The sequence below is a fragment of the Streptomyces sp. NPDC001100 genome (genome assembly GCF_053598575.1).
The window spans coordinates 1-41656 of sequence record NZ_JBSFKO010000060.1; the positions used below are offsets into that span (position 1 = coordinate 1).

38 protein-coding genes and 3 pseudogenes are annotated in these 41656 nt (G+C 68.9%); 19 read left to right on the forward strand and 22 right to left on the reverse strand.

What is annotated here, in order from left to right; all coding sequences use genetic code 11:
• A pseudogene (locus ACWDEW_RS46070) lies at positions 1-308 on the reverse strand (ABC transporter permease); the annotation flags it as partial.
• Positions 308-1327, reverse strand: a complete 1020-nt coding sequence (locus ACWDEW_RS46075; RefSeq protein WP_450521928.1) for a sugar ABC transporter substrate-binding protein — start codon at positions 1325-1327, stop codon at positions 308-310. The pseudogene ACWDEW_RS46070 and the gene ACWDEW_RS46075, both read right to left, overlap by 1 nt.
• 319 nt (positions 1328-1646) lie before the next feature.
• Between ACWDEW_RS46075 and ACWDEW_RS46080 the strand changes: the two genes are divergently transcribed.
• Complete coding sequence (locus ACWDEW_RS46080) at positions 1647-2675, forward strand: LacI family DNA-binding transcriptional regulator (RefSeq protein WP_450521929.1); 1029 nt, start codon at positions 1647-1649, stop codon at positions 2673-2675.
• A gap of 166 nt (positions 2676-2841) precedes the next feature.
• On the opposite strand, the gene ACWDEW_RS46085 is transcribed toward ACWDEW_RS46080, so the two are convergent.
• Positions 2842-3201, reverse strand: a complete 360-nt coding sequence (locus tag ACWDEW_RS46085; RefSeq protein ID WP_450521931.1) for an amidohydrolase family protein — start codon at positions 3199-3201, stop codon at positions 2842-2844.
• A 267-nt stretch (positions 3202-3468) separates the two neighbouring features.
• On the opposite strand from ACWDEW_RS46085, the gene ACWDEW_RS46090 reads away from it, so the two are divergent.
• The 5 genes from ACWDEW_RS46090 to ACWDEW_RS46110 all read left to right on the forward strand — a co-directional run bounded on the left by ACWDEW_RS46090 (position 3469) and on the right by ACWDEW_RS46110 (position 6404).
• Positions 3469-3963, forward strand: a complete 495-nt coding sequence (locus ACWDEW_RS46090) for a MarR family winged helix-turn-helix transcriptional regulator (RefSeq protein WP_450521998.1) — start codon at positions 3469-3471, stop codon at positions 3961-3963.
• A 154-nt stretch (positions 3964-4117) separates the two neighbouring features.
• Complete coding sequence (locus ACWDEW_RS46095; RefSeq protein WP_450521933.1) at positions 4118-4726, forward strand: DsbA family protein; 609 nt, start codon at positions 4118-4120, stop codon at positions 4724-4726.
• 47 nt (positions 4727-4773) lie between these two features.
• Positions 4774-5580 (forward strand): MBL fold metallo-hydrolase, encoded by an 807-nt coding sequence (locus ACWDEW_RS46100; RefSeq protein ID WP_450521935.1) that lies wholly within the window; start codon positions 4774-4776, stop codon positions 5578-5580.
• Between the two features lie 2 nt (positions 5581-5582).
• Positions 5583-5993 carry a nuclear transport factor 2 family protein gene (locus ACWDEW_RS46105; protein WP_450521937.1) on the forward strand — a complete coding sequence of 137 codons (411 nt, stop codon included), beginning with the start codon at positions 5583-5585 and terminating at the stop codon, positions 5991-5993.
• Positions 5994-6026: 33 nt separating this feature from the next.
• Entirely contained in the window at positions 6027-6404 is a 378-nt protein-coding gene (locus ACWDEW_RS46110) for a nuclear transport factor 2 family protein (protein WP_450521939.1), read from the forward strand.
• A 273-nt stretch (positions 6405-6677) separates the two neighbouring features.
• Here ACWDEW_RS46110 and ACWDEW_RS46115 read toward each other — a convergent pair whose 3' ends face one another.
• Positions 6678-7970, reverse strand: coding sequence for a cellulase-like family protein (locus ACWDEW_RS46115; RefSeq protein ID WP_450521941.1), 1293 nt, complete (start codon positions 7968-7970; stop codon positions 6678-6680).
• A gap of 159 nt (positions 7971-8129) precedes the next feature.
• Between ACWDEW_RS46115 and ACWDEW_RS46120 the strand changes: the two genes are divergently transcribed.
• A complete protein-coding gene (locus tag ACWDEW_RS46120) occupies positions 8130-10178 on the forward strand; it encodes a glycoside hydrolase family 2 protein (protein ID WP_450521943.1) in 2049 nt (682 codons plus the stop codon).
• A gap of 77 nt (positions 10179-10255) precedes the next feature.
• Here the strand turns inward: ACWDEW_RS46120 and ACWDEW_RS46125 are convergent, their stop codons facing one another.
• The 4 genes from ACWDEW_RS46125 to ACWDEW_RS46140 form a co-directional block, all read right to left on the reverse strand.
• Positions 10256-12298 carry a beta-galactosidase gene (locus ACWDEW_RS46125; RefSeq protein ID WP_450521945.1) on the reverse strand — a complete coding sequence of 681 codons (2043 nt, stop codon included), beginning with the start codon at positions 12296-12298 and terminating at the stop codon, positions 10256-10258.
• A 667-nt stretch (positions 12299-12965) separates the two neighbouring features.
• Positions 12966-13895: a carbohydrate ABC transporter permease gene (locus ACWDEW_RS46130; protein WP_450521947.1), complete on the reverse strand. Its 930-nt coding sequence runs from the start codon at positions 13893-13895 to the stop codon at positions 12966-12968.
• Positions 13892-14797: a carbohydrate ABC transporter permease gene (locus tag ACWDEW_RS46135; protein WP_450521949.1), complete on the reverse strand. Its 906-nt coding sequence runs from the start codon at positions 14795-14797 to the stop codon at positions 13892-13894. Before ACWDEW_RS46135 ends, ACWDEW_RS46130 begins: the two co-directional genes overlap by 4 nt.
• A gap of 64 nt (positions 14798-14861) precedes the next feature.
• The gene (locus ACWDEW_RS46140; RefSeq protein ID WP_450521951.1) at positions 14862-16208 is read right to left on the reverse strand and encodes an ABC transporter substrate-binding protein; all 1347 of its coding nucleotides are present in this window, start codon (positions 16206-16208) and stop codon (positions 14862-14864) included.
• 153 nt (positions 16209-16361) lie between these two features.
• Between ACWDEW_RS46140 and ACWDEW_RS46145 the strand changes: the two genes are divergently transcribed.
• The 6 genes from ACWDEW_RS46145 to ACWDEW_RS46170 all read left to right on the forward strand — a co-directional run bounded on the left by ACWDEW_RS46145 (position 16362) and on the right by ACWDEW_RS46170 (position 21632).
• Positions 16362-17123, forward strand: a complete 762-nt coding sequence (locus ACWDEW_RS46145; RefSeq protein ID WP_450521953.1) for an SDR family NAD(P)-dependent oxidoreductase — start codon at positions 16362-16364, stop codon at positions 17121-17123.
• Between the two features lie 67 nt (positions 17124-17190).
• Entirely contained in the window at positions 17191-17949 is a 759-nt protein-coding gene (locus tag ACWDEW_RS46150; RefSeq protein WP_450522000.1) for a FadR/GntR family transcriptional regulator, read from the forward strand.
• The gene (gene dgoD / locus ACWDEW_RS46155) at positions 17946-19091 is read left to right on the forward strand and encodes a galactonate dehydratase (RefSeq protein WP_450521955.1); all 1146 of its coding nucleotides are present in this window, start codon (positions 17946-17948) and stop codon (positions 19089-19091) included. The genes ACWDEW_RS46150 and dgoD overlap by 4 nt, the downstream gene beginning before the upstream one ends.
• A 46-nt stretch (positions 19092-19137) precedes the next feature.
• The gene (locus tag ACWDEW_RS46160) at positions 19138-19758 is read left to right on the forward strand and encodes a bifunctional 4-hydroxy-2-oxoglutarate aldolase/2-dehydro-3-deoxy-phosphogluconate aldolase (protein WP_450521957.1); all 621 of its coding nucleotides are present in this window, start codon (positions 19138-19140) and stop codon (positions 19756-19758) included.
• On the forward strand, positions 19755-20729 hold the full coding sequence (locus ACWDEW_RS46165; RefSeq protein WP_450521959.1) for a sugar kinase: 975 nt from the start codon (positions 19755-19757) through the stop codon (positions 20727-20729). The genes ACWDEW_RS46160 and ACWDEW_RS46165 overlap by 4 nt, the downstream gene beginning before the upstream one ends.
• Positions 20730-20744: 15 nt before the next feature.
• On the forward strand, positions 20745-21632 hold the full coding sequence (locus ACWDEW_RS46170) for an SMP-30/gluconolactonase/LRE family protein (RefSeq protein WP_450521961.1): 888 nt from the start codon (positions 20745-20747) through the stop codon (positions 21630-21632).
• Between the two features lie 5 nt (positions 21633-21637).
• On the opposite strand, the gene ACWDEW_RS46175 is transcribed toward ACWDEW_RS46170, so the two are convergent.
• Entirely contained in the window at positions 21638-21967 is a 330-nt protein-coding gene (locus tag ACWDEW_RS46175; protein WP_450521963.1) for a hypothetical protein, read from the reverse strand.
• Between the two features lie 236 nt (positions 21968-22203).
• Here ACWDEW_RS46175 and ACWDEW_RS46180 point away from each other — a divergent pair.
• The 3 genes and pseudogenes from ACWDEW_RS46180 to ACWDEW_RS46190 form a co-directional block, all read left to right on the forward strand.
• Positions 22204-22440: pseudogene (locus ACWDEW_RS46180) on the forward strand (iron-containing redox enzyme family protein); the annotation flags it as partial.
• A 189-nt stretch (positions 22441-22629) separates the two neighbouring features.
• Positions 22630-22806, forward strand: a complete 177-nt coding sequence (locus ACWDEW_RS46185; protein WP_450521965.1) for a hypothetical protein — start codon at positions 22630-22632, stop codon at positions 22804-22806.
• 153 nt (positions 22807-22959) lie between these two features.
• Positions 22960-25029 (forward strand): galactose-binding domain-containing protein, encoded by a 2070-nt coding sequence (locus ACWDEW_RS46190; protein ID WP_450521967.1) that lies wholly within the window; start codon positions 22960-22962, stop codon positions 25027-25029.
• 566 nt (positions 25030-25595) lie between these two features.
• On the opposite strand, the gene ACWDEW_RS46195 is transcribed toward ACWDEW_RS46190, so the two are convergent.
• Both ACWDEW_RS46195 and ACWDEW_RS46200 read right to left on the reverse strand, forming a co-directional pair.
• Positions 25596-26081 carry an IS3 family transposase gene (locus ACWDEW_RS46195; protein WP_450521969.1) on the reverse strand — a complete coding sequence of 162 codons (486 nt, stop codon included), beginning with the start codon at positions 26079-26081 and terminating at the stop codon, positions 25596-25598.
• Positions 26082-26123: 42 nt separating this feature from the next.
• Positions 26124-26702, reverse strand: coding sequence for a TetR/AcrR family transcriptional regulator (locus ACWDEW_RS46200; RefSeq protein WP_450521971.1), 579 nt, complete (start codon positions 26700-26702; stop codon positions 26124-26126).
• Between the two features lie 87 nt (positions 26703-26789).
• Between ACWDEW_RS46200 and ACWDEW_RS46205 the strand changes: the two genes are divergently transcribed.
• Positions 26790-27671, forward strand: coding sequence for an SDR family oxidoreductase (locus ACWDEW_RS46205; RefSeq protein ID WP_450521973.1), 882 nt, complete (start codon positions 26790-26792; stop codon positions 27669-27671).
• Between the two features lie 24 nt (positions 27672-27695).
• Here the strand turns inward: ACWDEW_RS46205 and ACWDEW_RS46210 are convergent.
• Positions 27696-27911 (reverse strand): annotated as a pseudogene (locus ACWDEW_RS46210) (nuclear transport factor 2 family protein); the annotation flags it as partial.
• The gene (locus ACWDEW_RS46215) at positions 27908-28906 is read right to left on the reverse strand and encodes an NADP-dependent oxidoreductase (protein WP_450521975.1); all 999 of its coding nucleotides are present in this window, start codon (positions 28904-28906) and stop codon (positions 27908-27910) included. The pseudogene ACWDEW_RS46210 and the gene ACWDEW_RS46215, both read right to left, overlap by 4 nt.
• Positions 28907-29027: 121 nt before the next feature.
• Here ACWDEW_RS46215 and ACWDEW_RS46220 point away from each other — a divergent pair, with 121 nt between their 5' ends.
• Positions 29028-29903, forward strand: a complete 876-nt coding sequence (locus tag ACWDEW_RS46220; RefSeq protein ID WP_450521977.1) for a LysR family transcriptional regulator — start codon at positions 29028-29030, stop codon at positions 29901-29903.
• Positions 29904-29972: 69 nt separating this feature from the next.
• Here the strand turns inward: ACWDEW_RS46220 and ACWDEW_RS46225 are convergent, their stop codons facing one another.
• Positions 29973-30212, reverse strand: coding sequence for a PAS domain-containing protein (locus ACWDEW_RS46225; RefSeq protein WP_450521979.1), 240 nt, complete (start codon positions 30210-30212; stop codon positions 29973-29975).
• 331 nt (positions 30213-30543) lie between these two features.
• On the opposite strand from ACWDEW_RS46225, the gene ACWDEW_RS46230 reads away from it, so the two are divergent.
• A complete protein-coding gene (locus ACWDEW_RS46230) occupies positions 30544-33237 on the forward strand; it encodes an RICIN domain-containing protein (protein ID WP_450521981.1) in 2694 nt (897 codons plus the stop codon).
• Between the two features lie 134 nt (positions 33238-33371).
• Here ACWDEW_RS46230 and ACWDEW_RS46235 read toward each other — a convergent pair whose 3' ends face one another.
• From ACWDEW_RS46235 to ACWDEW_RS46270, 8 genes are all read right to left on the reverse strand, one after another.
• A complete protein-coding gene (locus ACWDEW_RS46235) occupies positions 33372-33656 on the reverse strand; it encodes a hypothetical protein (RefSeq protein WP_450521983.1) in 285 nt (94 codons plus the stop codon).
• A 462-nt stretch (positions 33657-34118) separates the two neighbouring features.
• A complete protein-coding gene (locus ACWDEW_RS46240; RefSeq protein ID WP_450521985.1) occupies positions 34119-34451 on the reverse strand; it encodes a hypothetical protein in 333 nt (110 codons plus the stop codon).
• Between the two features lie 18 nt (positions 34452-34469).
• A complete protein-coding gene (locus ACWDEW_RS46245; protein ID WP_450521987.1) occupies positions 34470-37610 on the reverse strand; it encodes an RICIN domain-containing protein in 3141 nt (1046 codons plus the stop codon).
• Between the two features lie 52 nt (positions 37611-37662).
• Positions 37663-38673 carry an aldo/keto reductase gene (locus tag ACWDEW_RS46250; protein ID WP_450521988.1) on the reverse strand — a complete coding sequence of 337 codons (1011 nt, stop codon included), beginning with the start codon at positions 38671-38673 and terminating at the stop codon, positions 37663-37665.
• A 22-nt stretch (positions 38674-38695) separates the two neighbouring features.
• Complete coding sequence (locus ACWDEW_RS46255; RefSeq protein ID WP_450521990.1) at positions 38696-39733, reverse strand: PfkB family carbohydrate kinase; 1038 nt, start codon at positions 39731-39733, stop codon at positions 38696-38698.
• Positions 39721-40359: a bifunctional 4-hydroxy-2-oxoglutarate aldolase/2-dehydro-3-deoxy-phosphogluconate aldolase gene (locus tag ACWDEW_RS46260; RefSeq protein ID WP_450521992.1), complete on the reverse strand. Its 639-nt coding sequence runs from the start codon at positions 40357-40359 to the stop codon at positions 39721-39723. The genes ACWDEW_RS46255 and ACWDEW_RS46260 overlap by 13 nt, the downstream gene beginning before the upstream one ends.
• On the reverse strand, positions 40356-41117 hold the full coding sequence (locus ACWDEW_RS46265) for an SDR family oxidoreductase (protein WP_450521994.1): 762 nt from the start codon (positions 41115-41117) through the stop codon (positions 40356-40358). The genes ACWDEW_RS46260 and ACWDEW_RS46265 overlap by 4 nt, the downstream gene beginning before the upstream one ends.
• On the reverse strand, positions 41114-41656 hold a 543-nt coding region (locus ACWDEW_RS46270; RefSeq protein ID WP_450521996.1), incomplete at its 5' end, for a zinc-binding dehydrogenase. The genes ACWDEW_RS46265 and ACWDEW_RS46270, both read right to left, overlap by 4 nt.

The following is a 41656-nucleotide window of genomic DNA, read 5'->3' on the forward strand; positions in this document are numbered from 1 at the left end:
GTGATGACCGCGACACCGGCGGAGAGGTCGAACTCCCCGCCGATCATCAACAGCGCCACGGGCAGGGCCATGATCCCGATGGTCGACGAACCGTAGAGGATGTTCGCCATCGACGCGCCCTCGCGCACCGGCGGAGCCGCGATCAGGAAGAACACGTACACCGCTGCCGCACCGAGGAAGACACCCACCTCGGGACGGGCCAACATCCGGATGGCCAGGGCCCGTTCAGAGGTTCGGCCGTCTGATTCCTTCGGGCCGGGGGCCGGCGGTGTGGTCACCGCCGGCTCGGCCTGCTGGACCGTACGCATCACCGCGTGCCCTTCGCGGCGAACTTCGCCACCGCGTCGACGTCGGTCTTGTCGACGAAGGCCGGGCCGGTCAGTACGGGCTGCTCACCGCCGCCGCTGTAGTTGCCGTTCGTCTTGTAGAGCCACAGCGAGTCGACCGCCAAGTAGCCCTGGAGGTACGGCTGCTGGTCGACGGCGAACTGGATACTGCCCTTCTCGATCGCGGAGATGAGGTCCTTGTTGAGGTCGAAGGTGGCGACCTTCGCCTTGCTGCCCGCATCGGACAGCGACTGCACCGCAGTCAGCGCGAACGGGGCGCCCAGCGTGACCACGTAGTCGATGGACTTGTCCTGCGTGAGCTTGGCGGTGATCGTCGACTTCACCGACGGCATGTCCGTACCGTTGACGTAGAGGATGTCGGTCTTGCCGGTGAAGGTCTTCTTCACGCCGGCGCAGCGCTGTTCGAGGTTGACGTCGCCCTGGGCCTGGATCACGCACAACGCGTGCTTGGCGCCCGTGGAGTTGAGCTTGGTGCCGAGCGCCTGCCCGGAGACGGACTCGTCCTGGCCGAAGAAGGACAGCAGTCCCTGCTTCTTCCAGTCGCTCAGCCCGGCGTTGAATCCCACGACGGGGATGCCTGCCTGCTCGGCCTTGGCGACGACGTCCTTCAGGGCGTCGGGCTTGGCGAGGGTGACCGCGATGCCGTCGACCTTCTGGTCGATCGCGTTCTGCACGAGGTTGGCCTGGTCGGCGGCGGTCTCGTCGTTGGAGTAGATGAGCTTGACGTTGTCCTTGGCGGCGGCGGCCTCGGCGCCCTTGCGGATGGTGTCCCAGAAGGTGTCGCCGGAGGGCGCGTGGGTGACCATCGCGATCGTCATCCGGGGAGTGGTCGCCTTGCCCACGGAGGCGCCGGAGGTGTCCTCCGTGGACTTCTTGCCGCCCGAGCTGCTGGAGCAGCCCGCGAGGGTGAGGGCCGCCGCGGCGGCGACGGCCACGACGGGGGCGATTCTGCGGGAGCGGGGAAGGGCTGTACGGCTCATGGTTCGTGCACCTCGCTGTGCGACTGAAAGAGGTAGCAGGGCGGTGGGTCCGCAGCTGCTTGATGGGCCGGGGTCGGAATGGAGGATCAGAGTCGGCTCACATGGAGCTGTGGCGGCCGGATGTACCGTCCGCGACCGCTTCCCGCCTTGTGGGCGGCATCGACCGTGAGCGCGTGTCCCCGCCGGTCGCGGGCGACGTTCCAACGGCCTTCGCTGGAACGTCAGGACAATTTAAAGCGCTTTAATTCCTGGTACTATCGACTCGTTTCGAGAGCGTGTCAAGGGCGTTGCGCGAGAAGAATGCGGCCGGGAGGCACAAGTGGAGGACGCTGGGGCGGAACGTCGCCAGGCCGAGAAGAAGCGCCCACGGCTGGAGGACGTGGCGGCACGGGTGGGTGTCTCCACCGCGTCCGTCTCCCTCGTGCTGCGCGGTGTGGCGGGCCCCAGCGAACGCACCCGGCAGCGCGTCCTGAAGGCCGCCGCCGACCTCGGCTACCAGGTGGACCGCACCGCCAGCCTGCTGGCCAGCAGGCGCACCCGGATGCTCGGCGTCATGGTCGACGTCCACAGCCCCTTCCACGCCGAGCTGGTCGAGCATCTGCACTCGGCCGCCGAGGAGGTCGGCTACGACCTCGTCCTGAGCACCCAGACCCGCACCCGCGACGAGCGCACCGCCATCGAGACGCTGCTGGCCTTCCGCAGCGAGGCGCTGATCCTGCTCGGCCCGACCGCCCCCGTCGACACCCTCGCCGCACTCGACGGCAAGGCCCCCGTCATCGTCGTGGGCCGTCGCATCGAGGAAGGGGAGCTGGACGTGGTCCGCACCGCGGACGACGACGGCGTGGGCCAGATCGTCGACCGCCTCGTGGTGCTCGGACACCGCGAGATCACGTACGTCGACGGCGGCAAGGGCGTGATCGCCACCGACCGGCGCCGCGGCTACCGCACCGCCATGCGGCGCCACGGACTGGGCGCGCACATCAAGGTGTTGCGCGGTGACAACACCGAGGCGGCCGGCGAGCGCGCCGCCCGCCAGCTCCTCGACGCGGACCAACTGCCCACCGCCGTGGTCGCGTTCAACGACCAGAGCGCGATCGGTGTCCTGGCCGCTCTCGCCCGTGCCGGTGTGTCCGTACCCGGAGAGGTGTCAGTTGTGGGGTACGACGACGACAGACTCTCCCGCCTGAGCTGCTTCGACCTGACCACGGTCAGCCAGGGGGCCGAGGCGCAGGCGCGCTACGCGGTGGCCGCGGCGGTGGAACGCCTCGATCAGGGTCGTACCGAACCCCGAGAGGTGGTCCTGGCTCCGCATCTTGTGGTGCGCCGCACGATAGCCAAGCCGCGCTGACGGGTTCCGCGCCGTGATCGCAGCCGGCACCGTGCGGAAAACCGCGGAAGGGGTTGGCGCGGTGCGCCCAAGATGGCGGTGCGCGGTGGATCTTGGCGCGCGGGACCGTGGATCGAGAGCGCGACATCGCAGGTCCCGGCCACCTGGCCGCCCTTGAACTGCGTGATCAGCACACCGGGGAACGGCTCCGTGGGCCCGATCGCAGGTGGCGGCCCCGGGGTTCGGCGTCCGTCAGTCGGTCGGCGTCGACGACGGGACGGCCGCCCGCCACGACGGTCTCCGGCCAGCCGGTGACGGTCATGCCCTCGTACGGTGTGTAGTCCGTGGCCATGGGCAGGCCGGTGCTGCGGACGGTGCGGGTGGCCGTGGGGTCCCAGATCGCCAGGTCCGCGTCCGCGCCGGGGGCGATGACTCCCTTGCGGGGGTAGAGGCCGTTGAGCCTGGCCGGGTTGGCGCACATCAACTCGACGAAGCGGCCCATCGGTAGGCCGCCCCTGACCACCAACTCGCTGAAGATCACGGGCATACGGGTCTCCGCGCACTCGCACCGAACCGGCCGCTTCCACAGCACGCCCCAGCGTCGGCCACGGGCCAACCGTGACGACCGCGAGCGTCGTGTTCACCTCGGCACACATCGGTGTTGACGGCCGCCCTGACGCCGCCGCGACCTGGCGCCGCTGCGGGAACGACTGGAACTGCTTGTCGTTCGACTGGTCCAGGTGTCTCCGCCGCCCCATCCGGTTCCTGCATGATCGGTACGGTGGTACCGGGACGACGATGGGGCGGTGTGGCCGTGGGTGAGGAAGCGGAGATCAGGACGGCGAAGGAGGCCGCCGGTCACGAGCTCATCCTGGCGTTCGGGCGGCTGCAGGGGGCGGCGAACCGGCTGGAGTACATCCTCGGCCGGGCGCTGGAGGCGGAGTGCGGCATCAGTCACCTGGTCTTCGAGGTGCTGCTGATCCTCGGGCGCGCGGGCGAGCCGGGACTTTCCATGCGTGCCATTGCCCAGGAACAGGTGCTGACCACTGGTGGTGCCACCCGCCTGGTGGATCGCATGCAGGCGGCGGGTTTCGTGACGCGTGCGGACTCCCCCGACGACCGGCGGGGAAAGCTGGTGCGGCTGACGCCGCTGGGCGAGGAGACGGTCGTGCGCGCGTCCCGGGTGCACCTGGAGAACATCAAGCGATACCTCGTGGATCCCTTGCCCGAGGCGGATCGTAAGCGGTTCGCGGAGGATCTCCGCATCCTCAGCCACACCGCTCGGGACCTGCTGCCCCGCCTGCCCTGACCTGCGGACCAGCGGCGACGCTGGTGTAATGCTGTTGTCAGCCACACCCCTGTGCCTCACCTCACACGGACCTTGAAATATCTGACACGTCAGTTACTGTTTCGTCAGACGAATGCCCGCACCAGGTGGGCAGGACACGCCTTCGAGGTCATCCATGAAGCTCGTCTACGTCTTCGACGCCTACTGCGGCTGGTCGCACGGGTTCTCCGGAACACTGCGCGAGGTCGCCGCCCGGCACCCCGAAATGCCGGTCGAGGTCGTCTCCGGCGGCCTGTTCACCGGATCGCGGCGGGTACCCGTCCGAGAGTTCGGCTACGTCCAGGGCGCGAACGCCAAGATCGCCGAGCTGACCGGCGCCGAGTTCGGCGAGGCCTACGAGCGGCTGATCGCCGACGGCTCGTTCGTGATGGACTCCGAGGCCGCCGCCCGCGGTGTCGCAGCCCTGCGCCAGGTCGCCCCCGACCGCGCGGCGGAGCTGGCCGCGGCCCTCCAGGCCGCCTTCTACGTCGACGGACGCAGCCTGTCCGAGGCGGTGACCTACCGGACGGTCGCCCAGGCCGCCGGGCTCGACGCGGATGCCGTCGTTGCCGCCTTCGAAGCACCCGAGGCACAGACCGCGGCCCACGCCGACTTCCGCCGCGCGGTCCAACTCGGCGTCACCGGGTTCCCCACTCTGCTGGCCGTCGACGGCGACTCCGTCACCCCGCTGGCCTACGGCCAAGCCACCGCCGACGAGGTCGACGCACGCTTCGCCGCTCACTGAGCTTCACCCCGTCACGTCCCCATCCCTTGCGAAAAGGAGCGCCTAGCATGAGCACCCTCGACTTCAAGGTCCTCGACCTGGACTTCCCGGCCGGCAGCAAGAACAAGACCGCCACCCTCGTCACCGGCGAGAATGAGGCCCTGCTGGTCGACGCCGCGTTCACCCGCGCCGACGGTCACCGCCTGGCCGCCGAGATCCTCGACTCCGGCAAGAAGCTGACCACCGTGTTCGTCAGCCACGCCGACCCGGACTTCTACTTCGGTGCCGAGGTCCTCGCCGACGCCTTCCCCGAGGCGACGTTCGTCGCCACCCCGATCGTCATCGAGCACATCCGGCACTCCTACGAGGGCAAGCTCAAGGCCTGGGCCGCGCTCGGCCCCAACCTTCCCACCCGGCTGGTCGCCCTGGCTCCGCTGACCGGTGACCTCAGCCTGGAGGGCCACCGCTTCGAGCTCAAGGGCGGCCCGGACGCGCTGCCCGACCGGCACTACCTGTGGCAGGTCGAGAGCCGCGCTCTCCTCGGCGGTGTCCTGCTCTTCCAGCAGGAGCACGTCTGGGTCGCCGACACCCCGACCCCCGGCGACCGCGCCGCCTGGATCGACCTGCTCGACGAAATGGCCGCTCTGCAGCCGGAGTTGGTCGTCCCCGGCCATCGCCTGCCCGGCACCGCCGCCGACGCGAGCGCCATCTCCGCCACCCGCGAGTACCTCCTCGCCTTCGAGGAGGAGCTCGACAAGGCCGCCGACGGCGCCACGCTGACAGAGGCGCTCGTCGCGCGCTACCCGGACAACGGCATGCTGATCGCCGCCCAGATCGGTGCGAAGGTCGCCAAGGGCGAGATGAAGTGGGGCTGACCATGACCGAGTTCGCCACATCGACCGCCCCCGCGGACGTCGTACGGCGCCAGTACCTGGCCTCAGCGGCCGGCGACCTGGATGCCCTGCGGGCCACGCTCGCCCCGGACGTGGAGTGGACGGAGATGGCCGGCTTCCCGCTTGCCGGCACCTACCGCACCCCCGAGGGCGTGACCTCCAGCGTGATGGAGAAGCTCGGCCAGGACTGGGACGGCTGGACCGCCCATGACGACACCTACGTCGTCGACGGCGAGAACGTCGTCGTCCTGGCCCGCTACAGCGCCGCAAACAAGGCCACCGGCAAACCGATCGACGTCCGCGTCGCGCACCACTTCGTCGTACGCGGCGGGCTCATCGTGCGCTTCGAGCAGTTCGTCGACACCGCACTCGTCCGCGACGCCATGACCGCCTAGACACACTCCAGCCCCCGAAGACAGGAGAGACGCATGTCCGCTGCAGACAACAAGGCGCTCGTCATCGCGTTCTACGAGCAGGCGTTCAACGACTATCAGCCGGAAGAGGCCGCCGCCCATCTCGGCGAGACCTACATCCAGCACAATCCGGAGGCGCAGGACAGTCCGCAGGCGTTCGTCGGGTACGTCCACTGGCTGCGCGGTCAGTTCCCCGACCTGCGCCTGGACATCAAGCGGGCCGTCGCCGAAGGGGACCTCGTGGTCACCCACAGCAACCTGCATCTCAAGCCCGGTGACCGGGGCATGGCCGTCGCGGACTTCTGGCGTCTCGCCGACGGAAAGATCGTCGAGCACTGGGACGTGATCCAGGAGGTGCCCGAGAAGAGCGCCAACGACAACACCATGTTCTGATCTCCGCGAACGCGGCGAGTGCTCGCACCCGCCAGCATTGCGAGCTGCGTGACCCGCCGTCACCTGCTTGTGCACCATCCAGCCGTGTGTCGCGGCACATGCCGCGGCACACGGCCTGCACCTGAGTTGAGGGTGGTGCAGGCGAACGAACACCGTGGTCCTGGTGCCTGGTTGCTCGCGCTGGCCTTCCGCTGGCCGCCGGCTCGTGTGCTTGCCCGGTCCTTGTGCCGGCATGGCTTGCCGTCCGCACTTCGGGCTGCTGCGGGATCGCGTTCAGCCCGCGGTGACGCGTGCGTTGACCCGCCGCATCCAGTCCCGGTCGGTGTGCCACATGGGGTGGTGCGGAGCGGCGTTGGAGGTGAGGACGACGCCCTGGAAGCCTGCGGCGAGGCAGCGGTCGACGACGAACTCGGCGATGTCCTTGCCGACGGCGTCCTCCTCGAAGCGGGTCAGGAGCGGGGTGTATCCGACGACGCTTTCACCGAGGACGGCGGGGATGCCGCGCTGGCGGGCGAACTCGGCGACGGAGTCGACCCACCCGGCCAAGGTCTCCCGCATGGCCTGCCGGTGTGCCGGATAGTTCTCGTAGAGCCACAGGTCCCAGCGGTCGGGGTCCACCCAGTCGTGCACGTAGAACAGTTCGCGGGGGATCCCGGTGGCGGCCAGTCGCCAGGGTTCGTCCGGCTGGTAGTCGGCGAAGGTGGGTGCGTCGGCGCGCAGCATGGCGGCCAGTTCGGGGGTGGGCCAGGTGGTGGTCTCGGGTGCCGCTTCGGTGCCGTGGCCGAGCCCGACCGCTTCGTACAGCGCGCCGAGGACGCCGTAGACGTAGAAGTGGAAGTGCGCGATCTGCGCCTGCTCGGGCAGGTCGTCGAGCTCGTCGGGCCAGGGCTCGCCCAGCGAGTAGGTCACGGGTACGGCGGGGTGGCGTGCCCGCAGCAGCTTGACGGCGCGTTCGAGGGGGCCGCGCAGCCGGGCGTAGTGGCGGGCGGTGCCGTCGGCCGGTACGAGGGAGCAGTTGTCGACCTCGTTGTGCACTTCGACGTAGGCGACGTGGTGGGCCAGTCCGCGCTCGGTGAGAAAGTCCAGCAGGTCGGCGAGGGCTTCGGCCACCGCCTCGGCGCGGTCCGGGCCAGGAACTTCGGCCAGGGCGCGATGCCAGGCGTCGGTGTCGGCGAAGCTGGGGGACTGCTGGTACTCCCACGAGGACACGATGACCTTGCAGTCGTGCCGGGCGGCTGCCTCGAACAGCTCGACGAGCCGTCGGCGGCCGTCCAGCGGGTAGCCGCCGCGGACGTTGTACCAGCGGGTGCGCTGTCCGAACTGCTCGCCCAGGCCGCGGACTTGGAGGCTCTCCGGGGCGGGGACGTGTCCGGAGAACAGCAGGAAGGGCATGGCGCAGACGCGCACGGTGTTGAAGCCGCGCTCCACCGTCTCGGCGAAGGCGCGGTCGAGGTCGGCGAAGGGTTCGCCGGGTCCGGCCTGCGTGTACCAGCTGAAGTCCCACAGGGTGATGGCCAGGCGGCGCGTGCCGTCGGGCGCGGTGGCTTGCTGCGATGCGGTGGTCATGGGGTCACCCGTCGTTCGTGTGCGGAAGGGCGCCGTCGGCGGTTCGGCGGCACCACGCTAGCTCAATTCATTATTTATGAATAATCCTTGACGGCGCTGGCGGGCTTGTCCAGGCTGTGGGGCGGACGAACACGCACGTGCCTCAAGGAGCCGCCCGACATGACCGAATCCATCCACCCGTCCCGGCGCACCGTCGTCACGGCACTCGGCGCGGCTGCATTCGTCGCCCTGCCGGCCTGGCCGGCGACGGCGCGATCGGCAGACGCCAAGACCGTGGCCGCCGCGAACGGCCCGGTGCTCGACACCCACCCGGCCACCGAGCCCTCCGGCACCCATGTGCGGGACGTAGGCGGGACCAACGTCGTCTTCCAGTACGGCACGGTGCTGCCAGCCTTTGACGGCTGGCGCACCCACGAGCCCACCCGCGACTACCTGTCCCTGGACAAGCGGTGGCGCTTCCGCTTCGACCCCGAGGACCAGGGGCTCGGCGAAGGCTGGCAGTCACCGCGCCACGACGACAGGGCGTGGGACCGCATCGACGTCCCGGCTGCCTGGGACCTGCTGGACACCCCCGGATTCGGTTCGGAGAGCACCCCGTTCGGACAGGGCACCGCCTTTACCGACGGCTATGCCTGGTACCGCACCACCGTCGACGTACCCGCGTCCTGGCGCGCCCGGCATGTGCGCATCGCCTTCCTGGCCGCCGGCTACAGCGCGGAGGTCTGGGTCGACGGCACGCACCTCGGCAAGCACGAAGGCGCCAACTCGCCCTTCGCGCTGCCGGTTTCGGGGGCACTGCGGCCCGGAACGAGGCAGACGATCGCCGTGCGGGTCTTCCGCCGGGCGAGCTACACGGACTACACGGCCTCGACTCCGCAGCCGGTCACCGACGAATACGAGGTGCCGTACAAGCCCGTCGACTACTGGCCCTACGCGGGGCTGACCCGCTCGGCCTGGATCGAGGCGGTCCCGCAGGTCACCATCGCCAAGCTGCTCGTGGCCGCAGCGAACGGGCGCCTGGAGGCACACGCGGTCGTCGAGAACCACGGGACCTCCGACTTCGACGGCAGGCTCACGCTGGATCCCGGCCGGGACAGCGGCGGCCGGCCCACCGTCGTCGCGGCCCGGATCGCCGCCCGGTCGGCGGGCGTCGTACGGGTCGTGCTCCGTGTACCCGGCGCCCCGCGATGGAGCCCGGCCTCGCCGCACACGCTCACCGCCCGCGCCACCCTGACCGCCGGGCACCACGCCGGCCTGCGGGTGGACACACTGTCCACCGTGTACGGCATGCGCGAACTGGCCGTCGGCGACGCGCAGTTGAAGCTGAACGGCAAGCCCGTCTTCCTCAAGGGGCTCAACTGGCACGAGGAGACGGCCGCGCACGGCAGGGCGATGACACCGGCCGAGTACGACCGCGAACTGGGCCACATCACGACACTGGGCGCCAACTTCATCCGCAACTGCGTCTACAACCGCCACCCCTACGTCTACGACTGGGCGGACGAGCACGGCGTGCTGGTGATGGACGACATCGACACCATGTGGCTCAACACCGCGCAGGAGAAGCTCCAGACCGAGCGCTACGGCCTCGCCCGCGCCCTGGCCCTGACGATGGCGTGGAACCAGCACAACCACCCCTCGGTGATCCTCTGGGGACTCCAGAACGAGTCGGAGATCGACGCGCAGGGTGCCCCGGTCTACCGGGCCTGGCTCGCCGACCTCAAGGCGGCCGTGAAGGCGGTCGACCTCACCGCCCGACCCGTGACCTGGGCGTCCAACACCAGCAACGATCCCGCCTTCGACCTCGCGGACGTGATCGGGTTCAACGAGTACTTCGGCTACTTCTACGGCAAGGACGCCGACCTCGGCCCCACGCTGGACGCCGTGCACGCGAAGTACCCCGACAAGCCGATCCTGATCACGGAGAACGGCACGTGGTCCGTGGCAGGCACCCACGGCCCCGGCACCACGCAGGGCACCGAGGAATGGCAGGCGGCGAGCTTCACCGCGCACTGGGCGCAGGTGGCCGCGCGCAGCGAGTTCGTCGCAGGTTTCACCTACTGGGTCCTCAAGGACTACAAGGAGCGGGCCGGCTACAACCAGGCCTACAACGGCATTTCCGTGATGGGTCTGCTCACGTTCGCCGAGGAGCGGCCCAAGCTCGTCTACGACGCGTTCCGCACGGCCGCGCGTCCGAAGGGCCGGTGACCCTGCGGAACGGGGGCCGGTGAGAAGGGGAGGGGTGAACTGCCCCTCCCCTTTGCGTTGGCGGCTTGTTCGGCCTTTTACGGCTCGGTGGTCAGTACGGCTACTCCGGCTACGGGCAGCGTGATGCGGTCGATGGGCGTTCTCCCTGGGGTCAGGGCGTCGGTCATCGGCTCGGGGAGCCCGATCTCTACCTCCTCCTGGCCGTGGTTCAGCAGGAAGACGAAGCGTCCGCCGTCGCTTTCGCGCACGGTCGCCTGGACGTGCTCGGGAAGCCCGTGGAGTACGGGGGCGACGGACGCCGTACGGCACACGTCGTCGGTCAGTGACCGCATGGCCTCCGGTCCGAGACGCGTGGCGACATACCAGGCGTGCCCCTCGCCGAAGGAGTGCCGGGTGACGGCCGGCTGCCCCGCAAGATCACCGGAGTCGAACTCGGCCACCGTCCGGGCGCCTTCGGGTATGAGGGACTCCGACCACAGGTCGGCGCGGCTGACCGTGCCGTCCGCGTGCCGGACGTCGACCGTCTCCTTCTCCGCCAGCGGCCAGAACTCCTCGACGCGAAGGCCGAGCACCTCGCGCAGTGGGGCTGGGTATCCGCCCAGGTGCACCCGGTCGCAGTCGTCGACGATGCCGGAGAAGAACGACATCAGCAGGTGGCCGCCGCCGCGGACGAACTCGGTGAGGCGTTCGGCGTCCCGTTCCTTGAGCAGGTACAGGTTGGGCGCGACGACGAGGCGGTAGCCGGACAGGTCCCGGTCCGGGGGTACGACGTCACAGGCGATTCCGGCCTCGAACAGGGGCCGGTAGTGGGCGAGCGCGATGTCCATCTGGCTGAGCGCGGTGGACGGGTGCGAGTCCAGTTCCAGGGCCCACCAGCTGTTCCAGTCCAGCACCAGGGCGACCTCGGCGGTCGAGCGGGTGCCGGCGATCTGTGGCACGGAGGCCAACTCCCGCCCCAGCTCGCGCACTTCGCGGAAGGTACGGGTGTCGGTGCCGCCGTGCGGAACCATTGCCGAGTGGTACTTCTCGGCACCGCCCCGGGACTGGCGCCACTGGAAGTACAGCACCGCGTCCGCACCTTGGGCCACAGCCTGCCAGCTCCACAACCGCATCCGGCCCGGCGGCTTGGGCCCGTTGCGCTCACGCCAGTTGACCGCGCTGGGCGCCTGTTCCATCAGCATCCACGGCTGTCCGGCGCGGGCGGAGCGGGTGACGTCGAAGATGAACCCCGCCGAAAGGTGCGTGTCCTCGTCGTGCGGGTCCTGGTAGACGTCGACCGAGACGACGTCCTCCTCGGCGGCCCACCGGAAGGCGTCGACGGGCTTGTGTACGCCGATGAAGTTGGTGGTGACGGGCACGTCCGGGGTGATCCGCCGCAGGACCTCCTTCTCGGTCAGATAGCACTGGAGCAGCGCGTCGTCGGAGAAGCGGGCGAAGTCCAACTGCTGGGCGGGGTTCGGGAAGGTCGGCGCGAGCCGTGGCGGCAGCACCTCGTCGAAACTGTCGTAGTGCTGAGCCCAGAAGGCCGTCGACCAGGCGTCGTTGAGGGCCTCGATGTCGCCGTACCGCTGGGACAACCAGCGCCGGAAGTCGGTGGCCGACTCGTCGCACCAGCACTGCGGGGTGTGACAGCCGTACTCGTTGCCGATGTGCCACATCTCCAGCGCGGGATGGTCGGCGTACCGGGTGGCCAGTCGCTCGACCAGACGCGCGGCGTGCTCGCGGTACACGGAACTGGAGGGGCAGTAGTGCTGGCGTCCGCCGGGCCACATCCGGCGGCCGTCGGCGGTCTCGGGGAGGATCTCGGGGTGCAGCCGGGACAGCCAAGGCGGCGGGGACGCCGTCATGGTGGCCAGGCATACGGCCACGCCGGCCCCGGCGAGGTTGTCCATGACCCGGTCGAACCAGGTGAAGTCGTACTCGCCGGGCCTCGGTTCCACCTTGGCCCAGGAGAAGATCCCGGCCGTGACCATGGAGACGCCGGCCTCCTTCATCAGCGCGACGTCCTCGGCCCACACCTCCTCCGGCCACTGCTCAGGGTTGTAGTCGCCGCCGAAGGCGATCCCGGCCGGACGCAGGTGCCGCCGGTTGTCGATCGGTACTGAGGGTGCTTGGTACATGCCGGTCAGTCTTGAAGCGCCACCGCCAGGCAGTCAAGATGTATTCATAATTAATTGAAACATCAGGGTTGGTGTGAGTGTGGCAGGGGAGAGGCGCGTGATGACGGAATGCCGCAGGACGACGGGGTGCGTGGCGGTGGTCGTGGTCACGGACACGGGCGACGCAGCGGGGCGGCGGTCCCAGCCGCCATGCAGGGAACGGAGGACGCGTGGAGTCCGTGCGCCGCGCGATGTGACCTCGACCGCAGGGTCCACGACCCTCCCCTGAGAACACGGCGTTCCAGGCGCCGCCACGTGGCCGACACTGTCTGCTGCTGGGCGTGATGGCCACCGCGGACGTACACCGGCGCGGCCAGGGTCCTGCTGCGGCCTGGCGCCGGCGCGTGGCATGGGCCGACCCTGGTCTGTAGCGGCGGCGGTTGCACCGGCAGCCTCGTCGAGTACGGCCGTTCGAAGTCGCGCATCGGGTGGGTGAAGAGGCGTTCGACGATCCACCGCCCGGGCAACGCCACGAACCGACGCAGGTCGCTGCGTGTGGCATGGCCAACGCCGGTGCGAGCACCGGGACGCGGCCATTCAACGGTGGCGACCATCGACATTGGCGCGAGCCTGGAGTGGGAGGGCGACTTGGTCCGTCGCAGGGGGAGGACCGCTCGGTCCGGCGGCGTCAGCCCTTTACGCTGCCCTCGGTCAGACCGCTGCGCCAGAAACGCTGCAGGGCGACCATGGCGATCATCAGGGGGACGACGGAGACGAAGGCACCTCCGACGGTCAGTTGGTAGAGCTGTGGTTGGCGGTCGGCGAAGGACTGCCACGAGGTCAGACCGAGGGTGATGGGATACAGCTTCGAGTCGGAGAGCATGACCAGTGGCAGGAAGTAGTTGTTCCAGATGCCGACGAACTGGAATAGGAAGATCGTCACCAGGGCGGGGGTCATGATGCGCAGAGCGACGACCGTGAAGATGCGGATCTCTCCCGCGCCGTCGATGCGGGCTGCCTCCAACAGCTCGTCCGGTATGGATGCCGCGGCGTAGATCCGGCACAGGTACACGCCGAAGGGACTGACGAAGCTCGGCAGAAGTACGGCCCAGTAGGTGTTGGCCAGGCCCGCCTTGCTGAACAGCAGGTACATGGGGAGCGCCAGGGCCGTGGCAGGTATCAGGACGCCACCCAGCACGATGTTGAAGATCGTGTCGCGGCCGGTGAAGGAGAACTTGGCCAGCGCGTAGCCGGACATCGCGGCCAGAAGTGTCGCCACGCCGGCGCCGACGCCCGCGTACAGCAGGCTGTTGGCGGCCCAGCGCAGGTAGATCGCGTGGTCGTAGGTGACCACCTGGTGCAGGTTGCTCAGGAACTGGGGATGGGAGAACCACAGTCCGAAGCTGCCGAACAGGTTGCCGGTGGACTTGGTCGAGGCCACGGCCAGCCAGTACACCGGGAGCAGGAAGTACCCGGCGGCCGCTACGAGAAGGCCGATGACCAGGATGCGGCTGCGCGTGGTGACCCCGGTGATGCCGCCGCGCGGCGTCGTGCTGTCGTCGGAAGCCGGCGACTCGGCCCTCAGCGGGACTTCGCGGGCCGGTGTCTGGAGACTCACGCGTCCCCACCTCTCTTGTTGATCAGCCGCAGGAAACCGAAGGAGAGCGCGAAGGCGGCGAGGGCGAGCAGCACTGCCTCGGCGGCGGCGAGGTGGTAGTTGTCGTTGGTGAACGCCTCGTTGTAGGCGCTGAGGTTGGGGGTGTAGGCGCTGTCGATACTCGATGAGACGGGCTTGAGCACCAGCGGTTCCGCGAACAGTTGCAGCGTGCCGATGATGGTGAAGACCGTGGTGAGGATCAACGCCGGGCGCAGCAGCGGCAGTTTGACGTGCCGGACCGTCGCCCATGCACTGGCGCCGTCGATGCGGGCGGCCTCGTACAGCTCCGCGGGGATGGTGCGCAACTGGGCGACGAGAACCAGGACGTTGTAGCCGGCGAACTCCCAGGTGACGATGTTCGCGATGGACCACAGGACCGTGTTTCCGCCCAGCAGGTCGACCGATATGCCCAGGTGGCGCATGCCGTCCACGAGAGGGCTGACTCCCGGAACGTACAGGAAGCCCCACAGGATGGACGCGATGACGCCCGGGACGCCGTAGGGCAGGAAGAAGGCGGCGCGGAAGAACCGCACGCCTCTGGCCGAGGCGCTGTCCAGCAACAGCGCGAGCCCGGCGGACAACGCGACCATCACCGGCACCTGGACGGCCGCGAACAGCAGTACCCGGCCGATGCTGCGCACAAAGGCGTTGTCGGACAACGCGTCGGAGTAGTTGCGGAGCCCTACGAAGGCGCTGTGGCTGCCTCCGAGTCCCAGGGCTCCGGTGTGCTCGACATCCATGACGCTCTGGTAGACGGCGTAGCCGATGGGGACGGCGAAGGTCAGGAGGAACAGAAGGAGGAATGGCGCGACGAAGGCGACGGGCACCAGGTTTCTGCGGCGGCGGGGCGCTCGGGTGGACATCAGGATTCTTTCTGGAGTCCGGAGGGAAGAACGGCGGCGGCCGTGTCGCGCCCTCCGGAGGCGGTCACTGGCCGGTGGAAACCTTCAAGCCCTTCCTCTTCAGATCCTCGACGGTCTGCTTCTGCGCCTGCTGGACCGCGGAGACGAACGTGCCCTTGCCGGCCAGAGCGGCCTGGAAGCCGTCGTTGAGGTGCTGGTAGGTGGCGTCGATCGTCGGTATCCACTTCCACGAGGTGTCGATGCTCTTGTCCGCCTGTGCGAAGACCTCGTTGTACTTCTGGCCTCCGAAGAACTTCGAGGGCTTGTCCAGCGAGGAGCCCTTGTACGCGTCGGCCCCCGCGGGCCAGCCGTATCCGCCCTGCAGCAGCAGGTCGACGCTGGCCGGGTCGGTGTTGAGCCACTCGGCGAACTTCAAGGCTTCGGGGATGTGCTTAGCGCCCTTGAGGACAGCCGTGGAGGATCCTCCCCAGTTCGCGGAGACGTTCGCGCCCTTTGTCCACTGCGGCATGGGTGCGACGGCCCATTTGCCGCTGGTCTGGGGGGCGTTTCCGCTGATGATGGCGTCGCCCCACTGGGCGCTGACCCACGAGGTGATGGCACCGGTCTGCAGGTCCTTGTACCAGCCGTTGGCGAAGTCGGGTTCGGTCTTGATCACTTTCTCGCTGCGCAGCTTGTCCCAGAAGGCGGCGACCTTGAGGGTCTGCGGGGAGTCCATGTTCACCGTCCAGGTGTCGCCGTTCACGCCGAACCACTTGGCGCCGGCCTGCCAGGCGAGTGCGGTGAACCAGGCGGAGTTTCCGGCGGGGAAGGTGCTGATGTAGGCCTTCGGGTCGGCGTCGTGGATCTTCTGCGCGGCCTGGGCGAACTCGTCCCAGGTGGCGGGCGGCGTGATGTTCCATTTCTTGAACAGGTCGGAGCGGTAGAACAGGCCCATAGGGCCGGACGCCTGGGGGATCGCGTAGACCTTCGAGTCGAAGACCCCCTGCTGCCACTGCCAGTCCACGAACTTGGACTTGTCCTTGTCCGCGCCGTACTGGGACAGGTTCACCAGGCCGTTCTCCAGCAGGAACGAGGGGATCTCCTGGTACTCCACCTGTGCCAGGTCGGGCGCGTTGCCGCTCTTGAGCGCGGCGCGCATCTTCGCGTAGCCGCCGCTGCTGCCCGCCGGGATCTTCTCCAGCTTGACGTGGATGTCCGGGTGGGTGGCGTTCCACTTGTCGACGGCCTTGTCGACGCCGGGAACCCACGACCAGAAGCGCAGGTCGACCTGCTGGCCGGGCTTGGCAGGTGCCTGGGCTCCCTTGTCCTGCGAACTGTTCGAACCCCCGCAGGCGGAGATCACCAGGGCGGTGGCGGCAAGGGTTGCTGCGAGTGCGCCCCGGCTTCTGCGGAGGTGTGTGGTGCGGCTCATGGGAGGAGGTCCTTCCTCGCTTCGTGCTGAAACGTGCCTGTTGCTGCCGGTCAGTCTTGGAGCGTCATCGCCATCTCGTCAAGATATATTCATAATTAATTGAAACAGCTATGGTGGGTGCACTCAGCAGCCATCAGAGGGGAGACACACGCGATGACGGAGTGCCGCAGGATGGCGGGGCGGGTGGCGGTGATCACCGGCGCAGCGCACGGAATCGGCGCCGCCACGGCACGAAGGCTGGCGGACGAGGGCGCGAGCGTCGTGGTCACGGACGTGGACGACGCGGCGGGCAAGTCACTCGCCGCAGGCATCGAGGAGAGCGGCGGACGCGCGGAGTACGTACGGTGCGACGTGACCTCGGCCGCCGACTGGGAGAACCTGGCCCGCCATGTCGACGAGCACCACGGGCGGCTGGACGTACTCCACAGCAACGCCTTCGCCCAACTCAACAAGCCCGCACACGAGTTGAGCGAGGCCGAGTGGGACGGTCAGATGGCCGTGCTGCTCAAACCGGCCTGGCGCGGGATGAAGACCTTCGCGGCCATGCTGCGTCAGGCATCTGGGTCCGTCGTGCTCACCTCCTCGGTGCACGCGGTCATCGGCATCCCAGGCCATGCCGCCTACGCTGCCGCGAAGGGTGCGTTGTGCTCGCTGGGGCGGCAGTTGGCCGTCGAGTACGGGCCGGACATCCGGGTCAACACCGTGCTTCCCGGACCCATCCTCACCGCCGCGTGGGAGGGCATACCGGAGTCCGACCGGGCGCGCAGCGTGGCGGCCACCGCGGCCAAGCGCTTCGGGCAGCCGGAGGAGGTGGCCGCCGCGGTCGCCTTCCTCGCATCGGCGGACGCCTCCTACGTGACCGGAGCCAGCCTCGTGGTCGATGGAGGATGGAGTGTCATGAAGGAGTCCTCGTGAGCACCGCGCACCTGGCGGTATGCCGTACGAGGCCTCCGCGAACAGCACCGAGACGGAAACGGAGAACCTGGTGAGCAAACCCGGTAGGGGGCTGCACGGCCAAGCGGTGGAGGAACTGGGCCGGCGCATCATGCGCGGCGACTACCCCCCGGGCACCGTGGTGGACCCGGCCAAGTTCCAAACCGAACTCGGCGTCAGCCAGACCGTCGTGCGCGAAGCACTGCGGGTGCTCGCCGCCAAGGGCCTGCTCGAATCACGGCAGAAACGCGGCACGACCATCCGGCCCCGCGCCGACTGGAACCTGCTCGACAGCGACCTCCTGCGCTGGCAGGGCAGCAGCGCTCCCACCGACGGCTTCCTGGGGGACCTCGCCGAGGTCCGCGTGATCGTCGAGCCCGCCGGAGCCCGGCTCGCCGCCACCCGCCGAACCCCGGCCGACCTGGACACACTGCGCCAGGCGCTCGACGCGATGGCCGCGGCGGGCACGGACGCGGACGCGATGGTCGAGGCGGACCTGGCCTTCCACCGCGCCCTGCTGGACGCCGCGCACAACGAACTCCTCAGCCGGATGGAGGTCGTCATCGAGGCGGGCCTGCGCGTGCGCGACCGGATCGTGCACGGCACCCGGCACTTCGCCGACTCCATCCCCGTGCACCAGAAACTGCTCGACGCCGTCGCAGCCGGCGACCCGGACGCCGCCGTGGCCGCCGTCGAGTCACTCCTGGCCCAGGCCACCGACGACCTGGCAGCCGTACAGGCACGCAAAGACAAGGAAAACCGCGCCGCCGACGTCGCGACCGACCCGCCGCCGAAGGAAAATCCTTGAAAATAACCGGACTTGAGACGTTCCTGGTGGCTCCGCGCTGGCTGTTCCTGCGCGTCGCCACCGACGAGGGCGTCACCGGCTGGGGCGAGCCACTGATCGAGGGACGCGCCGAGACCGTACGCGCCGCGGTCCACGAACTCGCCGACTACCTCGTCGGCCGGGACCCGCTGCGGATCGAGGACCACTGGCAGGTGCTCACCAAGGGCGGCTTCTACCGCGGCGGCCCCATCCTCTCCAGTGCGGTCGCCGGCATCGACCAGGCCCTGTGGGACATCGCCGGCAAGACCTACGGCGTCCCGGTGCACCGCCTCCTCGGCGGCCCCGTCCGCGACCGCGTCCGCATGTACGCCTGGATCGGCGGCGACCGCCCCAGCGAGGTCGCCGAGCTGGCCGAGGAACAGATGAAGGCCGGCTTCACCGCCGTCAAGATGAACGGCTCGGCCGAACTCGCCCCGATCGACACCCCGGCACGCACCGCCGAGGTCGTCGCACGCGTCGCCGCCGTCCGCGAAGTGCTGGGCGACGAGCGGGACATCGCCGTCGACTTCCACGGCCGGGCCTCCACCGCCATGTCACGCCGCCTGCTGCCCCTGCTCGAACCCCTGCACCCGCTGTTCGTCGAAGAACCCGTCCTGCCGGAACACTCGGGCCACCTGCGCAGCCTGGTGGAATCCACGAGCATCCCCATCGCGACCGGTGAACGCCTCTACTCCCGCTGGGACTTCCGCGAGGTCATGACCAGCGGCATCGCCGTGGCCCAGCCCGACCTGTCGCACGCCGGCGGCATCTCCGAGGTCCGCCGCATCGCGGCCATGGCCGAGACCTACGGCGTCGCCCTTGCCCCTCATTGCCCCCTCGGCCCGATCGCCCTGGCCGCGAGCCTCCAGATCGCCTTCGCCGTACCGAACTTCCTCATCCAGGAACAGAGCATGGGCATCCACTACAACCAGCAGTGCGACCTGCTGGATTACGTGATGGACCCCGAACCCTTCCGGTTCCAGGGCGGATACGCCGTCGCCAGCTCCCGCCCGGGGCTGGGCGTCGAGATCGACGAGAAGGCGGTACGCCACGCCGCCGAGACCGGACACCGCTGGCGCAACCCCGTATGGCGCGGACGGGACGGGGCGTTCACCGAATGGTGACCACCGTCAGGCCCTCGCCCCCCACGCACAAGGAGAGACTGCTCCCATGAACCTGGTGGAATCGCTACGAGCCCACCGCCTGCTGGCGATCGTGCGCGGCAAGGATCCTGCCGCTGCCCTGCGCACCGTGGTCACCCTCGCCGAGGAGGGCATCGCGGCCATCGAGGTCTCGCTGACCACCGCCGACGCCCTGACCGTGATCAAGCAGGCGCGCACCGAACTGGGCCCCGACGCGCTGGTCGGCGCCGGAACCGTACGCTCGGCCGCGGACGCCGCCCGCGCCATCGACGCCGGCGCGTCCTACCTCGTCACCCCAGCACTGGTCGACGGACTGGAGCCTTACGGCATACCCGTACTGATGGGAGCCCTGACGCCGACCGAGATCGAACTCGCCCTCGCGCGGGGAGCCGCCGCGATCAAACTCTTCCCCGGCTCCCTCGGCGGACCCGGCTATCTACGGGCCCTACGAGACCCCTTCCCCGAGGTGCCGTTCGTGCCCGTCGGCGGGGTGGACGCGCAGGCCGCCCGCGACTACCTCGACCTGGGTGCCCTCGCCGTCGGCGTCGGATCGCCCCTCGTCGGGGACGCGGCCGACGGCGGAGACCTGGACCAACTCCGCGCCCGTGCGGCCACGTTCCGCAAGATGACCGCACAGGAGACGCCATGACGGTACCGGATCACCCTGCCCCGCCCGAAGTCGTGACCTTCGGCGAGACGATGGCGGCGCTGCGCGCCCACAGCGCCCTGCGGCTCGGCGGCAGCCTCGGCCTGTCCGTCGCCGGAGCCGAGTCCAACGTCGCCATCGGCCTCGCCCGGCTCGGGCACCGGGTGCGCTGGGTCGGCAGAGTCGGCGCGGACGAACTCGGCGCGCTGGTCCTGCGCACCCTGCGCGCCGAAGGCGTCGACACCGGCCACGCGGTCACCGACGACACCGGCCGGCCCACGGGACTGCTGCTGACCGAACCCCGCCTGGGCACACTCACGCGCGTCAGCTACTACCGCGCGGGTTCCGCGGGCTCGGCCCTCTCACCGGCCGACGTACTGCCCGCGCTGGCCTCGGGACCCCGCATCCTGCATCTGACCGGCATCACACCGGCACTCAGCGCGTCGGCGGCCGAGAGCGCCCTGGCCGCCGTCACGGCCGCCCGCAGCGCGGGCATCACCGTATGCCTCGACGTCAACTACCGCTCCCGGCTGTGGACGTCGGACCGCGCCCGCGCGACGCTCCGGCCGCTGCGGGCCCACACCGACCTGCTCATCGCCTCCGAGGACGAGCTGTCGCTGATGCTGGAATCGCCCGGAGCGGGCGAGGCCGAGGCCGTGCAACGCATCCTGGCCGCCGGCGTGACCGAGGTGGTCGTCAAACGCGGCGCACGTGGTGCGACCGCTTTCACCACCGACGGGGCGATCGACTGCCCGGCGCGAGAGGTCGGCGTGGTCGACCTGGTCGGTGCGGGCGACGCCTTCGTGGCGGGATACCTGTCCGGACACCTCCACGGCGCGGACATCCCCGCCCGGCTGTACCGAGCCGTCACGACCGCGGCCTTCGCCGTCGCCACCCGGGGCGACTGGGAGGGCCTTCCGACACGGGACGAACTCGGCCTGTTCGACCAGCCCGAGGGCACGACCATTCGCTGACCTGGAGTACTGATCATGACATCTACGTCAGCACCGGCGGCGATCGTCGTAGACGGAGCGTACGAACTCGCCGAGGGCGGTCGCTGGGTCGACGACCAGTACGTGTACGTCGACATCCTCAGCGGTCGGCTCTTCGAACTGCGCGACGGCACCGAACCGGCGGCTGTGCGCCAACTGGCCCGGCTCGACGTGCCGTTGGGAGCCGTCGCGCCGGTCGGCGACCGTCCGGGAGTGTGGATCGCCGCCGCGGGCACCGGCATCGCACTGCTCGCGCCTGACGGCACTCTCGAATGGCTGGACCGGCCCGAGGACCGCACCCCGGTCCCCAGCCGGATGAACGACGGCGTCGCCGACCCCGTCGGCCGCTTCTGGGCGGGCAGCATGGCCTACGACGGCACCCAGGGCGCGGGCTCGCTCTACCGGACCGACCCCGACGGATCGGTCGTACGCGTTCTCGACGGCCTGACCATCGCCAACGGACCCGCGTTCACCGCCGACGGGACGATCATGTACCTCGCCGACACGGCCGCGGGCACCGTCTTCCGTTGCCGCGTCGACCCCGTCTCCGGCGACCTCGTCGGCGGCCTGGAGACCTTTGTCCAACTGGGTGAAGGCGAGGGCAGCCCGGACGGGATGACCGTCGATGCCGAAGGCTGCTTGTGGGTCGCGATGTGGGGCGCGGGCACGGTGCGTAGGTACCATCCCGATGGCCGCCTGCTCCACACCGTGACCGTCCCCGCACCACACCCCACTTCGGTGTGCCTGCATCCCAGCGACTACCGCCTCTACGTCACCACGGCCCGGTACGGGGTGAAGAACCCGACCGCCACCTCCGGCGCGGTGCTCAGCCTTCCCGTACCGGTCAAGGGAACGGCGGCCTGCTCCTGGCGCGGCAGCCGCTGAAACCGTCATCCCTTGATCGCTCCGGTGAGCACACCGGTCCTGAAGTGCTTCTGCATAAACGGGTAGACGACGAGCAGGGGGACGAGGGTGAGAACGACCACGGCCATCTGCAAGGACAGAGGAGCGGTCTCGGCGTGGGTGTTGCCGAAGCCGCTGTTGACGGAGCCCGGCAGCCCGTTGCCGCGGTTCACGTAGGTCAGCAGCACGTACTGCAACGGCCACTTCTGACTCTCCGTCGGCATGTAGAGCATGACGTTGAAGAAGGCGTTCCAGTAGCCGACGGCGTAGAACAGCGTGATGACCGCGGTGACGGCACGGGAGGTCGGCAGGACCACCGACCACAGCGTCCGCCAGTCACCGAGAAGGTCGCGATGGGCGAACTGGTCGTGACGGTGGGGGCGAGCGCGACTGACCGGATCGGATCCGCCGTCGTGGCTGTTCCTGTCGTCGATGCGCCACCGACCCGCGTGGTGCTGACCTGGCGGCAGGGCGTCCCGGCCGCGACGCGTGACGCATTCGTGCGTACGGCCGAGAGCGTGGCGGCAGGGATGTGGACCCCTCAGCCGAAGGCGAAGTCGATCCGCACGCCAGGGTCATCCCGCGACAGACCGGACGCGCGAAGGCCGCGATAGTGGCCGTGGAGTACGACGAGTTCGGCGCCGGACGGGCCGAGCGCATCCATGCCCGGCTGTTCGCCGACCTGATGACGGACCTCGATCTCGACACCACGTACGGGCGCCATGTCGACGCGGCCGGCGCGGAGATGCTGACGAACGTCAACCTCATGTCCCTGTTCGGACTCCACCGCGGTCCGTGCAGGTCGGCCCGCCTTCGCCGGCTTCGTTTTCGCTGAGGACATGGTCGTTGATCGGTAGCCGTCGGACCTCACAACAGCATCCAGTTCCTCGAACTCCAGTGCCATGAAGCTCCATTCGGCCCGGTAGATCGCCAACTTTTCGGGGGATGATCCGGACGTCGGACCCGGATCGACGCCGACGTGCTGCGCGACCGGGCGGCCCGCGAACTCGCTGTCGAGACGGCCTTCACCAGCTTCTACGGCATCGGTTACCTGTGCGTGTCCGCCCACGTCTACAACATCCCTGCCGACTGCGAGTACTTCGCCGAGCAATGCGTCCCCGTACTGGGTGTCTGGGCCCAGAAGTCCTGCCGCTGAGACGGCAGTTCGGGAGTTCCGCCGCGGAAAGATCAGCCTAGGCGTTCCGGACGCTTGACTCGGCAGGCACGCGGCCCGATCCTCGTCCCAGGTATTGCGCGGGTCATGACAACCTCAACGGTCGGTCAACCGCGTCTTCCCGCCGACTGAGGGATGTGGGTTTTGACGCCGCTTCGACGCTCGTACCGCAGACGCAGGCACGCCACCATGCTGTCGCTGCTGCTCCTGGTACTGGCCATGGCCCTCGGGCCCACCCCCAGTTCGGCGGCCGGAAACGACTGGTGGATCCCGACCGCCCGCCCCGCCCCGGACGTTCAGATCAACGTCACCGGCGAGCCCTTCACCGGCACCAACTCGGCAGGAGAGGTACAGGGGTTCGTCGACGCGCACAACCACCTTTTCGGCAACGAGGCCTTCGGCGGTCGGCTGATCTGCGGCAAGGTCTTCTCCGAGGCCGGTGTCGCCGACGCCCTGAAGGACTGCCCCGAGCACTACCCCGACGGCACCCTCGCGATCTTCGACTACATCACCCACGGGGGCGACGGAAAGCACGACCCGGTCGGCTGGCCTACCTTCAAGGACTGGCCCGCGTACGACTCGATGACCCACCAGGCCGACTACTACGCCTGGGTGGAGCGGGCCTGGCGCGGCGGACAGCGTGTGCTCGTCAACGACCTGGTCACCAACGGCATGATCTGCTCCATCTACCCCTTCAAGGACCGCAGTTGTGACGAGATGACCTCGATCCGGCTGCAGGCGAAGATGACCTACGCGCTCCAGGCGTACATCGACAAGATGTACGGCGGCACCGGCAAGGGCTGGTTCCGGATCGTCACCGACAGCGCGCAGGCGCGGCAGGTCATCGAGGAAGGCAAACTCGCCGTCGTCCTCGGGGTCGAGACCTCCGAACCCTTCGGCTGCAAGCAGATCCTCGACATCCCGCAGTGCAGCAAGCAGGACATCGACAAGGGACTCGACGAGCTCTACTCCCTCGGCGTCCGCTCCATGTTCCTCTGCCACAAGTTCGACAACGCGCTGTGCGGCGTCCGCTTCGACTCCGGCGGCCTCGGAACGGCCATCAACGTCGGCCAGTTCCTGTCCACCGGCACGTTCTGGCAGACCGAGAAGTGCACCGGCCCGCAGCACGACAACCCCATCGGGAGCGCCACGTCCGAGGCGGAGTCGGACCTGCCGGCCGGCGTGGACGTCCCCTCGTACGACTCGAACGCGCAGTGCAACAAGCGCGGCCTCACCGAACTCGGCGAGTATGCCGTGCGCGGCATGATGAAACGCAAGATGATGCTGGAGATCGACCACATGGGTGTCAAGGCCGTCGGCCAGGCGCTGAACATCCTGGAGTCGGCGTCCTACCCCGGCGTGATCTCCTCGCACAGCTGGATGGACCTGAACTGGACCGAACGGGTCTACGCCCTCGGCGGCTTCGTCGCCCAGTACATGCACGGCTCCGAGGGCTTCGTCGCGGAAGCCGCCCGGACCAAGGCACTGCGCGACAAGTACGGCGTGGGCTACGGCTACGGCACCGACTTCAACGGCATCGGCGACCATCCCGCCCCGCGGGGCGCGGACGCCGCGAACAAATTGACGTACCCCTTCAAGAGCGTCGACGGCGGGTCCGTCATCGACAGGCAGACCTCCGGCGAGCGCACCTTCGACCTCAACACCGACGGCGCGGCCCACGCCGGGATGATCCCCGACTGGATCGAGGACATCCGGCAGGTCGGCGGCCAGGACGTGGTGAACGACCTGTTCCGGGGCGCCGAGTCCTACCTGGACACCTGGCGGGCCACCGAACAGCACCAGGCCTCGGTGAACCTTGCCAAGGGGCAGCCGTCGACGGCCAGTTCGTCCGAGTCGAACCCGTTCACCAGCTACCAGCCGGGCCGAGCCGTCGACGGCGACGACGCCACCCGCTGGGCCAGCGACTGGAGCGACGACCAGTGGTGGCAGGTGGACCTGGGCTCCACCCACCTGGTCTCCCGGGTGACCTTGGACTGGGAGCGCGCGTACGGGAAGTCGTATCGCATCGAGCTCTCCACCGACGGCACGAACTGGCAGACCGCCTGGTCCACCACGAGCGGCGACGGCGGCCTGGACACGGCCCGGTTCACTGGGACTCCGGCCCGCTACGTCCGGGTCCACGGCCTCGATCGCGGAACAGACTGGGGGTACTCGCTGTACGAGGTCGGGGTCCACAGCGCCTGAGCAGAGGCCGACGGACGGCACGCACGCCGTCCCTCACGCGCGACCGCCCCGACGAGCTCCGCCTTCGCACGAGCGGTTCGTCACGGCCCTCTCCTGGCATGTTTTGCGGAGCGGTCGCGCCGCACCCCGAGCCATTCCGGCGGACCGCGGCGATCTCCACCGGGGCGATCCACAACGATCCGCGGCCGGCCGGCCCCTTCGACGGCGATGCGGCGGGGCGCGGAGGCGTCACGAGAGCCCTCGGTGACCTGATGCAGGCCGCGAGAACCTTTCCGGCCCGGTGCAGCGCCTTCCGGTGGCCGAAGAGCCCGGGGAGTCCTCCGGTGTGGATGAAGATGGTGCGCTCACCCGGACGGATGTCCCCCTCACGCACGGCGGTGACGAGACCGGCCATGGCCCAGGGGCATTGCATGATCGGGATCTGTCCGGGTTCGTCACATGAGGCCGAGGGTTCGTAGGGGCCGAAGGTAGTCGCGGCCGGTGTGGTGGAGAGCGGCGGCGATGTTGGTGCGGCCGTCCTGGCGGAAGACGTTGATGAGGTTCCCTCGGTGTGCGGGAGGTGCTGATCAGCTGGTCAGGGTGGGTTGACGGGGTTTCAGGTTCGTTCGTTTGGCCGGTGCCTGGTCGGCGTAGTGCTTCTCTTCGAACTCGACCGGATTGAGGGAGCCGAGCCGTTTCTGGATGCGCCGGGAGTTGTAGAAGCCGTCGATGTACTCGAACAGCGCGAGGTGCACCTCGGCTCGGGTGGCGAAGACGCGCCCGCGGATGCATTCGGTCTTGATGAGCATCCACAGGTTCCCCGCGAGGGCGTTGACGCTGATCGGAAAATCGATGTTCGGGAGGGCAGGCGGCAGCATCCGGGCCGCATGCGGATGGGATGACGGTGAGACGGGCCGGTCGGCCAGAGCGTCGAGCCGATAGAACAGGGGCGCGATGACCGGTGCGGCGTTGATCTTCTGTCCGGCGCCCCGCAGACGCCAAGCCCAGCATCTGTTTCCGAACCTGTTGCGGCAGGTACAGCCATGTGGCGCGGTGCGGGGCGCGGCAATCACGGCGCCGACTGGGCCAGGTCTGCCCCAGTCAAGCGGTATCGATCAGCCCAGCGACGCGGTTGCCGCGCGGAGGTCTTCGAGGGCTGCCAGCGCATGTGGCGCGAGCCCTTCTGTGTCATCGCGGTCGCTTTCGGACCACTGGGCGTAGCCGCGCTTGAACGCGAGGACTCCCAGCTCGCCCGCGAGGTGCGCGGTCGGGTCGGGGACACCGCGGGCGATGAGTGCGGCTGTCATGGCGGCTGCGAGGCCGACGCTCTTGAGGGTGTCGCGCTCCTGGAGTTCGGTGCTGGCTGCCACGGCGGCTTTGATGCGGGGGCCGAGTTCGCGGTTCGCCGGCCCCATGGCGCTCGATGCGCGCACGAGGCCGGCTGCCACGGCCTGGAGCGGGCTGGCGCTTGCCGGGGCTTCGGCGATGCCGTCGGCGAGCAGCCTGCTGAGTGTCTCCTGGCCGGCGACCAGCAGCTCGCGCTTGTCGGAGAAGTGCCGGAAGAAGGTGCTCTTGGTGACGCCGGCGCGCTCGGCGATCTGCGCCACCGTGGTGGCGTCGTACCCCTGCTCGGTGAACAGGTCGACGGCCGCGACGACGAGTCGCTGGGCCGCCCCTGGTTGCCATCTAGCCATGAGGCCAGGATAGGTGATGGGACACCTGTCCCGTCACCGGTGTAAAGTCAGTGACGGGACAAGAGTCCCATCACTTGAGGGAGAGCCATGCACGTCTTCATCACCGGCGGTACCGGCACCATCGGCTCCGCCGTCGTCGCCGAACTGCTCGGCAACGGCCACACCGTCCTCGCACTGGCCCGCTCGGACGGCTCCGCACAGGTCCTCGAGAGCGCCGGCGCCAAGGTGCTGCGAGGAGACCTGGCGGACCTCGACGTCCTGCGGTCCGGTGCTGCGCAGTGCGACGGCGTGATCAGTCTGGCGTTCGGACGCGACTACAGCAGCCCGGACGCGCTCGCGCACGCCATCGCCGAGGAGAGCGCCGCTGTCGCCGCGCTGGGGCAGGAACTCATCGGCAGCGACCGCCCGATCGTCACGGTCTCGGGTACGCCGTGGGTTCCGGGCCGTGCCTCCACCGAGGCCGATCCGCTGCCGACCGACGGACCGGTGGGCGGTCGGGGCCGTTCGGTCACGGCGCTGCTGGATCTCGCCTCGCGCGGTCTGCGCAGTATGGCCGTCCGCATGCCGCGCACGGTCCACAATGAGGGCCGGGGCGGATTCGCCGGCCTGCTGGTCGACGCGGCGCGCCGTACCGGGGTGGCCGGTTACCCGGGTGACGGCACCCAGCGTTGGCCGGCCGTGCACGCGCTCGACGCAGCGGTCCTGTTCCGTCTGGTCCTCGAGTCGGCACCCGCCGGGACGTCCTGGCACGCCGTCGGCGACGAGGGCGACGCGGTGCGGGACATCGCGACAGTCATCGGCCGACGACTGGGCCTGCCGGTCGAGGAGGTTCCGGAAGAGGACTTCGGCCCGTTCGGCCCGATCTTCGCCATGGACCAGCCGGCCTCCAGCGCCCACACGCGCGATGCTCTCGGGTGGCAGCCGACGCACTCCAGCCTCCTCAAGGACCTGGAAAACATTCAGCCTTGAGGCACGCCCGTTTACGACGTTACCCAGGTGGTGCCGCACCCTTCCGGTCTGGGACGCGTGCCCGTCACGGATGAAGTCGAGCACCGCCGCGCGTCCGGCGACCGGGCCGAGCACCCCCTGTCCGGGCATCGTGAAGGTCCAGGTGGTGTCCTCGGTCAGGACCGCTTCCAACTCGGCGACATTCAGCTCGTCCAGGGCATGGGCGTAGTGCGCCACCGCCTGCTGGAGGTCGGCGATCACGAGACCACCGTCAGCACGATCTTGCCCTGGATGTGGCCCTGCGCGGCTCGCGCGTGTGCGCTGCCCGCTTCGGAAAGCGGGTAGGTGCTGTCCACCCCGACCTGGAGCTCGCCCTCGTCGAACAGGCGCCCGATCTCGGCGAGCTGGGGGCCGTTGGAACGCACCTGAATGTTCGAGACGGTGATGCCCAGACGCGCCGTCTCTTCCGGGTCGTACTGGGCGAAGAACACCGGAAGCATGGTGCCGCCGCGCTTGAGCACGGTCAGGAAACGGGAGCTGTCCGGGCCACCGACGGTGTCGATCACCAGGTCGACGCCGCTGACCACGTCCGCGGCCTGCGTCCTGGTGTAGTCGATGAACTCATCGGCGCCGAGCTTGCGCAGGAACTGCTCGTGCCGGCTTGAGGCCACCGCGATGACGTGTGCCCCCTTCCATTTCGCCAGCTGCACCGCGGAGTGACCCACTCCACCAGCGGCCCCGTTGACCAGCACGGTCATCCCTGGCGTGATCGGCACCGGCTGGTGCACCTGGCCGGTGAAGGGAGACGGCACGTCGTGGCCGAGATCAACCAGGTACTGCCAGGCCGTCAGCAGGGCCATCGGCGCCCCGGCCGCCTCAACGTGGTCGATACCGGCCGGCTTGTGAGCCAGGTCAGAAGCCGGCGCGGCCACGTACTCGGCGTACGTCCGGCCGTCGAATCCCGGGAACCGCAGCATGCCGAAGACCTCGTCACCGACGGCGAACCCGGACACGTCCGGAGCGACCGCCTCGACCACGCCCGACATGTCCGTTCCGGGGATGAGGGGGAACTCCAGCACCGGCCTCATCTCGGCCGGCATGACCTTCATCCCCTCACGCAGGTACCAGTCCGGCGGGTTGATGCCCACCGCGTACACCCGCACGAGCACCTCGCCCGGACCGATCTCGGGAACCGGCACCTCGTCGTACCGCAGAACTTCCGGCCCGCCCGCCTCGTGGAACTGGATCGCCTTCATCGCGCCTGTCGCTTTCTCAGGGAAACTTTGCTCCTTCAGTCAAGGCCTCGGACGGCATGGCCGTCCAAGACCCTTTCGGCAACCGGTCATTCCGAAACAGCATGACGCGTACCCTGCAACGGTGAACGATCTCGGACAGGACCTGGAACTGCGGCTGGTGCGCTACTTCACCGTGGTGGCGGCGCACCAGCATTTCGGCCGGGCTGCCGCCGACCTGCACGTAGCCCAGCCGGCGCTGAGCCGCCAGATCCAACGGCTGGAGAAATATCTCGGCACACCACTGCTGGATCGCACCCCCCAGGGCACCCGGCTCACTCCGGCCGGCCAGACATTCCTGCCTCAGGCCCAAGCCCTGCTGCAGGCCGCCCGCCAGGCCGAACTGGCCGTCCGTGAACAAGCCCGGACCGAACGAATCACCATCGGCTATGTCGAAGACCTGGTGATCACCGCCGCCGTACGGGAACTGCGCCGCCGTCACCCAGACGCCGCGATCGCCACCCGGCATCTGAGCTGCCGCGACGTCGGCGCACTGTCCGACAAGGGCGTCGACGCCCTGATCGCGCGGACGCCGTTGCCGCTCGCCGCCGACAACGTGTCGACGACCCTCCTGTACGAGGAGCCCCGGATGCTCGTGGTCCCCCGCAGCCATCCCTGGGCCGACCGCGCGTCGGTGACCGCGGAAGAACTGGCCGACGAAGAGGCGGCCCCGTGCGCGTTCGAGACCCAGGACTGGACGTCCTACCGGATCCTCGGGGCCGGCGTGCCACCGATTGAGAGCTACGAGGACAAGCTCGAACTCGTCGCGAGCGGCAGGGCGATCGCCGTCCTACCGGTCGGCGATCGGCGCAGCTCACTGCGTCCCGACCTCGTCACCGTCCCGATCGAGGGTGCTCCCCCCAGCCGGGTCGTCCTGGTCGGCCGCAAGGGCGACCCGAATCCAATGATCAGGAATCTCCGGCTGGCTGCAAAGGCCGTCCTGGCCGCCCCGTCATGCTGACCGGAACCAGGCCGGGTGATGACCATGGGCGGCAGGTCTACCACGGCCTCCGAGTAGAGACCCGCCAGCTCATCGCAGGCTGAACACCGCTCGACGCAGGAACTGCCCGTCTTGTCGCCAACTGCTCTCGGGAAACGACAATGGCCTGTGCTCGCCTCGTAGAGGGTGCTCGTCCGGCGTGTGCCCCAGCAGTGCCCGGGCGCCGGCGCTCCACGCCGTGACGTTCAGTTCGGCATCGATGACCACCGCGAAGTCCTCGGGTGCTCCGGTGCCCTGTACCGCACCGGAGACGGCGGACTGGTTGTCCATGGGACGACCCACTCTCGTTTCCTGCCATGACGCCGGACCCGCCGTTACCACACGTCACGGGCGGTGCGTCCAGCGTCCCCTCCCTGGCGCGTCCGGCTCAACCGATGTCCACGCCAGACAAAATGAGTACTACTTATAGATGCCCTGTCGGTGCTGACAAATACTAGCGGTTTCGTCGGGTTGATCGGGACGTTAATCGCATCTGCCTGCTGTGTTGCAAGGGCTGGCGCCATGTCAGCGGAAAATGTGCCTGCCTATCGTCTTGACGCGGGCAATGAGTCGCCCCGATAAATGCAACTTATGAGCAGCGTTGCTCGGAGAGGACACCCGCATGAGACCCCTACGCATAGGCTCCGGACTGGCCAAGGCACTCGCGGCCGGAGTCGTAGTCTTCGCAACCCTGGTGCCGGTCCAGTCGGCGCAAGCGGCCACGACGAACTTCTACGTCGACCCCACCGGCGGTAACGACAGCAACTCCGGAACCAGCACCACCGCCGCCTTCAAGACCATCCAGGCGGCCCAGGCCGCCGTCCGCGCCGCGAACACCAACATGTCCGACGACATCGTCGTGAACCTGCGCGGCGGCACCTACAACCTCACCAGCCCGATCACCCTGGGCACGAGCGACTCCGGCACGAACGGCCACACGGTCGTCTACCAGGCCTACAACGGCGAGACCCCCGTGATCAGCAGCGGCCGGTCGATCACCGGATGGACCACCGCCTCGAACGGCGAGTACAAGGCGTCGGTGGGCAGCCTCAACTTCCGTCAGCTGTACGTCAACGGAGTGCGCGCCACCCGCTCCCGGTACCCCGACCTGGGCTCGGACTTCCAGCTCCAGGGCAGCGACAAGACCAACAAGGTGCTGCAGGTGCTCAGTTCGCAGATCTCCAACTGGAGCAACCTCAGCCAGACCGAGATGGTCCTGGAGTTGCAGTGGGCGGAGAACTACCTACGGCTGAAGTCGTTCACCACCGCGGGCGGCACCGCCAACGTCTCCATCCAGGACCACGAGGCCGGCATCCTCTTCCAGCGGCCCTTCCCGGTCCTGTCCAACGGCTCCCCGCTGCACTTCGAGAACGCCCACGAGTTCCTCAACGAGCCGGGCGAGTTCTACGTCGACACGGCCGCGCAGACGGTCTACTACAAGCCGCGCTCCGGCGAGGACATGTCCACCGCCACCGTGCAGGCACCCACCCTGCCCACGCTCGTGGAGGTCAAGGGCACCAGCCTCGACGCCCCTGTCCACGACCTGCGCTTTTCCGGCATCACCTTCGCCCAGACCACCTGGATGGAGGCGACCAACAACGGTCTGCTCAACGGCCAGGGCGGCCTCTTCAACGTGTCGGCCGACTCCTCGAACCACCAGTACGCCGACCGTCCGCCGGCCGGGGTGCACGTCGCGGACGCCGACCGCGTCTCCTTCACCGGGAACACCTTCACGCAGATGGGGGCCACCGCCCTCGATCTGCATCACGGCGTCCACGACAGCAGCGTGACCGGCAACGTCGTCTACGACATCGCGGGCAACGGCATCATGGTGGGTAAGTTCTCCGACCCCACGGTCGAGTACCACACCATCTACAACCCACCTACGTCCCCGGCGGGTGAGGACGCCCGCGAAGTCGTCAAGAACGTCACCGTCAACGACAACCTGATCACACGGATCGGCGAGGACTACCTGGGCACCGCCGGCATCAACGCGGGCTTCGTCAACAGCACCACCATCAACCACAACGACATCAGCGACGCCCCGTGGGCCGGCATCTCGCTGGGCTGGGGCTGGCAGTCCGCGGCCAACGCGGAGGGCAACAACAGCATCAGCTACAACCGGATCGGCAATGTGCTGAACCGGCTGTGCGACACCGCCGGCATCTACCACCTCTCCAACGACCCGGGCACCGTCATCAACGGTAACTACGTGCACGACGTGGTCCGGAGTCCGGCCGCCTGCGGTTCCGCGGTGGCGGGCGTCTACCTGGACGAGGGCTCCAACAACATGACCGTCTCCAACAACGTGCTGTCGCACACGGACGGTTTCATCAACCAGAACGTCAACGGCAGCAACGTGACGCTGTCCGGCAACGCGACCTCAGGCACCTCCGTGATCCAGGCCTCTGGGCTGGAGCCCGCGTACCAGTCCCTGGCGGCGAGGATCAACCTCGCCTACAACAAGCCGACCTCTGCCTCCTCGGTGTACGGTGCCGGCAACGTGGCGTCCAAGGGCAACGACAACGACAGCTCCACCGGGTGGTCGCCGACCGGGACCGACACCTCGGCCTGGTGGCAGGTCGACCTCGGCCAGGCCTACCAGCTCGGCCAGTACTCCCTGACGATGCGCCAGGACATCGACCAGCCCGAGACGCGCGGCAACTTCGAGATCCGTGCCTCGAACGACCCGTCGTTCGCCACCTACACCGTGCTGGGACGCCAGGGCGCCACGACGCTGCCGATGGCCTCCACGCTGACGGGGAACATCGACGTCCGCCAGAAGTTCCGCTACGTGCGGGTCGCCAAGACCGACGGCGCCTACTTCTTCTTCTCCGACTTCAGCGTGCAGCAGGCCGGCGGCGCGCTGGAGGACGCGACCGGAACACCGAACGTCAACCCGTCGACGTACTACACCATCAAGAACGTCAACAGCGGCCAGCTGGCGGACGTCTACCAGGCCTCCACCGCCGACGGCGGGAGCGTCGTCCAGTGGCCGGCCAACAGCGGCACCAACCAGCAGTGGAACATCGTGCAGGTCAGCGGCCAGCTCTACAAGATCGTCAACAGGAACAGCGGCAAGGCCCTCGACATCAGCGGCTCAACTCACTACAGAGGGACCAATCTGGAGCAGTACACCTACAACGGCGGCAACAACCAGCTCTGGTACTTCGAGCCGACCAGCGGCGGATACCTCATCCGCAACTTCGAGACCAAACAGGTCCTGGAGGTCAGCGCCGCCTCGACGGCCAACGGTGCCGCCATCGACCAGTGGATGGCACTGAACCAGTCGAACCAGGCCTGGACGATCCAGTGACGGCATGACGCGTTAAGGGTCAGAAGACGGCGGGGCCGGAAAGCCATGGCTTTCCGGCCCCGCCGCCACGTGCCGGCTGGTGACGCGGGAGAACGTCCACTGCTGGTTGGTGCTGCCCCGGTCGGTGTACTGGATCAGCGCGGCACCGTCAGCAGCGGAGGCTCCGGGGACGCCCGGCGACCTTGCCGCTGCGCACGCTGACGCACCGGTAGGCACGAGTGGGTGGGCGCGATCGTGTAATGCACGGAGCCCACATTGACGTAGCCGGTGTTGTTCGGGTTGTGGGTGTACAGGCCGATCCGGTCGCCGCGGCAGCCGCCCCAGGTGAGCTGGTACGTCCTGCCAAACGCAGTGAACGCGCCGCCGTCGAAGCTGTAGGAGAACCTGCTGACGCCGTTGACGTCCCACGTGGTACGCAACCACACGGCGTGCTGTGTGACGGCCGGCTGTCGGTGAGGGTGCCGCCGACGTTGTGCGCGATCGTGGTGGTGTTCCCGGTGCGCCGCACGCCCAGGCCTGCCTAGGCTGCCGCGTAGTGGCACAGTCCGGCGTGCCGGCCGTCGGCAAGACGGGCCAGTTCCATGCGGACGGTCACCGTGCCCAGGCCACCGGGCGCAGCGCCCGCTGGGTGAGGGTGTTCCCCGCCTTGGTCAGGATGTCGCCGGCCGGCGGTGCGAACGCCTTCAACCGCAGCTGGCCGGGGCATTCGGTCGGCGACCAATGGCCCGGTGCCGGTCAACTGGTCGCTCGTCACCACGGCGGGAAGCACGCCGGCCGGCAGCCCGGTGTGCCGCCTGTGGGCACCCGGCCCGTCCACACCATGGTGTCCAGGCCGTCCGCGCCCACCTCACGGCCCGGGATCGGCCAGCCGTCCACCCAGGTCACCCGCAGAAGGGACAGCGGACGCCCCTCCTGGTCGCCGTGGCCGTGGTGTGTCCGAAGTACCAGGTGCCGTCCGGAGTCTGCACCAGGCCGCCCTGGTTGGGCTCGCGGTCCACCGCGGTGTTCATGTGTTCCAGCTGCCGGGTCTCGAACGGGCCGGGGAGCCTGGAGCTGTCACTTGCCGCCGACGGCGCGACTGCCGCTGCTCCGCCAGGTGACAGCAGGCCCGGCAGCAGTAGCGCCCCGGTGCCGACCGCGGCGAGTCGGCCGAGCGGCCGCAGGGACGGCGCGGGGACGGCGCCGGTCCAGGTTTGGCCGGCACCGTCCCTCACACCTTCTTTGCTCGCGGATCAGTCGACGTTGACCACCTTCCACAGCTGGCTGTCGGCGTTCGTGTCCGTTGTCTGGGCGAGTTGGGTGCCTCCCGAGGACACGTCGAGCACCTTGCCGCTGTTCACGTTCTTGATCTTGTAGTAGCCGTTTCCGGTGGCGACCAGTGTCCAGTGCTGGTTCGCGGCGTTGGTGTCGGAGGACTGGATGACGGTCGCGCCGTCCGTGGTGGAAGCACCGCTGACGTCCATGAGCAGAGCACTGTTGCGACTGACGACCTTGTAACTGCCGTCACCCACCGGGACGAAGCGCCAGTTCTGGTTCCCGGCTCCGGAGTCGGTCCACTGGATGATGTCGGCTCCGGCGGTCAGCGATCCGCCCGACACATCGATGGCCTTCTTGCTGCTCTTGTTGACCACCTTGTAGTTGGCGTTCGTCGCGGGGAACTGGATGGAGGCGAACGCGTCCAACGCGCAGACGGCGCTGGAGGCGGCGGTGTTCTTCGTCCCGGTGCACACCACCCTGATTGTGTGCGGGCCCGCGGCCAGATTCGTCTTCTCGAACAGCGGCACCTGCTTCGTCACCGTCGGGGCGTAGGCGTCGATGCCCGCCTGGGCCAGGGTGCCGTCGATGTAGACGTCCACCTTGCCCATGTTGGGCTGCGTCATGCTCAGGTACCGGACGCCCGTGCCGGTGAAAGAGAACTCGGCGTAGTCGCCCGCGGTGCTCGTGACCTTCTCGGACCCGTTCATGTCCTTCGTGTCGTTCCAGTTCGACCAGTTCCCGGAGTAGGTCACGCCCGCGGCCTTGTCGTCGACGTGGCTCCAGCGCTGCCGCACGAGGGCCTTCGACGCGGGGGACGCGTTGCCATGGGCGTCCACGAGGTAGAGCCGGTAGTCACCCGCAGTCTGCGGGACGCGGATGCTCGTCGAGGTCCCGCTTGCGCTGGTCCTGGTGGGGCCGGCGGCGAACGCCGTCGTACCGGCGGGAGCAAGCCACAGCGTCTTGGTCGCGTCCTTGGGGCTGCGCACCGGAACGGTCATCACGCCCGTACCGGCGAACGTGCTCGCGGGCAGGGTGTAGTCCTGGAGAGCCACTCTGCTCTGGGGGACGAGGTTCTTGTACGCGTCCTCCAGACCCGCGTTCAGGGCGATGCCGTACGCCTGCGACGGCCACACGTTGTCCCCGTAGCCCCGCACGTCCGTGATCGTGCTGTTCGGAACGCTCCTGCCGGCGATCTTGTTGACGGTGCCGTAGTTGTTGGTGAGGGTCAGGTCGTGCTGCCGGCCCCAGGTACCGGAGTTGATGGCGTAGTACACGCCCGGGTCGACGTCGAGCACGTTGTCGTGCTCGTTGATGAAGGCGGAGCCCTCATCGGGGTGCAGGCCATACTTGTGGCCGGCCGGAACGCCCTTGATGTAGTTGTTGCTGATCTCCGTTCCCGGCTGGCTGCCCAGCGTGTAGATGGGAGCGGAGTCGCCGAGCACCTGCATCGTGTCGAAGATCTCGTTGTACTTGATGGTGTTGTTCTTCGCCGTGGCGGTCGGGTTCCCGGGATTGACGGAGTTCGTCGAACCGTCGAAGTTCCACCAGCCCCAGCCGAGCGTGATGCCCGCCCACGGGGACTTCTCGATCCGGTTGTGCTGCACGGACAGGGAATCGACGAAATACGCCGACACCGGGCTTGACCCCTCGAACAGCACCGCGCTGTCGTAGAGGTAGTTGTCCGTGACGGTGATGTTCTTGCAGAGGCCTTCGACGTTCACCGGGTACTTCTCGTTGTTCGTCGAGGTGTAGTCACCGATGTACACGTGCTGGGGGTGTCCCACAGTGATGGCGGACCCGGCGATGTCGTTCGTGACGTTGCCGGTCAACTGCGTGTCCGTCACGTCGTTGGCCAGGGTGATTCCGTCGGCGCCGGTGTGCTGCACCGTGTTGCCCTGCAGGACGATCCCGTCGGCGTTCTCGATCTGGACGGCCGCGGGCGGCAGGTCGACGTTGCGGTAGGTGTACGCGTGGAAGTTCTTCCTGGCGTACACGTCGGTGCTGGCGTTGCCCTGCTGGCCCTGCCGGAAGACGGAGCCCGCGACGTCGACCAGGTTCCAGTCGGAGTGCTCGATCGTGAGCCCGGAGAACGTGATGTTCCGCGCATGGTCGGTCGTGGACGTGCCGGCGACGTGGATGAGGGTGGAGAGGTTGTTCGGCGCGAAGACCTGCGCCGTCGTCATGTCATCGGAGCTGGACCTGTAGTAGTAGACCGTGTGCGTGCTCTTGTCGAAGTAGAACTCGCCCGGCTGATCGAGGAACTCGAACGCGTTCATGATCGTGTGGCTGCCGCTGCCTGCGACGAAACCGGCGTACGCCGATCCCTGGGCCATGGCCGCGCCAGGCTGCTGGAACAGGGCCACGCGATGGGCGCTGTCCGAGCTCGTGGTGATCTGGCGGACTCCGACGATGGCCGTGTTCCAGGTGCTCACCGACTTGATCTCGACGTCGTCCTGGTTGGACGCGATGGCGGGCAGATCGGAGAGGCTGTACTTGGCTCCGTCGCACTGCGAACCCGACTCCCAGGCCCACGGAGCCTGGCCTGCCGTGACGCTGTAGGTCCCGTAGCATCCGGCCGAGTTGATCGTCTTCGACGCCATCTGAGCGCGCTTGCCGTTGACATAGAGCGCGCGGAGCTTGTCGTCCCGGTTGAGGGTGGCCTTCCAGATGTTCCCGCTGTGCTGTGTCCAGCCGGTCACCGGCACGCCGCCGTCCAGCACCGGCTTCTCGTTCTGGTAGGCGGCGTACACGACATGGTGGCCGTTCGTTCCGGAATCGGCCGACGTGAAGTCGATGGTGCTGCCCACCGGGTATGTACCGCCCCGGAGAAAGACGTTGATGTCCCCGGTCATGTCGCTGTCGACCGTGCGCACGACGTCCCGCGCGTGTTGCAGGGTCTTGAACGGCGCTGTGATCGTGCCCGCGTCGGAGTCGTCACCGCTGGGGGAGACGTAGTAGGTGGCCTGGGTCGCGGCCGAGGCGGGTGTCGATGTGGTGACGGAGGCCAGCCCGGTGGCCGAGAGCGCCATCGTGAGCGCTGCCGGGAGGAGGCGCAGGCCGCGTGCGGCTGGGTGTCTGCCCCTCTTCGGGGTGCTGGCATTCGGGAACGTGAACATGGGCGGCTCCAGAAGGTGCGTCCGGACAACGGCTGCGGTGCCGCCGTGCCGGTCAGGAACGGCGGGGGCGCCGCTCCTCGTCTGCGATGGGCACGTCGGCCCTGATGAGGTCCTGCGCGCGCAGTTCGTCCCAGAGCCCGTCGGGGACGCGCCGGGCGTGCAGTTCGACGTTGCGCCTGACCTGCTCCGCGGTGCGCATGCCGAGGGTGACGTTGATGACGGCGGGGTGTGTGCGGGGGAAGGCGATGGCGGCGGCGGGCAGGGTGGTGCCGTACCGCTCGCAGACATCGGCGATGGCCATGGCCCGCTGCACCAGGTCGGTCGGGGCGGCTTGGTAGTCGTATTTCATGCCTTCGGCGGGCCGGTTCTGGGAGAGGAGGCCGGAGTTGAAGACGCCGACGGCGACGATGGCCTTGCCGTGTTCTTGTGCGGTGGGCAGGACGTCGTCGAGGGCGGATTGGTCGAGGAGGGTGTAGCGGCCGGCGAGCATGACCAGGTCGGCGGCGGTTTCGCGCAGGAAGCGGGTGAGCAGGGCGGACTGGTTCATGCCCGCGCCGATCGCCCCGATCACGCCCTGCGCGCGCAGCTCGGCGAGGGCGGGCATGGCGTGGTCGGCGGCTTGTTGCCAGTGGTCGTCGGGGTCGTGGAGGTAGACGATGTCGAGGCGGTCCAGGCCGGTGCGCTCCAGCGTGTCCTCGAGGGAGCGCAGGACGCCGTCGCGGCTGAAGTCCCAGTGTCGGCGCAGGTCGTCGCGGACGACGAACCCCTCGGTGTCGACGCCTGTCGGGTGGTCGTTGGGGACGAGGAGGCGGCCGACCTTGGAGGAGATGACGTACTGGTCGCGGGGTCGGTCGCGCAGGGCGGCGCCGAGGCGGTGTTCGGAGAGGCCGAGGCCGTAGTGCGGGGCGGTGTCGTAGTAGCGGATGCCCGCGTCCCAGGCGGCGTCGAGGGCGGCGGAGGCGACATGGGCGTCGGTCACCCGGTAGAGGTTGCCGATCACCGATGCGCCGAAGCCCAGTTCGGTGACCTCTACGGGGGTGCGAGGGATCTTCCGGCGGCGCAAGATGTGCTCCTGAGAGGGTGGTTCAGCGTCGGACGTGTGCCGTGGCGCCTGCGATGAGCGCTTCGACCTCGGTGAGGGTGGCCATGGAGACGTCACCGGGCGTGGTCATGGTGAGGGCGCCGTGTGCGGTGCCGTAGGCGAGGGCGCGTTCCAGGGAGTGGCCGGTGAGCAGGCCGTGGATCAGTCCGGCGGCGAAGCCGTCGCCGGAGCCGATGCGGTCCAGAACCTGCAGACCGGGCATGACGGGGCCGGTGACGTAGCCGGTGTCGGCGGACCAGGCTGCCGAGGTCCAGTCGTTGACGCCCGCCGAGGGCACCTCGCGCAGGGTCGTCGCGAGGACTCTCGCGTCCGGCAGCAGGTCGGCCACGGCGGCGAGGGCGTCCGGCACCTCGGTCGCCCCGAACCGCACGGCGCCCGGATGCTCGCCCGCCAGGCCCAGGGCGCCCACGACGACGTCGGCGTGCCGGGCCAGCCGGAGGTCGGTCTCCCGGGCGCGTTCCGGTCCGCCCCGGTCGGCCCAGATGCTGGGGCGGTAGTTGGGGTCGTAGGAGACCACGAGGCCGTGCCGGCGCGCGGCGGCCATCGCCTCGTCGGCGACGTCGGCGGTGGTGTCCGACAGACCGGCGAAGATGCCGCCGGTGTGGAACCAGCGCGCTCCGGCCGAGAACACCGTGTCCCAGTCGACGTCTCCCTTGCGCAGCTGGGAGACGGCGGTGTGGGCGCGGTCGCTGACGCCGAGGGCGCCGCGGATGCCGTAGCCGCGTTCGACGAAGTTGAGACCGTTGCGGGCGGTGCGGCCGATGCCGTCGTCGGACCTCCAGCAGATCATCGAGGCGTCGACCCCGCCCTGGAGGATCAGGTCCTCGACGAGGCGTCCGACCGCGTTGTCCGCCAGGGCGGTGACGACGGCGGTGCGCAGTCCGAAGCAGCGGCGCAGTCCACGGACGACGTTGTACTCGCCGCCGCCCTCCCACACCTGGAAGCTGCGCGCGGTGCGGATGCGGCCCTCGCCGGGGTCGAAGCGCAGCATGACCTCGCCGAGGGCGATCACGTCGGCCATGGCGTGCTCCGTTCCACCGCTCCGGCGGTCAGTCGGCGGATCTCCGCGTAGTCGCCGTTCGCCAGGAGGGCGGGGGTGGCCATCCAGCTTCCGCCGACGGCCAGTACGGCGGGTTCGGCGAGGTAGCCGCGCAGGGCGGCGGCGTCGATCCCGCCGGTCGGCATGAACCGCACCCCGGGGAAGGGAGCCGCGAGCGCCCGGAGCATCGCCGTACCGCCGAGCGGCTCGGCGGGAAACAGCTTGACCGTGTCGAGGCCGGCCCGCAGGGCGCTCATCACCTCGGTCGCGGTGGCCACGCCGGGGAGCACAGGAACCCCCAACTCCCGGCACCGGGAGATGACTTCGTGGTCCACGCCGGGCGAGACGACGAAGCGGGCCCCCGCCGCCACGGCCCGCTCGGCCTGCTCGGCGGTCAGCACCGTTCCGGCGCCGACGACCAGATCGCCCTGGGCGGCCATCGCCTTCACGACCTGTTCGGCGTCGGGGGTGCGGAAGGTGACCTCCGCGCAGCGCGCACCTCCCGCGGCCAGGGCACGGGCCAGCGGGGCGGCCGTGGCGGGGTTGGGCACGGTAAGGACCGGCACGAGCCGCGCCTCGGCGAGCAGGTCGGTGAGGTCGGTGGTCATCTGCCCAGCCATCCGCCGTCGACCGGAAGGACGGCGCCATGGACATACGCGGCCGCGTCCGAGGCGAGGAAGACGGTGGCACCCGCCAGGTCGTCCGCGCTGCCCCAGCGCGCGGCCGGAATCCGGTCCAGGATCGCCTTGCTGCGGGCCGGGTCGTCCTGGAGGGCCTGGGTGTTGTCGGTGGCGATGTACCCCGGCGCGATGGCATTGACATTGACACCGTGCGGCGCCCATTCATTGGCCAGCGCCTTGGTGAGACCGGCGATGCCGTGCTTGGCGGCGGTGTAGCCGGGGACGGTGATGCCGCCCTGGAAGCTTAGGAGGGAGGCTGTGAAGATGACCTTCCCTCGGCCGCGTGCCACCATCGACGCGCCGACCGCCCGGGCCAGCGCGAACTGGGCACTCAGATTCACCTGGAGAACCAGATCCCAGTCCGCATCGGTGTGTTCGGCTGCGGGAGCCCGGCGGATCGTGCCCGCGTTGTTGACCAGGATGTCCACCGGACGTTCCCGGCTCGCGAGATCCGCGCCCAGCGCCCGGACCGTCTCGGGATCGGCGAAGTCGGCGCGGATCGCCTCGAAGCTGCGCCCGGCGGCGGTCACATCCTTCTCCACCGCGCTGCCGGACCCCTCCAGCGAGGCGCTCACCCCGATGACGTCCGCGCCGGCCGCAGCGAGCGCGCGGGCCATGGCCCGTCCGATGCCTCGCCGGGCCCCGGTGACGACAGCGAGCCGTCCGGTGAGGTCGAAGGCGTTCATACGGCGGCTCCCTGGGTGTCGTCGGTGCAGTCCACCAGGATCTTCATCACGTTTCCGCCGCTCTCCAGCGCCTCGAAGGCGGCCGGTGCCTCGGTCATCGGCACGATCTTGGTGATCAGGCGCTGGGCGGGAATGGTGCCGTCGGCGACCAGGGTGACGGCCTGCTCGAAGTCGCCGCGGTCGTACAACCGGGCCCCGATGAGGGTGAGTTCGCGCCAGAAGAAGCGGTGCAGGTTGATCTCGCGGGGCCGTGGGTGGATGGCGACCAGGCACAGTCGGCCGCTCACGCCGAGGACGTCGACGGCGGTGTCCACACCGCCCGCGGCTCCGGAGACCTCGAAGGCGACGTCCGCTCCCGCGTCGCCGGTCCACTGCCGGACCAGCTCGGCCAGGTCCTCGGCGGCCGGGTCCCACACGGTCAGCCCCAACTCCTCGGCGAGCAGCCGCCGATGGGCGTTCAGCTCCACCACTCGGACGTCCGCGGCTGCGGCCTGGGCGACCAGGGCGATGAGGATGCCGACGGGTCCGCCGCCGACCAC

Excerpts from the sequence above, each read along its gene's own strand:
- ACWDEW_RS46075 (WP_450521928.1), bottom strand. The coding sequence starts at position 1,327 with ATGAGCCGTACAGCCCTTCCCCGCTCCCGCAGAATCGCCCCCGTCGTG.
- ACWDEW_RS46085 (WP_450521931.1), bottom strand. The coding sequence starts at position 3,201 with ATGCCCGTGATCTTCAGCGAGTTGGTGGTCAGGGGCGGCCTACCGATG.
- ACWDEW_RS46095 (WP_450521933.1), top strand. The coding sequence starts at position 4,118 with ATGAAGCTCGTCTACGTCTTCGACGCCTACTGCGGCTGGTCGCACGGG.
- ACWDEW_RS46100 (WP_450521935.1), top strand. The coding sequence starts at position 4,774 with ATGAGCACCCTCGACTTCAAGGTCCTCGACCTGGACTTCCCGGCCGGC.
- ACWDEW_RS46105 (WP_450521937.1), top strand. The coding sequence starts at position 5,583 with ATGACCGAGTTCGCCACATCGACCGCCCCCGCGGACGTCGTACGGCGC.
- ACWDEW_RS46110 (WP_450521939.1), top strand. The coding sequence starts at position 6,027 with ATGTCCGCTGCAGACAACAAGGCGCTCGTCATCGCGTTCTACGAGCAG.
- ACWDEW_RS46115 (WP_450521941.1), bottom strand. The coding sequence starts at position 7,970 with ATGACCACCGCATCGCAGCAAGCCACCGCGCCCGACGGCACGCGCCGC.
- ACWDEW_RS46120 (WP_450521943.1), top strand. The coding sequence starts at position 8,130 with ATGACCGAATCCATCCACCCGTCCCGGCGCACCGTCGTCACGGCACTC.
- ACWDEW_RS46125 (WP_450521945.1), bottom strand. The coding sequence starts at position 12,298 with ATGTACCAAGCACCCTCAGTACCGATCGACAACCGGCGGCACCTGCGT.
- ACWDEW_RS46135 (WP_450521949.1), bottom strand. The coding sequence starts at position 14,797 with ATGTCCACCCGAGCGCCCCGCCGCCGCAGAAACCTGGTGCCCGTCGCC.
- ACWDEW_RS46140 (WP_450521951.1), bottom strand. The coding sequence starts at position 16,208 with ATGAGCCGCACCACACACCTCCGCAGAAGCCGGGGCGCACTCGCAGCA.
- ACWDEW_RS46145 (WP_450521953.1), top strand. The coding sequence starts at position 16,362 with ATGACGGAGTGCCGCAGGATGGCGGGGCGGGTGGCGGTGATCACCGGC.
- ACWDEW_RS46160 (WP_450521957.1), top strand. The coding sequence starts at position 19,138 with ATGAACCTGGTGGAATCGCTACGAGCCCACCGCCTGCTGGCGATCGTG.
- ACWDEW_RS46165 (WP_450521959.1), top strand. The coding sequence starts at position 19,755 with ATGACGGTACCGGATCACCCTGCCCCGCCCGAAGTCGTGACCTTCGGC.
- ACWDEW_RS46170 (WP_450521961.1), top strand. The coding sequence starts at position 20,745 with ATGACATCTACGTCAGCACCGGCGGCGATCGTCGTAGACGGAGCGTAC.
- ACWDEW_RS46190 (WP_450521967.1), top strand. The coding sequence starts at position 22,960 with ATGTGGGTTTTGACGCCGCTTCGACGCTCGTACCGCAGACGCAGGCAC.
- ACWDEW_RS46200 (WP_450521971.1), bottom strand. The coding sequence starts at position 26,702 with ATGGCTAGATGGCAACCAGGGGCGGCCCAGCGACTCGTCGTCGCGGCC.
- ACWDEW_RS46205 (WP_450521973.1), top strand. The coding sequence starts at position 26,790 with ATGCACGTCTTCATCACCGGCGGTACCGGCACCATCGGCTCCGCCGTC.
- ACWDEW_RS46215 (WP_450521975.1), bottom strand. The coding sequence starts at position 28,906 with ATGAAGGCGATCCAGTTCCACGAGGCGGGCGGGCCGGAAGTTCTGCGG.
- ACWDEW_RS46225 (WP_450521979.1), bottom strand. The coding sequence starts at position 30,212 with ATGGACAACCAGTCCGCCGTCTCCGGTGCGGTACAGGGCACCGGAGCA.
- ACWDEW_RS46230 (WP_450521981.1), top strand. The coding sequence starts at position 30,544 with ATGAGACCCCTACGCATAGGCTCCGGACTGGCCAAGGCACTCGCGGCC.
- ACWDEW_RS46245 (WP_450521987.1), bottom strand. The coding sequence starts at position 37,610 with ATGTTCACGTTCCCGAATGCCAGCACCCCGAAGAGGGGCAGACACCCA.
- ACWDEW_RS46255 (WP_450521990.1), bottom strand. The coding sequence starts at position 39,733 with ATGGCCGACGTGATCGCCCTCGGCGAGGTCATGCTGCGCTTCGACCCC.
- ACWDEW_RS46260 (WP_450521992.1), bottom strand. The coding sequence starts at position 40,359 with ATGACCACCGACCTCACCGACCTGCTCGCCGAGGCGCGGCTCGTGCCG.
- ACWDEW_RS46265 (WP_450521994.1), bottom strand. The coding sequence starts at position 41,117 with ATGAACGCCTTCGACCTCACCGGACGGCTCGCTGTCGTCACCGGGGCC.